The following is a 57671-nucleotide window of genomic DNA, read 5'->3' as shown; positions in this document are numbered from 1 at the left end:
TGCCCGGAAACTCAACGCTGGCGTCGAGGATAAGCGCAGGGGCCTTTACTGGGCTGCTAGCAGGCTGCTAGGAGTTACCGCGCCAAAGCCGCCGCGTCAATTTCACACCGGCGGTTGACGGAAGCGGTGATGCGAACCAATGTGCAACGCCTACAGTCCATACGCCGCAGCCTTGGCAGTGGGATGCCGCGCGCAGTTGGGGCCAACATATTGTGGGGGCGAATATGAAGTGGCTGGTTTTGGCGGTGGGGGGCGGCATCGGCGCTTCGCTGCGTTACGCACTCTCGATCTGGGTCGATCAGAGAATCGCGTCGACCTTCCCGTGGGGGACGCTGTCGGTCAACTTCGTGGGCTCATTCTTGCTTGGCCTGCTCATCAGCTGGCTCGACCAGCGCGGTCTCACTTCCCCCGACCTACGGCTGTTCTTGATCACCGGCATGCTTGGCGCCTTCACTACCTTCTCGACATTTAGCATGGAGACGCTCCGGTTGATCGAATCCGGCCGTCTGCCCCTGGCCGCCGCGAACATGGCCGGCAGCGTTGGGGTCTGTCTGCTCGCCGTGGTGGCGGGAGTGGCATTGGCTCGAAGCCTCGGCTGAAAGCGCATTGCTGCGCAGACTCCTAGAGCGCCGGCAATTTGACCCGGGTGCCGCCCACCGAGATCGTGGTTCCTTTGTCGTCGACGGCGTTCAGAAATTCGGCTTGCGCACGGTAGTTGAAGCGCGCAAAAACACCCGCCGCGTCGAGTCCCCGCTTCACGCGACACATCAGCGCACCGTCTATGCGGGAGGTCGCGAGAGACGCCACGTCGAGCGCGTCGATCGATGCGTCGGATAGCCGAACCGACCCCGAATCGAGATCGATGTCCTCGACAAAGAAGGCGGCTTCTTCGACGTCGATCAGCCCGCGGAAGTGGCCGATTTGCACGACATAGACGCCGCCTTCGTCGGGCAGATAGCGCACGGATTGGTCGAACTTCTCTCGCAACCGACGATTGCGAAACGGCTGCCCCTCATGGGTCCACGAGCCGTCGTGGTGCAGCACGAGGTCGAACGAAGCCAGGGGCGGTGGACCCTTGGCGAGCGGAGTGCGGTTGGCCTCTCCGATCGCACGATCCAGTTTCGACTCACTCACGGTGCAACCGTTCCAAAGCGAGCTGCGAATGAATTCGCGATCGCTTCGCGGGCGCGCAGCGCCAGGACGGGACCGGAGCCCACGCCCTCCCGAGCCAGCGAGGTCATCTCTACGTCGTAGAGTCCGCACGGCACGATCGCATCGAATTCGCAGAGTTCGATATCTACGTTGAGCGCGAAACCGTGATGACTGACCCAGTGCCGAACCCCCACCCCGATCGAGGCAAGTTTGCGGTCGGGCAACCCGTGCGGGGTCTTCACAAACACCCCGGTGCGCCCGGCCACCACACCGCCGGGCACGCCGAGCCCGACCACCGCGTCGATCAATGCCGCCTCGAGGTCTCGCAGATAGCGATGAACATCAGCAGCACCCCGGGCCCGCAAGTTTGATATCAGATAGCCAACCAACTGGCCTCTCCCGTGATAGGTCACGTCCCCGCCCCGGGCCACATTCACAATTTCGATTCCGCGAGCTGCAAGCCGCTCTTCGCTTTCACGCAAGTGCTCGCGCGAGCCGCTGCGGCCGAGGGTGATGACCGGAGGATGTTCGAGCAACAACAGCCGATCTTCAGCGCCGTTTCTCACGGCTTCGATCGCGTCGGCCTGCAACACGAGCCCTTCGCAATAGGGAACACAGCCCAGCCATTCAACGCCCAGGGTCGGCGCGTGAATCGGTGTCGAGAAGGATCCTTGCTGGCTAGTCGCTGTTCTCAATGGGGTCATAGAATCTTGTGATCATAGATCGAAGTCGGCGCTCTCGAGCAACTCGCGAATCCGGTAGAGAAACCCGTTCGCCGGAGCGCCGTCCACTGCACGGTGATCATAGGAGAGAGCAAGGTGCATCATCGACCGAATGACAATGGCGTCTTCGCCGCGGTTCGTACGGACCACAGGCCGTTTGACCATCTCTCCCACTCGCAGGATCCCGACCTGAGGCTGATTGATGATGGCAAAACCGTACAGGTTGCCTTTTCGACCCGGGTTCGAAATGGTGAAGGTCCCGCCGCGCAGATCGTCGGCCGAGAGCTTCTTGTTCCGGGCGCGAACCGAAAGCTCGTCGATGGCAGCAGCCAATCCTGCCAGGGATAAACGGTCTGCGTCGCGCACCACCGGGACCATCAGGCCTTTTTCGGTCTCGACCGCGATCCCGATGTTGATCGCGCGCTTCTCGACGATCGAATCCTCGACCACGGACGCGTTGAGCGAGGGAGTTTCGCGCAACGCGCGCACCACTGCGTTGACGATAAAGGGGAGAAAACTGAGCGAAATTCCGTGGAGTTCCTCGAAGCGCGACTTGTTCGCTTTGCGCAGTGCGACGACTGCGCTCATGTCGACCTCCGCAACCGTGCCCACATGAGGGCTCGTGCGCTTTGAATAAACCATGTGGTCCGCGACGAGTTTGCGCAGCCGCGACATCGGAATCACCCGGTCGCCTGCTTCGATCGCCGCACCCAGAGCGGAGGACTGCGGAGGCCGGCTCGACGCTGGAGCGGCCGGAGGTGGTTGCGGGGCTTGGTCCGGGGTGGAGTCCGGGGCCTTGCCTGGGTCGTTGTTCGTTCGATGGATTTGGACATCTTGCTGAGTCACTCGACCGCGGCTCCCGGTGCCAACGACCTGCGAGGTATCAAGACTGTCCCCGGCCTCACGCCGAGCCAGTGGCGTCGGAAGCGGAATTGAAGGTGTGATTGAAGGAGGGGTCGAAGGAATCGCTGTGGACGCCGCCTCCGTCGCGACATCAACCGAAGCTGTGGCGGAGGTCTGAACGGCGGGTTCGATCTCTGCTTTGGCAATCCCTGGCGAAGCAGCAACGCCGGATTCGTCGATGAGCAGGAGTTCGGCTCCGACTTCGACGGTGTCGTCCACCGCGACCAGGATCTTCTGGATGACGCCCTCGCAGGGCGAGGGAATTTCGACATCGACCTTGTCAGTGGTCAACTCGACGAGCGCCTGATCGAGAGACACGCGATCGCCTTCCGCGACCAGCCAACGCGCGACGGTCCCCTCGACGACGCTCTCTCCGAGGCTTGGGACTCGCAGCGAAATCGACATCTATTGGAGCTCCTTCCACATCCTCAAATTTCGCAGACAGCGGTCGATATGCGGATCGGCTCGAGGCGCACATGGCTTGAACACCAAGTGGCCGGGGTCGCCTGCGAACGCGAGACTAGTAGCCCCGACACGAGAACGCGACCTCGCGCCGCGCCGTCTCTGATATATTCTTCGCAACGCAACCGGAATCGGGAAAATCTCGCTGTGAATCCTGCGCCCGGGCGAGGGATCTGATGACTGCATCGCCAACGGTTCCGCAAACGAAGATCCTGGCCTGGGGCGTGCATCTATTTACCGCCAGCGGTGCCGTGTTTGGGGCCCTTGCCCTGATTTCCATCGCCCGGGGCGATTTGGCGTTTGCCGGCGTCATGATGATGCTGACCCTGGCGATCGACTCGGTGGACGGCGCTCTGGCCCGGGCTGTCGGAGTTTCTCGGGTTCTACCCAACGTCGATGGCCGACGGCTCGATGACATCGTCGACTTCCTCAATTTCGTGATTGTCCCAGTGGTCTTCATGGCGGCGGCTGGAAGTTTGAGCCACTGGTTCTGGATCGCCCTGCCGGTACTGGCGAGCAGCTACGGTTTTTCACAGTCGGACGCAAAGACCGAAGACGATTTCTTCTTGGGATTCCCCTCGTACTGGAACGTGCTGGCCCTGTATCTCTGGATCCTCGACTTCTCCCCCGGCGCCGGTGACGCCTGTCTACTGGGACTCTCGATCGCAGTCTTCATTCCGCTCAAGTACATCTACCCGAGCAAGATGCGAGTGCTCCGCACTAGCACTTGCCTGGGAGGATTGATCTGGACCCTGGTGATGACCTGGGTGATCCTGGCCCCCGAGACGGCGACCCGCGTATGGGTCGCGCAGATCAGTCTGATCTACCCGGCGTACTACATCGCGCTTTCAGCATGGTTGGGTCGCTGGGATCAAAGTTTGCGTCGAGCCTGAGGCTGTTGCTCTTTGAGGCGTTGGGCGGCGCTGCGGCGGGGTGTGTCGGGGTGCGGCGGGTTGCCGAATGACGGCTAGGTCATTACGTCGAGCAGGTCCATGATACGCCAGGGCTTGGAGAGCACCCGGGTAACGCCGAAAGCGAGCAGATCATCCTCACTGCCGCTGCCACCGGTTCCGATCACAGTTGCTTCGGGTCGAGCCGCACGCACCGCGTTGACCCACTTTGACATCTCGTCACCCGCGAGTCCAAAATCAATCAGCACTGTCGCAACCCGTGGCTCCGCGGTCAGTAGTTTGAGCGCGCTTTTCAGATCGTCCGTCGGATAACACACGGTGCCGATGCGCTCGATCTGCGATACCAGCAGCCGCCGTACGGCGCCATCGCGTTCGATCACCACGACCGGGCCGTGATCGGGAAGGATGGGTTTCGAGCGACTGCGATGATCGAGCAAGATGCGCACCCGCGGATCGCTGGTCAGGGGTCGTTCGTCCTCGCTGAGCAGAACGACCAGGAAGCCAGCTCGACCGTTCAATATGCGCGCGCGCAAGAGCCAGCGCTCGGGTTCGTCTTCGCGGTCGACTGTGGGCAGCGTCGCGCATCCGACCCAGTCCTTTAAAGCCAGATTCAACTGCGAAATGATTTCACCGCCCAGCACGTCCTGGAGTTGACTCGCATCACTCCCGCCTGCCGTTTGCGCAAAGAGTTCTCGGGCTCGCTCACTCACGAAGTGGAGCTTGCCCTCGAGGTCGAGTTCAACCACCGCGAGGGGGTGGGGCCCAGAGGGCCGACGCTCAGCGGTCAACGCAGAATGGACTGCCCGTTTGAGATCATTCAAATCAAAGGGCTTCTCGAGCAACTGCAACACGCCGCATCGATCAGACTCAGAGAGCAGATCCTTCGACGGAAACCCGGTGATCAAAATTGTGTGTAGGGAGGGATTGACGGCTTTCAAAGCGTCGGCGACGTGCAGTCCATGGATGTGGTTCTTGAGCATCCAATCGGTCACCAGCACATCGGGGCTAGCTGAAATTCCGAGATCGAAGGCCTCGCGACCGTTCGCCGCGGTGATTACTTCGTGACCTTCTCGAATCAAAAAACGCGCGAGGGTTTCGCGCAGCGAGCTTTCGTCTTCGACGATGAGAACCGATGCCATCCGTGCCTCACTCGTTATCTAGTGCGCACTACCTTCCGAACGTAGACATGCGCCGACGGTCGTTAACCAGAGCGTACAGCCTTCGCCGATTTACCAAAAGCATTCTTTTTCGATTTGCGGCACCCGACCCACCCGCGGGAGAAGGCGGCCTGTGGCATGCTGGGTCCGTGGCAAATCAAGATAATCAAATTGGTGTTCTATTGGTCAATCTCGGGACCCCAGATTCACCAGAAGTCAGCGATGTCCGTCGTTATTTGCGTCAATTTCTTTCAGATCGTCGCGTGATCCGTCTGCCGCGACCACTGCGTTGGCTTCTGCTCAATTTTGTGATCCTGCCCTTCAGGCCGCAGAGGTCGGCGGCGGCATATCGAACCATTTGGATGCCCGAGGGCTCGCCCCTGTTGTACTTCGGGCGCAGCCTCGCCGAATCGGTTTCCGAGCAGCTCGGAGACGGTTTCCGCGTCGAACTCGCGATGCGCTACGGCTCGCCCAGCATTGCAGAGAGCATGAGGTTGCTGCTCGCGAACGATCTCGAGAGGATCGTCGTCCTGCCGCTATTTCCCCAGTACGCAATCGCCTCCACGGGCAGCGCGCTTGCAGAGGTCGCCAGAGTTCTGGAAACGGTAGAGCGACCTCCACCGTTGCACACGCTGGGGGCGTTCTTCGAGCATCCGAGTTTTTGCAATGCCTACGCGGCCAGGGCGGAGCCCATCTTGAAGGACTTCGCTCCCGACCACGTCATATTCAGCTATCACGGTCTGCCGGAGTGGCAGGTGCGCGATCTCGACTCGAGCGGGAGCCATTGTCTGGTCGAGCCAGATTGCTGCGAGACGTCTTGTGCCGACAACCGAGGTTGCTATCGCGCCCACTGCTTCGCGACCACCCGCGTACTCATAGCCGATCTGGATCTGGAAGAGAAAAACACGTCTCTGGTTTTTCAGTCTCGCCTCGGCCGCACACCCTGGCTCGACCCGGACCTGATCAAAGTCCTGCCCGAGCTGGCGGCCCGAGGGATCAAGCGACCCGCGGTGTTCTGTCCATCCTTCGTCGCCGACTGTCTCGAGACCCTGGAAGAGGTGGGGATTCGCGCCCGAGCGCAGTGGAACGAATTGGGGGGTGAGGAGTTGTGCCTCATACCCTGCGTCAACGCGGATCCGGAGTGGGTCGACGGGGTGGCGTCGATGGTGCGAGAGGCGGTCGCCTGACGTTTGGCGAGACGGGAACCTCTACAGCGAGCGGACTGCTTCGGTAAAGGCGCGCACTCCGTCGACCGGGGTGTCGGTAAGACAGCCGTGACCGAGATTTGCGATGTAACCCTTTGCGGGTTCGGCGTCCCGAGACATCTTTTGCACCATCGTCGCGATCTTCTCTCTGGGCGCGGCGAGTGCGGCAGGATCGAGATTGCCCTGGAGTGCCACGCGGTCGCCGTAGTTGCGAGCGGCGTTTGCGAGATCCACTCGCCAATCCAGCGAGAGAACATCTGCCCCTGACTCCACGGAGTCTTCGAGCAAATGGGCGCCATTGTTCATGTAGAGAATCAGTGGAGCTCGGTCCCGGTGGACCCTCTCGGCGATCTGCTGGTGGCGGGGCAGGATCCATTCGCGGTACTCCGCCGCAGTGAGCAACCCAGCCCAGGTATCGAAGAGTTGCACCGCCTGAGCTCCCGCCTCGATCTGGGCGTTGAGGTAGCTCACGCTGCAGTCGGTCAACTTGTCGAGCAGTGCATTCAGCAATTTGGGTTCGCGGTGCATCATGCGCTTGATTTGGGTGAAGTCCTTTGAGCCGCGCCCCTCGACCATGTAGGCGGCCAACGTAAAGGGCGCCCCGGCGAATCCGAGCAACGGTATTTGTCGCCCCTCGAGTTCCCGCCGCAAGGTTCGCAGGATTTCAAAAACGAATGGAACGCTCTCGGTTGGGTCGGGAACCCGCAACCGTTCCACTTGATCGGAGCTGCGAATCGGCTCGGCGATCACCGGCCCCGGAGCGAAGTCGAGTTCCACTCCCATGCCGGGGATTGGCGTGAAGATGTCCTGAAACATGATCACCGCTTCGCTGCCCACCAGATCGATCGGCTGCAGGGAGACTTCGACCGCCCGGTCGACACTGCGGCACATCTCGACGAAGCTCACTCCCTCGCGCACCCGGCGGTACTCCGGCAGGTAGCGTCCGGCCTGACGCATCAACCAGACCGGGGGTCGATCGACTGGCTCTCCTCGACAACTGCGGAGGAACCGCTCGGTCGCCGTGTATTTTGCTGACTCGCTCGTCAATCCAGAATTCCTCAGTTGCTGCAAACGCTATCGATGTTTCAATGTCGGGCACAGGACCTTGCTTTTCAGTCGCGCAGCACCGCAGGCAACTTGAACGTCATCCCCTCATCGACTTCCCCCAGCGAACGCACGTAAACCTCACCGCCGTGAATCTCCTTGAGACGGTCGATCACTCGTTCGAGCAGGAACTCTGGCGTTGACGCACCCGCGCTGACGCCGACGCATTCGACTCCGTCGAGCCAGGCGGGTTCGATGGCATCGGCGTTTTGGATCAGCACACTGCGAATTCCGCGCTTGGCCGCCACTTCGACCAGGCGGTTGCTGTTCGAGGATGCTGGGGCGCCTACGATCATCACCAGGTCGGCCCGCTCGGCCAATGTCTTCACGGCGTCTTGTCGGTTTTGCGTGGCGTAACAAATGTCGTCGCGCTTGGGCAGGATGATGGAAGGGAAGCGCTGCTTCAGGCTCTCCTTGACCACCGCCGTATCATCGACCGACAGGGTTGTCTGGGTCACACATCCGAGACGCTCCGGGTTGCGCACCTGGAGTCGCTGAACATCCTCGACGGTTTCGACCAGATACATCTTGCCGGGCGCTTGCCCCATGGTTCCTTCGACTTCGACGTGACCCGCGTGCCCAATCATGATGATCTCAAAACCTTCTGCGACCATCCGCTTTACTTCTACGTGCACCTTGGTGACCAATGGGCATGTGGCGTCGATCGTCTGCAAGTCGAGCCGTGCGGCTTCGGTACGCACCTCGGGTGAGACGCCGTGGGCGCTGAATATCAGCTTTGCCCCCGCCGGGGCTTCTGACGGCGATTCGATGAAGATGGCACCCTTTTCACGCAGCGCGTCTACGACATACCGGTTGTGCACGATTTCGTGTCGCACGTAGACGGGCGCGCCGTAGCGTTCGAGAGCGCGTTCGACGATTTCGATTGCGCGGTCCACGCCGGCGCAAAAACCCCGGGGACTCGCCAGCAGAATTTCCATGCCGCACACCCTAGCAGCCCAGCCGACCTTCCGACGAACCCTCAGCAAATCCGCCTAATTCATCACCCGTGCCGGCACTAGCCAAAATCAGCGATCAGAGTACTCGAAGCTAAACCCACCATCCGTCACGCTCACCCGAACCTCTCCCCCCTTGGTGAGGTTGCCGAACAAGACATGATCCGAAATTGCGTCGATGATGTCCCGTTGAATGACCCGTGCGAGAGGCCGTGCACCGAAATCGGGTTCATATCCCAACTCGGCCAACAACTTTCGCGCGGCCGGGTCCAGCTCAATTTTGATCTTGCGCTCCGCGAGCTGCGCTTCGAGTTCCTTGATGAACTTTTCAACGACGAGGTCCATCACACTGGGATCGAGAGGCTCGAAGACGACGATCTCGTCGAGTCGATTGCGAAACTCCGGGCTGAACAGGCGTTCGAGTGCCTTGGAGGTACTGCCCGCCTTGCCACCCCCAAACCCGATGGCGTTGGATGAAGCTTCTCGGGCGCCAGCGTTCGAGGTCATGATCAACGTGATGTGTCGGAAATCTGCTTCCCGCCCCTGGTTGTCGGTGAGCACCGCGTGATCCATGACCTGAAGCATAATGTCGAAAACATCCGGGTGAGCCTTCTCGATCTCGTCGAGCAGCAGCACCGCATAGGGGTTCTTGCGCACGTCTTCGATCAACATGCCACCCTGGTCGTAACCCACGTATCCCGGCGGCGCGCCGATCAAGCGAGAGACCGCATGCTTCTCCATGTATTCGCTCATGTCGTAGCGAAGGAAGGGAACTCCCAGGGTCTTGGCCAGTTGTTTGCTCAACTCGGTCTTGCCTACGCCGGTCGGGCCCGTAAACAAGAACGACCCGATGGGACGATCCACTCCGCCGAGTCCAGCGCGCGAACGCTTGATTGCCCTGACCACAGACTCGACCGCGCTGTCCTGACCAAACACCACGCTCTTGATGTCTTCATCGAGCTTCAACAGGCGCTCGCGATCTTCGCCCTGGGTCCGCTCCAACGGGATCCGAGCCATCCGGGCGATCACGGCTTCGACGTCTCGCACGCCCACCGTCTTGCGTTTTTTGCTTTGAGGTCGCAGGCGCACCGCTGCACCGGTCTCGTCCATCACGTCGATGGCTTTATCCGGCAGGAAGCGATCGCCAATGTGGCGCACGGAAAGATCGACACACGCCTTGAGGGCTCCACTGGTGTACCGGACACCGTGGTGCTCTTCATAGCGCGAGGCGAGGCCTTTCAGGATGCGCAGACAGTCGCTACTGGAGGGTTCGCCTATGTCCACCTTCTGAAAACGACGCGCCAGCGCCCGATCGCGTTCGAAGTGACGGTACTCCTGGTAGGTCGTCGAACCCATGCAGCGCAGCTTGCCGCCGGCGAGCACCGGCTTCAGCAGGTTCGAGGCATCGACAGTATTGCCCTGTGCCGAACCCGCCCCCAGAATCGTATGGATTTCGTCGATGAAGAGAATTGCCGATTCGCACGCGTCGAGCGCGGCCAACAATGCTTTGAAGCGCGCCTCGAAGTCACCGCGATAGCGAGTACCCGCCAGTAGCGCACCGAGATCCAAAGAGTAGATCTGCGCGTCAGTGAGGTCGTCTGGAACACGACCCTCGTGCACGCGCATTGCCAGGCCCTCGGCCAACGCAGTCTTCCCCACCCCGGTTTCGCCCACGAAGATGGGATTGTTCTTCCGTCGACGCGCGAGGATGTGAATGATTCGCTCGAGCTCGCTGCCCCGCCCGATCATCGGGTCGAGCTTGCCCTCGGCCGCCAGGGCGGTGAGATTTGTGGCAAACGCCTTCAACGGATCGGCTGGAACACCTTCAGCTTCTTCCCCGAGTCCACCGGGACTGGTCGCATCCAGTGGATCACCCGCTTGACCGTCTCGTGTCTTGACAATGCCGTGCGAGATGTACTGAAGCAGATCGAGGCGATCGACTTCCTGGCTGCGAAGCAGCAATACCGCGTAAGAATCGGGCTCCTGGTAGAGCGCTATCAACAGGTCGCCGATTTCGACCTCTTCTTTTTCGGCGCTCGTGGTGTGATCGACGGCATGCTGCAGAATTCGATGAAACGCCAAGGTTTGACTGGCTTCGAAGTCTTCGTCTCCCGGCACTCGTTCCAGGTCTTCTCGAAAGAATCGCTCGAGCTCCTGCTTGAGCGTCTCTACATGTCCGCCGCAGCTCTGGATGATTTCCACCCCGCGCTCGTCGTGCAGCAGGGCAAACAGCAGATGCTCGACCGTCACGTAGGCGTGACGACGGTGCACGGCCTCCTGAAAGGCCGATTGAAGCGTCATGTGCAACTCGCGACTGGCTCCTGCCATACTACGTTGGTTCTCCGTCAAAACCCGGCGATACGCCGGCGCGTTCCCTGTTCATTCCTTCTCGACACCACTGCGCAGGGGGTAGCCTTTTTCTTCGGCCAACCGATGCACGGTCGCGACCTTTGTGTCCGCGACCTCCCTGATATAGACACCGGCTACGCCATGTCCACCCTTGTGGACCTGGAGCATGATCTGAGTGGCCGCCGAGGGGCCCTTCCCAAAGACATCTACCAGCACGCTCACCACAAAATCCATCGGTGTGTAGTCGTCGTTATATAGAAGAACCTTGTAACGATCCGGGCGCTTTGTCTTTTTTCGCTCTTCGGTCGCAAGCCCCGAGTCGCGCTGATCTCCGGGGACATTGCCACCAGCACTCATGATTACATCCGCGGAGCGGGCGCGCCCTCTCGCTCCCAATAGGGCCTCGCGGTTCAAAAGATGATGAGGTTCCACAGCGGGAGAATAGCCCGAACGCTATAGACTGCATTGTCATGCCCAGAATCGAAATGACGGAGGGAGTGAGCACGCTACCTCGAGACGCCTGGAACCTCCTCGTGGGGGATGAATCGCCGTTTCTCGAATGGGAATGGCTCGCGTCCCTCGAAGAGAGCGGTTGTGTCGGCGGCGAAACGGGTTGGATCCCGCGTACGCTGGTCGGCTATGAAGAAGATCGGCTCGTCGCCGCGTGCCCGCTCTACGTCAAGTACAACAGCGAGGGCGAATTCGTATTCGACCACGGCTGGGCCCAGGCAGCGGAGCGCGCGGGAATTTCGTACTTCCCAAAGCTATTGGTCGGAATTCCGTTTACCCCGGTGACCGGTACGCGCTTTCTGGTCGCCGAAGATCAAGACCACAGGCACTGGATCCGGCAATTCGGCGGGGTTCTGCGCCAACTCTGCGAGGACGAGGATATCTCGGGAGCCCATGTCAATTTCTGCCGACCCGAAGAACAAGATATCCTGAAGGAGATCGGCTTCGATACGAGGATGGGCTTTCAGTATCACTGGAAGAACGACGGCTATCAGAGTTTCGAGGATTATCTGCAGCGCTTTCGCAGCAAGCGCCGGAATCAGATTCGTCGCGAGCGTCGAGAACTCGTACGACAGGGAATCGAGATTTCGTTCCTGGTCGGAAACGAGATCGACCAAGACGCCATGTCTCACCTGTATCGCTTCTACCTGGCCAACATAGAGAATCACTACTACTGGGGGCGCCAGTATCTGAATCGAGAGTTCTTCGAACTGATCACCGAGCGCTTTCGCGATCGACTACAAATCACCTTGGCGCGTCGGGGTAAGGAGACGGTTGCCGGGACGCTCAACGTGATCAAAGGAGAGGTGCTCTACGGCCGCTACTGGGGGACCGATCAGAAGCTGCGACATCTCCACTTCAACACTTGTTACTACGCTCCGATCGAGTACTGCATTGAACACGGCCTGGCCCGCTTCGAGCCCGGTGCGGGTGGAGAATACAAACAGATTCGCGGTTTCGACGCCGAACCCACGGTGAGCGCCCACTATCTCAAGGACGAACGTCTTGCCGGAGCCGTGCGGAGTTATCTCGTGCGGGAGCGACATGACGCCACAGAAACCATCAATTGGTTTCGAAACCAGAGCGCACTCAAACCCGCACGTAAGCCCGCACGTAAGCCAGAGACGAACAGCTAAAACTGGCCGGTGGCATCCATGTGCATGAGCAGTTGAGCCGCTTCGGTGGAAGTCAGTGTCGGCTTCCGCATCAATTCGGCAATCTGCGCGGCCTTCTCCCGCTCTTCGTCGCTAATCGCGCGATTGTTTCGGCTGCTTCTGGGCGTGTTGCGATTCTGTTCCCACTGCCGCCCGCGATCGTTCGACATTGCCACCAGATCAAACGGATCGTCGATCCAACCCAATTGATTGATCGGGCCACTCGCGGCGTCCGCACTGGCCGCAATGATGCGACGATCGACCAGCGCGAAGGCATCGCCCGTGTCGGCGATGATGCGATCAGGAGAAATGACTGCGCGCACGCTGTCGACCAATTCGGAACTCCCCACGATCACCACGAGTACCGGGTCGGGGCTGAAGTAGTCGTTGACGGCGGGGAACCAGGTCGAGGGCTCCGACGTGTACAACAGCCCACCGATCCCAAAAGCCGCAATCGCGGACATGCTGACGAGAAATCCGTGTCGCATGGCGATTTATTTCGGCAAGGTGCGACCGCGGCCTGAGAGTATTCCTGCACCGGCCCAGATCGTTCTCAGCGACAAAAGGTACACACGAACAATCTATTCGTGTTGCATCTCGCGAGTCACCTCAGACGGCGAAAAGAATCATAGAAAGCGGGAAATACCCCATCACAATTGTGAGTCGGAGCCGATTGACCCGACCCGTCCAATCTCCTTTCAATGCTCGGCAATTGCCTGCTCGAAGCGCAATCCATCGCCCATTTTTCCGTCAACTTGGGGTAGAAGATCCAGACCGAACTACTCCACAACAGACGATTCCCACCCCCGAGCTCGGTTCTTCGCCCGATACCTCGCGGCTCTCGAACGCCATAGGTTTCAAAATGTGTCCACCACTTACGAGGGTCACGCAAAGGGGAACGACGTCATCAGCGTCGATTGAAAAGGGGGGGTAACCATGACCATCGGATTCGAGTCTCGCGACATCGAACTCGCACGAGAAACGCCGGAAGACAAGCATCCGGCCGCACTCTATCTCGCACAATTGGGTCCCGGTTCGAGAAGAACCATGACCGAGGCCCTGCAGAAGATCGCCCGTTACTTGTCAGAAGGGCGATGTGACATGCGTTCTCTTCCGTGGAGTGCATTGCGCATCGAACATACTTCGGCACTGCGAACGCGACTGGCCAGCGAGCTCGCGCCGGCTACCGCGAACAAGCACCTCGCCGCGCTACGCGGTGTTCTCAAGCAAGTGTGGCGCCTCGGCATGATCTCCGCTGAAGACCACCAGCGCGCAATCGACCTTCCCGCGGTCCCCGGCCCGTCGCCTCGCAAGAGCAGGGCCTTGAGCCAGGAAGAACTGCGAGCACTAGTCGCCGCGTGTGAGCAAGATCGCTCCCCCGCTGGTCCACGGGATTCAGCACTCTTTGCCCTGCTATTTGGGGCCGGACTGCGACGCGCAGAAGTTGCAGCGCTCGATCTCGCCGATTTCGATCGGCGCACGAGCACGATCTGCGTCCGCGGCAACGGCACCAAGCCACCCCGTCGCTTCACCGCAAATCGAGAAGGCCTGCTGGCATTGGAAGCCTGGCTGGCGCGAAGAGGTGTGGCGCCCGGGCCGCTGTTCAATCCGGTCAACAAGGGTGGCCGCATTGAAATTCGCCGACTTTCGGAGCAGGCGATTTACGTAGCCTGTCACAAGCGCGCCACAGAGGCGGGACTCCCTCCGGTGAGCCCCGAAGATCTGCGACGATCGCTACTGGCTTCGAAACCGCGAACCAGCGCCATGCGCAAGGTGGAGCCCGCGTCCATACCGTCACAAAGTAACGTGGCCGCGACGTCGGCGTAGTCACGATCGCTTAGATCGCCGGCCGTCTCGGTGTGGCGGAGGTTTTGAATCGAGTGATTCAATCCACCGCGTAGATCCCTCTAAACCACCCCTCCGGTGGGATCGCGCACCGAGCGGCCTGGTGGCCGCCGACGCAGCAGCCATGCGCGCGGTGCCGTACTTCAAATTATTCGATCATTCTCAAATATGAATGGCCCGTCCAAAGGCTGCGAGCACCGATTCGTGCAGGGCTTCTGAAAGGGTCGGATGCGGAAAGATCGTGTGCATCAGCTCCGCCTCGGTGGATTCGAGCTGCATGGCGGCACTCACACTCGAGATGAGTTCGGTCACGCCGTGTCCCACCATGTGCGCGCCGAGCACTTCGCCGGTCGCGGCATCAAAGATCGTCTTCAACATTCCCTGGTACTCCCCCATGGCGATGGCCTTGCCATTGCCGCGAAACGGAAAGCGCCCGACTCTGATCTCGCGACCACTTTCCTTGGCACGAAGCTTGGCCTGTGCCTCAGTCAATCCGATGCTCGCGATCTGGGGCCTGCAATAGGTGCAACCCGGAATTCGTAATGGGTTGATGGGTTTGAGATTGGGCAATCCCGCGATCCGTTCCGCCACGAGAATTCCCTCGTGAGTCGCCTTGTGGGCGAGCCACGGTGGACCCGCGACGTCACCAATTGCATAGACTCCGGGTTCACCGGTTTCGAGCCACTCGTTTGTCTCGATGTGACTGCGATCGACTCGTACCGAAGTTCCTTCGAGCCCGAGATGCTCCGTGTTTCCAACGATTCCGACTGCCAGAATGACGCGATCGACCTCGAGCACGATCTCTTCTCCTGCCCCGAGTTGAACCGTCGCGCGCATGCCGGTCTCGGTTTGCTCGAGCTTGGTCACGGTGCTCTCGGTGTGAAATTCCACTCCGCGCTTCTTGAAATCTTTCACGATCAAGTCGGAGATCTCGCTGTCTTCGACCGGCAGAATCTGTGGTAGCGCTTCGACCACCGTAACCCGACTGCCGAGGTCGCTGTACAGGCTCGCGAATTCCATCCCGATCGCCCCGGAACCGACGACCAGCAGCGAGCTGGGAATTGCGGACTGCATCATCGCCTCTTTCGATGTCCAGACTCGATCGCCGTCCGCTTTGATTCCAGGAAGATCGCGAGAGCGCGCACCGGTCGCCAGGATGATGTTGGGGGCAGTGAGATCGATCGCAGCAGCCCCCCTATTCTCGACCACAACTCGCCCCGAGCCCGCGAGGCGACCGATTCCATCGAACACCACCACCTGGTTCTGCTTGAGCAAATGTTTGATCCCGGTAGTCAGGCGCTTTGAAATTCGTCGGGAGCGCGTCACCATATCCGCAATGTTTGCGGTCGGCTCGCCCGCGCTCACTCCGAACTCTTCCAGGTGTTGCGCCAGCTGAAACACCTCCGCGCTGTACAGCAGCGCTTTGGTTGGGATGCACCCCCAGTTCAGACAGATTCCACCGAGGTGGGTCGATTCGATCAACGCCACGCTCAGACCGAGTTGGCGCGCGCGAATTGCGGCCGGATAGCCGCCCGGGCCTCCGCCGATCACAATCACGTCGAACCTAGAATTCGTCTCACTTCCCGTCATCGACCGATTCTCCCCCTGCCCTGCCCGACCCAAAGTTTTCCACGGAACTCATCTGTTCAGCTTTTCATTCAGTTTGGCGGGTTGCGTGCGGACGCGCAGTATAGCGCCAGACTGGGGGAATCCGGGTATGATGCGCAGCGCTCTTCCGGCAGATCAGCAACGAAGCGAGATTCACAAGAACGAGAAGCTTCGACAAAGGAATTGAACTCTATGAGTGGAGCGGGCCCTCTCGCCGGTATCACGGTTCTCGATCTCACTCGAGTGCTCGCAGGGCCGTACTGCACCATGGTGTTGTGCGATCTGGGCGCGCGGATCATCAAAGTGGAGCGACCCGGCAGCGGCGACGACGCGCGTCACATCGGTCCTTTCATCGAAGACAAGTCGGCCTACTTCGTATCGCTGAACCGCGGCAAAGAGAGCATCGCCCTCGACCTGAAGGACCAAGCAGACCGCGCGGTCTTCGAAGCCCTGCTCGAACGCGCGGATGTACTGGTCGAGAACTTCCGAGCGGGCACGATGGAAAAACTCGGCTACGGCTGGGAAACGCTGCACCAGCGGTACCCTCAACTCATCTATGCAGCCGTCTCGGGCTTCGGCCACACGGGACCCTACCGAGAACGACCCGCCTACGATCTGGTCGTGCAGGCGATGGGCGGCATCATGAGCCTGACGGGGCAACCGGGCAGTAGCCGCCCCACCCGGGTGGGAACTTCGATGGGCGACATCACGGCGGGGCTCTTTGTATGCACCGGAGTCAACGCTGCGCTCTTTCATCGTGCGCAAACCGGAGAAGCAAAAAAGATCGACGTCGGGATGCTGGACTGCCAAGTCGCAATACTCGAGAATGCCGTGGCGCGCTATCAGGCGACGGGGGAAGTCCCGACCCCGCTCGGCTCTCGCCACCCATCGATCACTCCCTTTGACTGCTTCGCTACGGGCGATGGATTCTTCGTCATCGCCGCCGGCAATGATTCGCTATTTTTGTCGTTGTGCCGGGCACTCGAACGCAGTGACCTCCTGGAAGACGCTCGCTTCGCGACCAACGATCTGCGTACCCAGCATCAGGATGCACTCAAGACTGAACTCGAACAGACCCTGCGCGCCCAGGGAAGTGCAAGGTGGTTAGACGTCCTCTCGCGAGCGGGTATCCCGTGCGGTCCCATTCAAGATGTCGGCCAGGTACTCGAAGATCCGCAGATCCGAGCCAGAAACATGCTGGTTCCCGTCGAAGAACCCGGGCTCAATGACTTCAAGGTGGCGGGCAACCCGATCAAGATTTCGGGGGTTGAGGATCCTACGCGTCGCCCTGCGGCTCCCGCCCTGGACGGCCACCGCGAGGCCCTGCTCGCAGAACTGGGTCTACCGGCTTCGACACCCGGCGACTGAGAAGCAGGGGGGGATTATTCTCGCGGCCAGTCGTCGAGGGTGACGCCTGTCATCGAAAGCAGGGTGCACTGAGCATTGGCCGCGCGTTCCCGGGCGTCCAGGACGGCGATTCTGGCCGAATAAGCATCGTCTAGCAGTGCTGAGACCTGGGAGGGCTTGGCGAGCCGAGACTTCCACCAGCGGTCGGCTACCTCTTCGGCAGCTGCCGCCAGCCGTTCGAGTTCGCGCCATTGTTCGTGGCGCGATTCAAAGTCGTGGACATCGTTGAGCGCCTGGAGACTCAGGGAGATCTGGTCCTCGACCCGAGCGTTCCCTTCGAAGCGTTGCTGCCGAATCAACGCGTCGTAGCGCGCGATCTCGGCTCGAGATTCGCCCCCAAAAGGAATCTCGAAAGCAACCTGGCCTCCAACTCCGTTGCGCGATGATGCGGTCCGGTGTTCGTAGGACAAATCGACGAACCGGAGTCCCGGTAGACGTCGCGCGCGGGCCCGTTCGGCCAGCCGTCGATAGCGATCTGCGGTTGCGCGTTGCAGTCCTGCCGAAGGGTGATGTTGACGCACGGTGGCGCGCAGATGTTCGGGGTTGCGTACCAGCTCGCCGGGGCCGGCGCCGATGTCCGGAAGCTGTATCGAGATGCGAGCGTGATCGGCACTCGGGGGTGGTTGACGAACCGCGAGTTTCACCCGACTGTCGAGCCGGAACCGGACTCCGCTCAACTCGTCAATCACGCCCGACTCAAGCCAGGTGTCATTCCAAGCCAACAGAATTTTCTGCCGCAGGGTGTAGTCGGTGAATATCTCGTTCTGTTGGGCGCGGACCAGCGCGTCGACCGACGGAAAGCACATTTCCACTCGGCGCTTGAGTGTCGCTTCTTCGAGGCGCGCCACCTCAATTTCAGTTTGGGCGCGCAGCACGTTGCGCTCGGCGCGCAGCTCGGCCGGGTGCCGAACCTTTACCCGGGCGAGCGCCCGGAGCTGATGCTCACTAGCCAGGTAATCCTCGCCGGCGCGAAGCTCGACTCGATCGACGAGCTTGGGTCGCTGCTCGTTCGCCTGCGCGGCTTCCACTGCGGCTCGATGTGCCTGTACGATCGGATCGTAAGGGAGTTCGCCGGCGGCTCGTTCGATACGCTGCTCGTGATCGACGGGCGGCGCCGGGGGCGTTGCGCAAGCAGCTGCGAACAAACACACGAGAACACAAACTTGTAAACGATGGGGCAAGGTCAACACTGCGCGCACTACATCACCGCGCGAGCGAACTCGACACTGAGAACCTGCCCTACACCGAGCTGGCAGTCCGGTGGAATCGAAATGTAGACCGGCAACCCGTGCACCGGAAAGCGCAACAGGCCGACCAACTGGCCCGGCGCCTCTTGCACCGTGGCGCCGCGCCGCAGTACCTTGGCCGCGCCGCTGCACGCGAACGAGGAACGCGCGATATGCACCGTCGACCCTACAGCGACCAGGTCTGGCTGCATGTCCGGTGACACATAGGCGACGATCTCCTCTGCGTACTCGGGGCTCACCGACGCAACCGAGCTTCCTTTCCCTACGGCGCTGCCGGTATTGACGACCAGCGCAATGCGACCGGGATGGCTCGCCTTGATCGTCAACGCCTCGCGGTCTGCGAGCAGCTGTGATCGGCGGACCTGCAGCGCCGCCAACTCCTTGGCGTAGAGTGCCTCCGTGGGGGTTTCGAGCGAGGGACCGTCTGGCCGCCGCCGCATCTGCGGGTTCAGCCAGCGCTGTTCTTTGATCAGCAAGCGGGCCTGGGCGAGCTTTGATTCGTGCAACAGCTTTTGGAATTCCGCGTCGATCCGACCGAGCTCTCGGTCGATGAAGTGGGGCGATAGATCCACCAACGGCGCCCCCACGTCCACCGCGTCACCCGCACGCACATAGACCTTCGTGACATACGACGAAACGCGCGCAGGCTGCTCGACCAATCCTGCAGCCGCGACTGCATCGGCGCGAATGCCGCCCACCACGCCGGATTGCAGATACACGAGCAGTGTAATGCTCAGCGCAAACACCAATATGCCAAATGGGCGCGCGCCAAATGCGTCGAAGACGCGGCCGATTCCCCGTTGTGCACTGCGTCGAGTCGCTAAAATTCGATCGTACATCTTGTCTAATACTCCGACGATGCGTCTTGCAGCATCAAGCGTGTTTCGAGCGCGCCCAGATCTTGACGCAACGCTGCGAGCAAGTCCTCCCGATCGCGCTCACGAAAGAACTTCACCTGATAAACATGTTCTATCTGTGTGCCTTCTTCGATATCGGCGGTGGATAGCAGGTGCAGCCGCCGGCAGTGCAATCGCATCAATTGCGCGAGACTGGTGTCCGAGTCGAGTTGGGTGGGGAGTTGAAAGCGCAACACGCCGTCAAAGCGGGACCTGGAACCGAACGGACCGAGAAACAGGTACAGCGCAACGAGTGCGAAGGCGCTGGCTCCCATGAAGGCTTCGATCATGGCTCCCACCCCGCATGCCACCCCGATACACGCGGCCCCCATCACAAAGACCAGATCGCGCGGTGTCTTCAAGTCCGTGCGAAAGCGAATCATCGAAAGCACGCCGAACAGTCCCAGCCCCGCAATCAGCGAATATTTCATCGACAGGACCAGGATGGAAGCGCTGATGCACACCAGTACCAGGGTATGACTGAAGCCGCGCGAATAACTCAGCCCGCTATAGGTGCGCTCGTAGGTCCAAGCCAACACCTGACCGAACACAAACGCGCTCACGAGGGCCGTCAAAGGTGCGACCCAGCTGCCGCCGGAAATGGTCTGCTCCATTTGTCCAAACAGAACGTCGGTGTTCAAAGCAATGCCCTCGCGGAGCGGCTCGGCAACGAGGTCTCCCAATTGAGCTTACTTGTCAGGTAGATGCCGATCCCGTATTTCGAAAACGACTGGCGCTTGAGCGCATGGGTGCGGATCAGATTTGTGATCCACCACGGGACAAATGACTGACACTTGAGCTCGAGTACGATGTTTTTGTCACGCAGGTCCGGGCGCCGGTAGCGATCGAACGAACACCAGCCTTCCGTAGCCGGAGCGGGATCCCAGCCGTGGGCGCGCTGAACTTCGATGCGTCGGTCGAACGTCACGCGGGCGTAGGTGTCGACATCACTCGAATAGGCTTCGCGGTCGTAACGCACGTGCAGCACCGGCTGGGCGCCCAAACTCATCGAGGTCACTGCGAAGTCTTTCAAGAATCGATCGACTTCGGGATTCGATGCCGCGGGGAGTCGACCGCTGGCGATCCGCTCCACGTGTGCGGGATCAACACTCGCCCGGGTCTTGTTGATGACGTCCGATATCTTGCGCTTGAGTTCGAGAACGGCGATCGGCGAATCGCGATAGGTACGAACTCGCAACTTCAGTCGTTCGGGGTCGCCGCGCTCCTTGGCATAAAACGAAACAAGACCCGGACTGTCGAGATACAGCGAACTGATCCCGTAGCCCACCTCTTCTTTCGGTTTATTGCTGACCGGTGCAAAGATGTTTTCGACGTCATGTCGGACGATGTTCTGGGCGTTGTCTACGGCGTTGCGTTTGACGAGACGCTTGGCGTTGTGTGGGTCGGGCCGACAGAACGGCTCGATATCGCGCCGCACTCGATCTGCGGTGGACTCGTCAATCAGATATTTCAGCTCGAGCCGCTCGAAACGAGCCTCGAAGACAGCCATCTATATCAACTCCAACGGGCAGCACAAACCTGGTAGCGGAACAACGTTTCCGAGTGCTTCGCGCGTGTACCCAAAATACGCCGCTTACCAACAAAACTCAACAAGTCTTCAGGCTTCGCAGGGTGATTTGTACCCGGTTGGGCCGCGAGCGACGAATGACTGGCTCTAGCGAGCCAAACTTCGTTCCTCGCGTTCATTCGATCGTGTGCATGTTTCGCGCAATACGCGACACGAAGACCGCAAGTCTGTACACCCCCATAAAAACCCTGATTTTGCGTCTGAAAAAATAGAGTCGACGACGGAATTCGAGTCACCGCAAACACTGGAGCATGCAACCGGCGTCGCGGTCGTGCTGCGTAACGGAACGCTCGCTCCCAAAGCCGACGTTCAGGTTCGGATCACCACGTTGCGCACTCCAATAATCCTAGCGACCCATCGCGCGCGACTGGAGGCGAACTTTCGACAGTCGCGAAAATAGAGAAGGCCGGGGCGATGTTCGACAGCGTTTCTCCCGGCGCACATCTCTCGTTCTGATCGTCACTCGACACAGTGCCCGGCAACCCCGCTCGTCGCGGCGGCCGCGGGACACTGCTTCTGGAGCGCTGGCTACTCGAGCCGCGCCGATTGGTTCTTGCGCGTCACGCGTGTAGAAGCCGGCCGCAGGCGAGAACTCATCGCAAGCAAGCCCAGCATCATGAGTAGAGCGCTGTCGGGCTCCGGCACGGGGAGCAACGTCACTTCCCCCGGTGTGGGAACCCCGAGCGGCGAGAAGTCGAGGGAATTGTCGTCCTGATCGAGATCGGCGAACAGCCGCGCCAGACTCGAACCCGCCGGCGCATCTGCGGCGGGCGCCCCCTCCCCTGCGAACACGTCTCCCGCCGAAAATACGCCATACCCAAGTGCGTCGATCACAACACCTCCCTCCAGCAAGACGATCGAGTCGGGACCATTTTGAAAGTCGAAGTTCGCGAGTTGATCGGCGTTGATCACCATCGTCACCCCCTCCCCATTCACGTCGGCAACGACAAACACGCCGTCCTGGGGGATGACACCACTGAGGGAAATGATCGGCCCCACCGCACCGTTACTTCCGTTTACACCTTCGAGGCTCAGGCCGTCGAGCACTTCTCCGGGGGCTCCATAGATTTCGACAAACGTATAACCGTTGTCAATGCCGACGGCGTCGTAGAGGACTTCGGAGATGACGGGAGTCGCAGACGCGCCCCCGGCGACAGAAAGGACTAGACCGACGATCCCGTGGAGGATCAGCTGCTGAACCCAACGCGCTGGAAACCTCGAGACTCCGCTCCACCCCGCCCTTTCGTATTTCCCCATCCCTCTGTATCGATTACCGCTTCTATTCCTATTCCTACGCACGTTGTTTCCAATCAGATCGGGGTCGGTGGTCGGGACACGCTGAACTTCAGATTCAGTAAGACACGGATGACTCGAGTTGTTTGCCGAACCAACCTCCCGTCCAGGCGTCGAGCCCGGCGGTCAGTTCTTCGAGACGCAACTCGAGGGTGACGATGAGTTGGGCTGCGGCGTATGGATCGGAGAGATCTTTGGAGTCGTCGGCGGTGTCGGTGCCACTCGAATCGGACTCACCCTCGGATCCTTCACGCAGTGCTGCGAGATCGCCCAGGATCGCCAGCCGTTCGAAGTAGAGTTGATTGATCTCATCGAGCACATCGTCGCGCAACCCGATCACGAGACGCGACTCTCGGGAAAGATCGATCTGGTCGGGTTCGTAGGCGAGATCTCGAAAGTCCCAAGTCATTGTGATCGAAGCGCCGAGATCGAGGCTTCGGTCTTCGTCTTTGTCGCGCAGCAGGTGGTAGTCGCCGGATACGAAGACCTCGTCGTCGTCGGAGCTGCGCCCGGTGTCGAGATCTACTCCCAGGCGCAGCCCGACGGCAGGCAACCACCCCCGCCGCCGAACTCCGCGCCAGGCATCCTTGAAGACCCGGGGCTCGAGACCCTGGTGGCGAAGAGCGATGCGATGGACGGCGACGATGGACGGCGCTCGCGTCGTTCGGGTTCGCGTCGCACGAACCGCGGTGCCGTGAAGCGGCTCGGCATAGAGCAACCCCCCGGCGCTCGCAACATAGAGGCGGCTGCCCAGGACGGCTGCAGCTTGGGCGGACGCGCGCCCCGCCGGCGGCTCGGCCCTTCGCCAGGGACCAGCCAGAGAGTGCGAAAGCAAAATCCCGCGATCAGTCGTCAGCCAATAGCGTCCGCGCCAGTGTCCGAGTCGCGCAATTGAACTACCCGGCGGCAGAACTGGGCGCACGACCTCCCACGCGTGACGCCCCGAGGACACATCGCGGTTGCGAAAAAAGATCGAGTCGGCATAAACGAGTGCAACACCTTCGGCGGGAAGGTCTGCCACGAGATCCACCGGGAGTTCGCCATGGACTCGACCGGGCACAACCACTTCCCGAAGATCAGAAACCGCGACCATAGTAGCGGTCGTAGTACCGCTCTTGGTAGTGCTCTTGGTAGTGCTCTTGGTAGTGCTCTTGGTAGTGCTCTTGGTAGATAGACGGATCCGCCACAGCGCGGGACCCACCACAGTCCACAAGTAGGTCGCATCCTCTTTTTGCTCAACCGCTACAAGAGAGACGGGACCGTTAGGAAAGCCTGCGTTGAGGCGTGTCCACTTCAGGCGCGGCGCTTGTGCCGGGTTGTCGTGGCTCGCTTTCCAAGGGCTCGAAACGAACACACCGTCGTCGGTCGCCAGTGCGACGAAGTCCGGTCCCGTCGCAACCCGATTTACCCGACGCGAACCCTCTCCCCTCCCAGGGCTGAATTCTTGAAGATGATTGACTTTCCCAGCATCAAAGGCTGACGAAGAAAGGGCTGGGAGAACCCAGAACCCTCGAGTCGTGGCGATGTACAACTCGCCACCGGCCCCGAAGCGTAGGTCGCGAACTCCCTTCATCGCGAGTGACCGGGCGCGCAGGTCGCGAAGTGGGCGGCCGACCGAAAGACCAGCTTCGCCCCCGACGGCCAACCAACCTCGGCTCGAATCTGCGGCGACCGCGACGTACCCCGCATCGCCCCGGCCACTGAAGTCGTCACTTCGACGCCAGATGACCCTCGCCTCCGCAGGCTTTCGGGGTTCCATTTGCCCCTGCACGGCCATGCCCAGGTTCCAATCGCCGACCAAGCCAGGCTCTACCAGGGCGCTGACCCGAGATGCGGATACCAGCGAAGCGAACGCCGCAAGCGCGATCGTGCAGATGATTCCGCCTCGCCACCTTGCAGAACTCTGCTCGAGACCTGCCCCGGAAAATGGAATTCTTTCGTAACTCGATTCACACGTATCCACCGCGGTCCGACTCCTCCCCCTCTTCTCAGCGTGCCCAGCGCGGATGCCCTCATCCACGTCGGGTTTCGATCGGGTTTCGATCGGGTTTCAAAAGCAAGAGCCGTGCCCAGTTGCGTATTCTGTGCGCGTCGGTCCATCTACCCGCGCGGCCTACCGATTCCCAGAGCCTCGCAGAACACCGCAGACCCCCGTGAGAATTCATGGCCACCGCGCACGCCAACACACGCACACGAAACTTCCTCAGCTCTTGACTGCAAACCAGACGTCGAGAAAACTCGCCGCAATGTTTCACAACCCAATCCATCTCCTGGGACTGCTCGTGCTGGCCGCAGGGCTCAGCGGTATCGGGTTCTGCAGCCTGGGGTGCGCGAGTCTCGACGCGAAGGATTCGTCCCCACTTCCCGCTACAATGACGGGGCTGCGCGCCGAAATCGATGAACAGCGGGCACTGCTGATGAATCTCGTGAGTGAGACCCATCTGGACACCGAACATCGCGACGACAACGCGGACCGCATGGTCGCAATCGCAAAGCGTCTGACGCAACTAACGACCGCGCTCGTAAAACTCGAACCCAACAGCACCCTCAACAACACCCACAACAACACCCCGAACACTTCACCTTAGTAAAGAGCGAGATCAGGATCAGCCGTGCCCCCCCAGAACGCTGACAAGGCCAGCCCCGACGACACCAACATCGAACCCGTTCGCGTGTTCTCTGGCCGGGTCGCGGCACTGGCCGGTGGCGTCGGCGCGGCGCGAATGTTGCGTGGGCTGGTTCGCGCGACCGACCCCGCGAAACTCACGACGATCGTGAACACTGGAGACGATCGCGAGTTCTATGGCGTGTACGTCGCCCCCGACCTGGACATCGTGACCTACACCCTCGCTGGCGCGGTAGACCCTGGCAAAGGCTTCGGACTCGCCGGGGACACCTTTTCGTTGATGGAAGAACTCGGAACCCTCGGACACGAAACCTGGTTCCGACTCGGAGATCGCGACTTTGCCCATTGCCTGCACCGTACCCTGCGCATGCGCGCGGGCGATGGACTTGCGCAGCTGAGTGAAAGCCTGCGCCGAACCCACGGCCTGAGCTGCAGCATTCTTCCCATGAGCGAAGACCCAGCCCCCACCCTGGTCGAATTGAACGACGGGCGCAGTCTACACTTTGAAGAGTATCTTGTGCGAGAAAAATCTCCCGCGAACGTTCGCGCGGTCCATCTCGACGCGGCGCGCGCCGCCACCCCTGCACCCGGAGTTCTCGCTGCCATCGCGACTGCTGAGATCGTGATCATTTGCCCGAGCAATCCGGTGGTGTCTATCGGACCGATCCTGGCCGTGCCAGGAATCCGCGAAGCCATTGTCAACTCGGGCGCTCCGGTCGTTGCAATCTCACCGATCATCGGCGGCGCTCCGGTAAAGGGGCCAGCGGACCACTTGCTTCGCGCCATCGGCTGCGAGGTCTCTGCATTGGGTGTGGCCGGGCTGTATCGAGACCTCGCACAAGGGTTCGTCTTCGATCGAGTGGATGCGGCCCAACTCGCAGACATAGAAGAACTGGGAATGCGCGCGGTCTCGACACAGACGTTGATGACCGATCTCGACATTTCGACGCAGCTGGCCGCGACTGCTCTCGAACTGGCACTGAGTTTGCGATGAGTCTCGCGATCATTCCGGTCAAACATCTCTCCCTGGGAAAGACGCGGCTTTCGTCGCGACTCGGACGCAGCGATCTCGAGCATCTATGTCTCGCCATGTTGAGGGATATCGTGCAGGCGCTACAGGAAACGCCGTCCGTTGATCGGACCGCGGTCGTGACCCCCGATGAATCGGTTGCGGAATGCGCGCGCGCCGCGGGGGCAATCGTGCTGTTGCGCACGGATCCGGGATTGAACGAGTCGATCGACGCCGCCACCCGCGAGTTCGCCGCAGCTGGAGAAAGTTCGCTGGTGATTCTGGGCGACGTTGCGGGGGCGCTACCCGAAGAACTCGAGCGTCTGTATCAACAGCAGGATCAACAACTGGATCCGCCGGCAACCAGTGGCCAGGTCGTGCTCGCACCATCGCGCGATGGCGGCACGGCAGCGCTTCTGCGCACCCCAGCCGACGTGATCCCCTCTTGCTTTGGTCCGCAGAGCTGTCGAGCCCATCGCGAACAAGCCAAACAACGCGGGATCCCGTACCGCGAACTCTCCCTTCCGTCTCTCTGGATCGATCTGGATCGGCCCGAAGATGTCGACGACTTTATGGCCCAGACCGGGGGTGGCAAACAGACCCGCGACATTTTCAACGCCCTCGGCTGGGGTCGAGGTAGAGCGCAGTGACGTGTGAAATCAGCGACGACGGACTGCGCTTCATTGCACTGCGGGGAATCGGAAAAATTTCGCCCGGCGACGATCTGCCCGGGATCCTGGCCGCTGCCGCCGAACGCTCGGGCGTGGTCTTGAGCCGGGGCATCCTCGTGTTGTGTCAAAAAATCGTATCGAAAGCCGAAGACCGACTGGTCGACCTGAACGACGTGGAGCCGAGCGAACAAGCCAAGACGATTGCAAAAGAAGACGACAAAGACCCGCGTCACGTCGAGGTCGTATTGCGCGAAACAGCCCGCATTGTACGACGCGGTCACGGCATCATGATCAGCGAAACCCACCACGGCTTCGTTTGTGCCAACGCCGGAGTCGACCTCTCGAATTCACTGGGAGACGACATCGCGGTACTGCTGCCCTTGGACAGCGATGCTTCGGCCGCTGCACTGCATCGAGCGCTGGTCGCTCGCGGGAGTGAACAACTCGGAGTCGTTGTGACCGACACCTTCGGCCGACCGTGGCGCGAGGGGTTGGTGGACGTCGCGATCGGAAGCGCCGGCATGGCGCCGATCATCGATCACCGAGGCAGTCTCGACCTCGAGGGCCGCGAGCTTCAGTCGACGACCACTGCGCTGGTCGATCAAATCGCCGCGGGCGCGGGCATCTTGATGGTCAAGGACTCGGGCATCCCCGCCGTGTTCGTCGAGGGCATCATCGTATCGGGGTCGGGCAAGACCCGCGACCTTCTGCGCCTTCCTTCACAAGACCTGTTTCGCTGAAGCGGACTGATGGCGATCAGCGCTGGATCATGTCGTAGATCTGTCGCCATAATATGTCGATGCCGTCGCCGCTGTGCGAAGAAGTCGGCACTACCGCCTGGGTGAAGTCGTGCACTTCCTTTGCGAGTGCGGCGATCCGAGCCCTGCGCTTCATTGGCTTCAGTTTGTCGACCTTGGTCAGTACCATGAGCGAGGGAACATCGCGCTCTGCCAACCATTCCAGCAACAGGGTTTCGTCTTCGGAAATGTCGCGGCGCAAATCCTGAAGCAACATCGCCGCGCGCAACTCCGGGCGTTCTCCGAGATAGCTTTCCACCAACCGCTGCCAACTGTCGCTTTCCTTGCGCGGCACTTTGGCCCATCCGTAGCCGGGCAGATCGACCAGGACCACTTCGGCCTTTCCGTATTGGACATGAAAGAAGTGGATCAAGCGCGTCTTTCCAGGAGTGCTGCTCGTGCGGGCGAGTTTTTTGCGCTGAACCAGGGAGTTGAGGAGGCTCGACTTGCCCACGTTCGAACGCCCCAGAAAAGCCACCTCGGGAAGCCCCGTCGCGGGGAACTGAGACACGTTGGCGCACGAGATGATCAGTTCGGCCCTATGAATCTTCACCCGCAACCCTCCAACTGCGAGCCGATCCGCGACTCCAGGTCGGGGAGCACACTAGCGAGTTGTGCGAGCGCACGATCGATTCCGGTGTTCGAGACCGCGTCAGCGAATCCCGGCATACCCTCTCCAGACGCCCGGGCTTCGAATGCAGCCCCGCCCGAGGAACCCAGGCGAATGCCGCCGCAACATACTGAAATTGAACGGAAAATTTTATTCTCCCCTTTGACACCAGAATACCCCGATGATAGGCTCCACGGCCCCCAACACGCGCCAGGTGGCTCGGCGTCAAGAACCGGATCGCCTTCGTCGGAAGCAGTCGGAGCACAGGAAAACATGTCCAAGGGCGTTCAACTCGCAGTCGGCGCAACGATCATTTTCAGTCTCCTGGGCTGGTACGGGTATTCGAACCTCGAGGGCTCGCCGACTTTCCAGTACTTCCAGACCCTGGATGAGTTTCTCGCCAGCAGTGCGCTTGCCGAGGATTCAGTGGGCAAAGCGCTGCGGGTGCACGGCTATGTGGCCCCGGGCAGCATCGACCGCGACCTCGAGGCCAAGCAGGTGACGTTCGAGGTCCAGAACGACCCACCCCACAAGAGCGGCCCCTCAGTGGCGACCCTCGCTGTGCTGTTTCAGGGGCTCGAGACACCTGATCTTTTTCAGGACGGTGCCGACGTCGTGGTCGAGGGAACCCTCGCGATCAACGGAACCGATCGCGTGTTCATGGCCGACAACGTTCTCGCCAAATGTCCCTCGAAGTTCGAGGCCAACGCGGAAATGCCGCAAAAGGATGCGACGAGCCTCTAGCCTCAGCCATTCGCCTCCTCGATCACCCGCGTCCACGTCCCGCGGTCACACATTGTCTCCGACACGGCGCGGGCGCAGATTGCAAACCAGCCAGCCACACTCGAGTCGCCTCAACGAAGCAGGATCTGGGAGCCCCACATGGCAGACATCGGCCAACAAGCGCTGACCTTCGGCTGGCTCATAGCGATTCTCGGCTGCATCGTCAGTGTGGCCGCCGGTTTGAACAAGCGCGATGAGTGGACCCAGGTAGCCGAGCGATCGCTCTACGTGGTGTTCGGCGCAATCACCGTTGCCATGCTGGCGTTGTTCTACGCCCTGGCGACCAACGATTTCAGCCTCGCCTACGTCGCCCAACACTCCGCCCGGGCGATGTCACTGAATTCTCGTTTGGCGGCGCTCTGGGGTGGGCAAGCCGGATCGCTGCTGCTCTGGGGTTGGATGGTCGCACTCTACGGCGCGGCGGCGGTGTTCTTGAACCGGCACGACAATCGAACCCTGATGCCCTGGGTGGTGATGTGCATCCTGGTCAATCTGATTTTCTTTTTGAGCCTATGCAGCTTCGTCTCCCTGCCCTTTGATCGCGTAGGCCCCCTCGATGTGCGCTCGGACGGCAATGGCCTGAACCCGCTGCTCCAGCATCCGCTGATGTCGATTCACCCGGTGGTCCTCTACGCGGGCTTCACCGGTTTCATCGTCCCCTACGCCTTCGCGTTTGCAAATCTCGTGACCGGGGAACTCGGCACCCAATGGTTTCAGACGACGCGCCGTTGGACCCTGTTCGCCTGGACATGCCTGGGCGGTGGCCTGGTTCTCGGGGGTCGTTGGGCCTACGAGATCCTCGGCTGGGGCGGGTACTGGGGCTGGGATCCGGTCGAGAACGCAGCCTTGATGCCCTGGCTCGCCGGCACCGCCTATCTGCATTCGGTGATGATCCAGGAAAAGCGCGACATGCTGAAGACCTGGAACCTGGTGTTGATCGGAATCACCTACCTGCTTTGCGTGTTCGGCACCTTCCTGACGCGAAGTGGGATCGTGCAGTCGGTTCACGCCTTCACGAACAACGGTCTGTTCACGCCAATCTTCTTCTCCTTCGTCGTGGTCACGGCGACGCTCTATTTCGGCATGCTCTTGTACCGTCTACCCCAACTCAAGAGCCAACACAAACTCGAGTCGATGGTCTCCCGCGAAGCGGGCTTCATGATGAACAATTGGGTGTTCATGGCCATTCTCGTCGTCGTATTCTGGGGCACGCTGCTGCCGGTGATTTCCGAAGCCCTGAGCGGCAACCGGACCACCGTCGGTCCGGCGTTCTTCAATTCTCTCGAAGGCTGGCTCACCCTGTTCCTGCTCTTCCTGACGGGAGTGGGTCCCTTGATTGCCTGGCGACGGGCCACCGTCGCCAGTGTCCGCCGCCAGTTCGTCGGCCCGGCGGTGTTCGGCGTGGTGGTCGGCGTGGTCCTGGCGGCGACGTTCTGGAGCACTGCGACGGTCTGGGCGATCGGTTGTTGGACCCTCTCCGCGTTTGTCATCGCGACAATCACCCAGGAGTACCACCGCGCGATCGGCGCTCGCATGCGAAAGCGGGGAGAGAACCCCGTACGGGCGTTCTTTACCTTGTTGCAGCGAAACCAGCGACGCTACGGCGGCTACATCGTGCATCTGGGCATCGTGTTGATGTTCATTGCGGTCTCGGGCGCGGCGTTCAACCAGGAGCGCCTCGAAAACCTCAAACCCGGGGAGTCGGTCAAACTCGACCAGTTCGAACTTCGCTACCTCACGGCCAACGCCATCCTGGAACAGAACTACGGAGGGGCCACCGCCCGGGTCGCGCTCTATCACCGGGGCAAACCCGTGGCGACGATGCTGCCGGAGAAGCGGCTGTACTGGCTCGAACAGCAGCCCTCCTCGCTTCCCGCCATCTATTCGACCTGGCTCGAAGATCTTTATCTGGTGCTCAACGAAGTCGAACCCGACGGTTCGGCGACCTTCAAGATTCATCGCAACCCACTGGTCAACTGGTTGTGGATCGGGGCCGCGATTGCGATCGCGGGATCGATCGCCATTATGTGGCCCCATCCTGAGATCATCCGTCCGGGGAAACAGCCCTGAGTTTGCGAAACCCAGCCACGGGCAACCGGTCCGTTCGTCACTGCAGAGCCTCGTTGTTGGTGCTGGTGTCGCCGCTGGTGCTGCTCCTTGTTCCGATCATTTGGGTCGGTACCAGTGCGGCCCAGGCTCCGCATGAGTCTCTCGGCAATGCGAGCGGGGTCTCCGACGTCCCGCCCGGAACCGCGGTGATCTACGGCCAGTTGCTGCATCCCGGCGGCAACGAGAAGACCGAGGGTTCTACCATCGTGCTCTACTCCCTCGCCGCAGACGGCAGTCCGGGGATACGCACCACCCTGACGGATCGTTCTGGGACGTTCAGCTTTGCCGATCTATCGAGTGCATCGGGGATCACCTACCTGGTGGGCGCCAACTATGGCGGCATTCCCTACGGCAAGCGGGTCGCGTTCGACCCCGGCCAGAACGAAATTGTCCTGGTGATCGACGTCGACGAACCGAGCGATGATTCCTCGCGAGTCTCCGTCGGAGAATCGTCCCTGCGAGTCGAGTGGATCGGTGCGAGTCTCGGAATCGAAGAAGTTCACCAACTCGAAAATTCTGGCGACGAGGTGATCTTTGTCGCGCCCGAAAACCGCAGCGGCAAGCAACCGCCGTTTCGCGTCACACTTCCGGCGGGCGCGGAACAAATCGACACCAGCCTCAGCGGAGTCGCCGACGGCTACGAGTTGCACGCTGACGAGTTGATCTTCTGGGGCCCGATCTACGCCGACGGACTCGAGCTGCGCTTTCGCTATCTGGTCCCCATCGTGCGAGATGCGGGGGAGGAGATGAAGCTCCGCTGGAAACTCGATTCGGGGAGTCGCCGCGCGAGTATCTTGTACCCGCCCGACGGCCCGACGCTAACGATCCCAGGGGTTGCGACCGGTGCGGATGTAACCCTGGGCGAACGGTCCTTTCACGCGCTCTCCCTCGGACCGGTCTCGGCGGGCAGCAGCTTCGCAGTGGCCGTATCGCTGCCGAACATGTCAAACGACCGAAGCGCGATTTCATTTCCCCGCGCCGACTACTGGTTGGACGCCGACGACACCTTCCTGCAGGTCAATTTCGAACTTCATCTCGAGGTGGCACCCGGCGCTCACCTCACCGGCAGCATAGAAGCTCCGTTGCTCAGCTTTGCGTTGCCCCCCAACGCCGAATTGCGCGGCTACAGCGAAGAAGCGCAAAACCTGGGTTTGCTGCCCATTCCCGGCGGTCTAGGATTGATCGGCCCGTTGTCTCCAGGTGAAGCGCGATTGGGGTTTTCCTACCGTCTGCCGGTCGTCGACGGCAAGCCACGGATCGACATACGTCTGCCGGGCGCCGTCAAAGTATTGAACGTGCTGATCGCGGATACCGGAATCGTCGTCAAGACTGAACGCCTTCATCGACTTCGCCCGTTTCGCCAGGGCACGCGGATCTACTTACACCGGGAAGCGTTCTCGATCGATGAGGGTGAAGTCGTGTCGCTCGACATGGAATTGATCAATCGCGGTTCCGGGGGTCGCAATACCAACCTGTTGGCCACCAGCGCCCTGGCCGCTCTCGGCGTCTGGTTCATCGTGTCGCCCCTGGTCCAGGGTAGACGATCACGTGCCGACCAGTATGAACGAGCGCAGATTCGCACTGAACGCGACCTGATCTACGGAGCGATTCGCGACCTGGAACACGACTTCGAAACCTCGAAGATCGAAGAGGCCTCATACCAGACCATGCGCAGCGAACTGCGCGCGCGCGCGCTCGAGTTGCTGCAACAGGAACGCGACGCGAAGCAATCGGCCCCGGCTGCCGGGACGACGGCTCCCCAATCGAGCAGTACGCGAGATCCGGCCGAACCCGCGCACAGCGAGAGTTGCCAACACTGTGGCAGCACGCTGAACATCGGCTGGAAGTTCTGCCCGAAGTGCGGGGCTTCTCGAGACACCGACGGCGGGGCGGAAGCTGCCGTGAAAGCAAACGGGTGAGCGAAGCGGCGCTACGCGCCCGAGGATTGGTCAAGCGCTTCGGTGCCCTGGCCGCTTTGCGCGGAGTCGATCTCGAAGTGGGTCGCGGAACCATTCACGCCATTCTCGGACCCAATGGCGCGGGCAAGACCACGCTGCTGCGCATACTCGCCGGGCTGTCCCGGCCCAGCGGCGGCGAAGTCAAACTCGTCGAAAGCACGGGGAATGAAGTCGAGCCCCGCAAGGCGCGGTCGGTCATCGGTTATGTCGGGCACGCGACGCTGCTCTATTCGGAATTGAGCGCCCGAGAGAATCTGCTGTTTGCGGCGAAACTCTATGGAGTCACCGGGGCGCGGGAGCGCGCGGATGCCCTGCTCGAAGCCGAGGGGCTCTTCGAAGTGGCCGAGGTTCGGGTCGGAACATTTTCGCGCGGGATGGCGCAGCGACTCGCGATTGCCCGGGCGTGTATTCACGATCCGCAGATCATCCTGCTGGACGAACCCTTCACGGGGCTCGACCGGCGAGCGGCCGATCGCCTGGCGGCTCGACTCGATACCCTGCGCAGTCAGTCCCGGGCACTCGTGCTGATCACCCATGATCTGCGCCGGGCGGCAGAGCTGGCTGACCGGGTCGACACCCTGATTCGCGGCAAAGTCGCCTTCCGGGCCAGCGGCGCGGAGATCACCCCGGAGAATCTCGAAGCCAGTGTGCTCGGTCCAGCACAAGCGGGAGGAATCGGTGCATGAACGTTGCGCTCGCCATCCTCTGGAAGGACCTGCTCACCGAATGGCGTTCTCGCGACCGAGTGATCGCGATGTTGCTCTTCTCCTTGCTCGTGGTCGTGGTCTTTCACTTCGCCCTGCCAAGTGGCACCCGGGCCGGTGTCGAGGAAAACGCGGCCGGGCTCCTGTGGGTGGCCTATGTCTTTGCGGCGAACATCGGACTCAACCGATCCTTTGCCCTCGAGCTGGAAAACGACGCCCTGTCCGGGCTCGCATTGGCTCCAGGCGAGCGAGGCTGGATCTTTGTCGGCAAGGCGCTCGCAAACTTCTGCCTGATCGGAATCGTGCAGATCGCGACGGCCTTTGCATTCGCCCTGGCCTTCGATCTCAACTTGCTCGGAATCGCCCCCGAACTGGCGGGCATTGTCGCCCTGGGGAGCTTTGGAATCTGCACCGCGGGCACGCTGTTTTCCGCGATGAGTGTGCGAACTCGGCTGCGCGAGGTGCTGTTGCCGATCCTGCTACTTCCGGCATTGTTCCCGGTGCTGGCCGGTGTCGTGGCGGGGACCCACTCGCTGATCGTCGAGGGCAACGTTTCATTCGAAGTCGTTCAGCTGCTGCTGGTAATCGACGGTATATATCTGGTCGTCTCGTTTCTGGGTTTCGAATACATCCTCGACGAGTGAAAACCAAAGTTCGTCAACCCGTGCGATCGGCGCATACGAAGCAAGTCAGGAAAAACAGAGGTTGTTCATGAACGATCCGACGAGCCAGGAGCAGTCCACGACGCAGCGGTCCAACCTCGAGCTGGGTGTGGCTCGACTTCGAGGTTGGCTCGGCGGCCCGCTGGCTTTGCTGCTCGCGGTTTACGCATGGACCGTTGTTCAGGCCCCGATCGACAGCGTGCAGGGCATCATCCAAAAGATTCTCTACGTCCACCCCCCCCTGGCCTATGGCGCCTATCTGGGCTTCATCATCACAGCGATCGGTGGGGCGCTCTACCTGTGGACGGATCGAGAAGACTTTGACCGCATGGCGATCGCGGCCACCGAGGTCGGGGTATTTTTTTGCACCCTGATGCTCGTGACCGGACCCATCTGGGCCAAGGGCACGTGGGGTAAATGGTGGTCCTGGGATCCCAGGCTTACCGTAACGCTGCTCCTCTGGTTCATCTATCTGGCCTACATGCTTCTGCGGAGTTTTAGCGGGAGCGGCACCAGAACTGCGCGCTTTGCGGCGGTCTACGGGATCGTGGGAGTCGTGTTGATCCCGCTGAATTACTACATCATTGAAATTTTCGACAACCGCTCCATCCACCCCGAAAACCTCGAGCAAGGGAGTCTCGGCAGTGGCATGGGTCTGCCCTTCCTGATGGGCAACCTCGCGCTGTTCTTCGTCTTTGCTTATCTGGTGTTGCTTCGCTGGGAGGTCGAAAGCCTGCGCACCCGGGCCGCATGGGACAAAGCCGAGGGCCTGGCCGCAGGTGAGGAGGCGTCGTGAACTACCTGATCGCAGCCTATACCGTCACCATTTTGCCGCTCGTTCTCTACGGAATCAGCCTGCTTCGAGAGTGCAACTCCCTGTCTAAGAGTCGAAAATCAAATAGCGGTTGACAGTAGGCAGGGTAGGCAGGTATAAGCTGATAGAGCCAAATTCCGGAAGTCAACCGGAAGGAGACCGGAAGCTCGACTCGTCACTTACAGTGACCCAGATTTCCCCCCAGGCTTTCTCTTTCTCCAAGGAGAGCTGAGTTCCGCGGTTCGAGGCGCTCCCGACAAGAGCACCACGGGCCACACCAACAGCTGCACCACTGTCGTCGACATCAATCCAGCTGATCTGCCGTGCGCAACCATGAACAAGCGGAGCAAGGCAAGAAAGCAAAGCTGAAGTCTCGCAGCTCAGCACGCAGCAAATCGAGACGAACGCCGAAAGGGGCAGCACCGCGATCAGAGCGATCGCGAGGCAGGATTTGGCACTGGTGCCGCGATGGGTCAATCGCGAGGGTGATCAAGGTTGCACAGCAGCCGGGGAGGAAGTGTTTAGGTCGTCAAATGTGCCGAGATGAGGGGTCAAAAGTACTGCCGCAACAGAAATCTCTATGCGCAACTCATTGGCAACTCAACTCCCAACTCGGCACTGGTGCGAAGGGTTCATAGATTCCATTGCCAATTGGCACACAGCTTGCTCTCCATTCCCTCCAACTGCCCGGGAAGGACCATGCAGAGTAGACTGATGCGGCCCCGAGCACAGAGCGGATTTAGCCAACAGAGCGAACAAAGCACCTTGCGCCACCAAAAACCCCAGGGCCAGGAGAGGGCCAACATAGGATGGCAAGCATGAAACGCGGTGTAGGTTATTGCGAGAACACCGATTGCGAAGACTACGCAAAGGGTGTCTTCCTGCTCAATCACGGTGATACGTTTTACTGCCCCCGTTGCCGTCAACTCGGCAAAGTCGAAAAAGAACGCGGCTTCTATACGGGCAACTCCGACATCTTCAAAGAGGTTCGCGTCGAGTACAACTTCGATCCGATCAACGGCGTCTACCGCGAGATCGGGATCGTGCGCGACGAAAGCCTCTGGGGTCGCAACAACGTCTACACCCTGCAGTCTCCCCTGATCAAGACCGAAAAGCGCGCCCTCAAAGTTGCTGAAGCCATCTTGGCCAACCTGAATCGATATCGCGGACTCCTCAACGGCGACGATATTCCACGCACCACCGAAATCATTTTGTCCTTCGACGATTCCTTCGACGAATTTTCACGCAAGCTCGCGCAACTCAGTAAGGAGTGGGAGGCCAGCGGACTGCGAGAGCAGCGGCGCTAGACAGTTGTGGCGGCCAGACAGGAAGGGCCGCTGACATACAAGTAGTACTATCCAGGATCCACCATCATTTTTCCCAAGGAACTGCTGGACCGAGACTGGAATAGAGAAAGCCCTTGTCGGGAACGGCCCCGACGGGGGCTTTTCTGTGTCTGAGAACCCAGTAGGCTCAGTCAACGAACTGGGAGAGGCCTAGCTACTTGTCGCCCTTTGCACTTTCGGTTGCGCTTGCGGGTGGTGTTCATCTGCTGCTGGGAAGCCTGTTGCTTCGCCGCTTTCACCCACGTCCGCTTTCCTCCCTGCCCTTCACGTCGGTGTACGCCGCCCAGATGCTCCTGTGGTTTGCGGGCTATCTGATTTTGCCACTGAACGCCGGACTCGAACAACTCGTCGGCCACTCGCTGCCCATTGGAGTCTTGATCTGGACGGGCACAGCAGTCGCCCTGGCAATTGCCGCGAGACGAAGCGAACACGAATCCTTTTTCGGACCCGGCATCGATCGCGAGGGGTTGATGCTCGCGCTCGGAGGCAGCGCCGCCGTGTTGAAGGTTGCCCTCGTCTACTCTTCGTCGTCGCACCTCGGAGCGCTGGGCCTCGACACCCATCAACACATCTACTGGACCGCACAGATTCTCGACGCCAACCATCTGCCACTCGTCGAGCGGGGCACCCGCATTCTGGCCCTCTACCCCAAAGCGTTTCACCTGCTGGCAGCCCAGTGGAGCGCAGCTGGCGCAATCGGACCGCTCGGGCCCTGGATCAAACTCATGCCGTTCCTTCAGGCATTTCTCCCGTGCATGGTCTTCGCGGAACTGATCCGGGCGCAGGCCAGCCGCGACGGCGTAGAGCCAGGTCGAAGCCGAATCCTCGCGGCGCTGCTGATCGGCGCCCTGCTGTTCTACAGCTTTGCGGTCAGTCGCATGATCTACCCGGAATACGATCTCGGTGGCACACCGCGCTTTGCTTCGGGTGCAGCCCTGATGTTCCCGTACCTCTTGTTCGTAGCCGGCGGGGCTCTGCAGAGCCCGACTCTGCGCTGGCTCTCATGGGCGATGCTTCCCGCCACAGCGCTGTTGCTGCTCGCATTGAATGCAGTCCTCGTGGTGCAATTGGCGGTGTTCGTCGTTCCGGTGTTGCTCATTTCGCGGGGCTTCTCTCGCGCTGCAGCGACACCTGTGCCGGCGCCGCGCGTTGCATTGCCCATCGCAAAGACCCTTGCAGTCGCAGTCGGTCTTCCGCTTGCCATCGCCCTTGGCGACCCGTGGATCGTGGCCCAGTGGAGCGCACAGCTCGGGGGACTGGGCCAGGGGTTCCTCGATCTCTTCGGCATCATGACCCCCGACCAGGCGGCATCACTCGGACTGCTCTCCAGCGACGAACTCGTCGTGGAAAAATTGCGACCCGTTCTCTACGCAGAATGGAGTGACGTGCTGCGCCTGTTCGCCTTTTCTCTCGCGAACGGCGCACGCGGCTGGCTTGGTGCGGGCTGGCGCTTCCCGTTCTTCGACGATCTATTCAGCGACCCCGGCCGCATCGCCGTGCACCTCGCCATCGGGATCAGCGTCGCCACGGCTTTGATTTCAATGCGAATTTCAATGCGAATTTCAATGCGCAAACATTCGCAAGAAAACATGCCGCAGCAAGCCCGCGCGGCCATGGGTTTGTGGCTCGGGATCGCACTCGGCGCGTCGTTTGGAGGCTTCGCACAGATCGCGGTAATACACTTCAGCGAAGGCCTCGCCCCAGGTCGCGGATACGAATTCGTTCTCCTGCGCGAATATTGCGAAATCGCGACCCGTCACGTCGGGCTGGTGGCCCAGGGGATGATCCTTCTCGCGAGCATTGGCTGGGTGATTGCCGCGATCCCTCGAAGCGCGAGAGTCGAAGCGTTCTTCGCCAAGACATGGATCACCCCGGGATTCGCCGCACTGGCCGCGATTCTCCCCTTCTTGCTTTACGGCCAGAGTGAATCCGTCGATCCGGCCAAGAGTTTCTGGGGGCCGGTGTCGTCGGCCGATCTCGCCGACTTGCGCGCCATCGAGTCTCACATCGATGATGCGGAAGGGGTGTTGGTGCCATCGAACACCTGGCGAATAGACGGGGAGAGCTGGATCATTCCTCAGGGTCCGACTGCGGGCGTCCTGCCTTTCACCACAAAGCGAGTGCTATTCAACAGCCGACTCGGGGCGGGGGTCAGATTCAATTGGCGAGATCTCGCTGGCTTCTGTCGGGGGACGAACCGGGACCGCGCGCAGTTCCTGACCAGCAACGACGTGCGTTGGTTTTTGTTGAAGGGGAAGGACTCCGGTTCGAAGTCTGCGCATCGCAAGTTTCGCATGTGCAAACTCAAACTCTCGGAAATGGGAGTAGCCCATCCTCCCGCATACCAACACGGAAATCTATCGCTCTACAGAATCGACCCCGCGTCGATCGGCCAACCGCCCTCAATTTAGGAGCCTGCCTGGTTGTTGGAGATGCGCATTCGCAGGTCGATCTGGACGGCCGCCAGAATTTCGCGGACTCCCTGGCGGTTGGTCTTGGTTACGGGTGGCGGAGCCGAGCCGGAAAACGCGTCGCGCAGGGGTTCACGAAACCACCCGAAGAGGGTGTCGGGGAGCGACTCGAGGGGAAACCAGCGCAGATCGAGCGTTTCCCAATTGGTCTGGAACGCCCCGCCTACTTGTCGACACAGAAAAATCTTGGCCGTATGAGGTCGAAAGCCGGTGCGCACGTAGTCACCCACGTATCGATCGACTTCGACAATGAGGCCCGTCTCCTCTCGGACTTCGCGACACACTGCGGCTTCCGCGGTCTCGCCTTCCTCGATCTTTCCGCCCGGGAGTTCCCACCCCTGTAGATCACGCCTCACCGCGAGCAGGATGCCGTCGTCGCCGTGCACGATCGCCTGGGCCACCACGAGATGCTTTTGCATCCGCGGCAGGACGAGTCCCCACCAACCGATCTTGGTGTAGGTAAAGACCGCGCCGAGTAAACTCCATGCGACGCGGAACACGGCTTCAGCCGACGATCTTGTTCAGGGGGGACTCGATAATGCCGCGGGCTCCCGCCTCGACGAGCCTTGGCAGAAGTTCGCGAACCAGGTGTTCTTCGACCACGGTGCTCACGTCGACCCAGTTTTGATCGGCCAAAGTCGACACCGTTGGAGTATTGAGCGCGGGCAGCAGGGCCAACACCTGATCGAGTTTGTCCCGGGGAACATTCATCGCGAGACCGACCCGAGAGGCGGCTGCAATTGCGCCGTTGAGCAACAGCGTGAGGCGTTCCAGCTTGCCCCGCACCCACTCGTTTTCGAGGGACTGTTTGCAGGCGATCAGCCGCGGAGTGCTTTCAAAAATCGTATCGATCACCTTGAGACGGTTCGCACGCAGACTCGATCCCGTCTCGGTGACGTCCACGATCGCGTCGGCGAGAATCGGCGGCTTGACTTCAGTCGCGCCCCAGGAAAATTCGACCTTGGCTTCGATGTTCTTCGCGGCCAGGTACCGCTTGGTCATTCCGACCACTTCTGAGGCAATCCGTTTTCCCTGCAGGTCCTCGGGCTTCTCGAACTTCGAGCCCTCTTTTACCGCCAGGATCCAGCGCACCGGAACGTAGTTGGGCCAGGGTGCCTCGAGGTCGGCGATTTCTTCGACATCGGCACCCGATTCGATCACCCAGTCGGCGCCGGTAATCGCACAATCCATCACCCCCTGTTCGACATAGCGCGCCATCTCCTGGGGGCGAATCAGAATGCACTCGATCTCGGGATCGTCGATTTCGGGATAGTACGAGCGGCTCGCAACGCGAACCGAAAACCCGGCCAGGGCAAGCAGCTTGAAGGTGGTCTCTTCGAGACTGCCCTTGGGCAATCCGATACGAAGCTTCTTCTGGCTGCGATCGGCAAAAGTCTTGTCGCTCATTTCTTGTAGACCTTTTCGGGATCGAAAACCTTGACCCCTACGTCGATGAACGTGTCCCCGTCGAGCTTGCGGAAAAAACAATTGCGACGGCCGGTGTGGCAGGCCGCTCCGCCGATCTGCTCGACCTGCATCAACACCGCATCTCCGTCGCAATCAATATAGAGCGACTTGAGCTTCTGCGTGTTGCCGCTCTCCTCACCCTTGCGCCAAAGCTTCTTGCGGCTGCGGCTCCAATACACCACGGAGCCCGTCTCGACGGTGAGTCGGAACGATTCTTCGTTCATGAAGGCCACCATGAGGATCTCTCCGCTGGAGTGATCCTGGGCGATTGCGGTGACGAGGCCATCGTTTTTGGCGAAGTCGAGTTGGTTGAGTATTTCCATGGGGGGGCGAGGCTACCGGGAAGTGGAGAGGCCCGCTAGCAGCCAGCTTTGGGGTGTCATTTTATTTGTGCGGGGGCGCCAGAATCGGCGAGGGGGTCCCTTGGCAGGAGAGTCGGGGCGGAAGGGCTGCTGCTATGGTGGGTCGGTGGATAGGAAAGGTGTCTCTGTGTTGCAGCGAACCGATCGGATTTCGATTGCTGTCGAGGACCTCGGCCGCGCGCAGAAGGAAATGATGCAGGTTCTCGGCCGCAGTCCCGCGTGGGTGGGGGGCTACCCCGGTGACGAAACCGCGTGTGTGTTGTTCCGGCTCGACAATGTATGCATCGAACTGCTCTCCCCGCTGGGTGACACCGCCACTTGCAACGCGTTGCGAGTGCAGATCGAAGCACGCGGCGGCGGCTTGCACGCGCTGCATCTGGCAAGTGACGACCTCGCGGCCACGGTCGAGGAGTTGCGCGATCACGGGCTCAATCCGAGCGAACCTGTGGAAGGACTCACGAAAGACGAACCGTCCGGCGCATTTCGACGCTTCCTCCAAAGCGTTCTCGACCCCGCCGAGTCCGCCGGCGTGCGAATCCACCTTGTCGAGTGGCTCTCCGCACCGGAAGAGTTGCCGCCATCGCTAGCGATTGACGGCGAGCGAGCCGCTGTCATGGGCGGAGACCACGTGGTGATCTTCAGCGGGGATGCAGAGCGCGCGATCGACCTCTACGGAACCAAGCTCGGAATTCGGCTGGCGCTGGACCGAACATTCGAAAAGCGAAAAACACGGATCTTGTTCTTCCGACTCGGCCACTTCACCATCGAAATCGGCACCCCGCTCGGCAATCAGACAGACGAACCCGCGAAAGGCGATCGACTCTGGGGACTGGCGTATCGCGTAGATGACATCGACGCCGCATCCGAACGCATCGCAAAGGCGGGACTCGAGGTCAGTGAAATTCGCGAGGGACACAAGGCCGGGACCCGGGTATGTACGCTGAAGAGCAAACCGGCGGGAGTGGCGACGCTGATCATTCAGCAGGAGCTTCATGAATAATCCGGGCTAGAGCGGACCCGATACTGCGAGAGCGACGCGCAACGCTCTCAGCGCTTCGGGATCTTCCGCTCGGGTGAGCACCCGCTCCTGTCGCTTCGGCTTGCCTTTCTTCTCCCGAACCGCAGCACTTCTGCCCTTCTTGTCTGGGACGTCGCGCCGATGTTCGGTCAAGACGCCTCTGTGCAGGAGCAGGTCGACCGCATTCGAGAAGGTGGTGGTGTTGGCGGCTTCGCGACGGCGCACATTGCCGATGATCGAGGCCCCTTCGAAGGCCTCCGAGACTCGATCGTAGAACTCCGCCCGGGTGACGACGGTTTCTAGCTGCGCGGCCACGTCGCAGGAGAGATCGTAAACATCTACGACGCTCCGAGTCTGCTCTGCAAGATTTTCGAAGACGGGGCGGCCCGCGCCCGTGGTCGACCAGACATCGTCATTGTGGGTGATCCAACCCCGCTCCACGAAATGCCCCAGGAATGCCTCGCACTGAGACGCCGACACTTCGGTCTCTGGAGAATAGAACTCTTGATAGAAGAGCTTCTGCCACTGAACCAGGTCCCGGCGCAGTGCGTCTCCGTCTGCCCCGGTCAGCAATCGCCGGGCGAGAAAACTGGGCGTTGCCAGAAAATGGGCGACCGCGTTGCGATAGAGATCGAGCGCCGTGCGACGGGATTCGTCGAAATAGAGAATCTCGCCCCCCGAATCTTCGCGACTCTTCAGCAGATCGTTTCGCAGCAAGAACGAGATCGACTCCTCGAACGACTTTTGGTCCGCGAGCAATGCCCGGGTCATGCGGGTCTTCTGCAACTTGAGCAGGTCGACGATGACGCGAATGTGTTCAACGAGTTCAACTCGTCGCACGCCGCGATGCGGTGAACCCATGACCGCACACGCGGAGACCGAGGTTGCATTGGCGACGAAGGACCAATTGATCTGCTCGACAATCCGCCAGCCCAGGGCCTCGATGACATCCCGCTTCTCGGCTTCGATTTCCCGATCCTCGGGGCCGGACTGCCGATAGACTTCGCGCCGATCGCCCAGGACGTCGGCCAACGAGATGGGTTCGCCAAAACACACGTGCACGCTGCCAAAGCGACGCTCGAGATATTTACGCGCACGTACCAGATTGAGCACACTTTCTTTGGTCTTGGTCCCGCCGGACAGTTCGTCGAGAATGGAACTCTCTTCCACCAATCGTTCGTACGTGATCGCCACCGGGATGAAGACGAGGTCGTGTTGGTGACTGTCGATGAAGGCGTCGACGTCCCAGGTCAACATGCCCAGACGCGGCGGCAGCGTCTTTCCCGTCCGCGAACGCCCCCCCTCGATGAAAAACTCCTGGGTGAACCCCTCGCGCACCAGATAACCCACGTAGGAGCGAAAGATCTCCTTGTACAGCGCATCATCGAACGTGCGCCGCATGAAGAAAGCGCCGACCCGGCGAAAGATGAAGCCAAACGGACCGAAGGCCATATTCTCCCGCGCCGCGATGTGGGGCGGAAGCATGAATTTGCCGTAGAGCATCACCGATAGAATCAGGAAATCGAAATACGATCGATGGCTGGGCACCAGTACCACCGGACGCTGCCTGGCGTTATCTACGACCTTCTCGAAACCGTAGATCTCGATGGAAGTAAACATGCGACGGAAGAGCCAGCTCACGATCGAGTTCATCGCCGCGAGCACAGTTGAATTCATCGAAGCCGCGATTTCGGAGAAGATCTTTTCCGCGTCCGCCTGCACCCGCTCGGCGGACCAACTGCGATCGATCGCGCGCTGCAGCATTGCGTCCCTCACAGCGGAGTCGGCCAGGACTTCGCGCTGGACGCGATAGCGGGGGCGCAGGGTCGGTCCTTCGACGACCTTTTCTTCGCGGAACAAGTAAATCAAAATCGAACGCCTGACCTTGCGTGCCAGCAGGGCCGGGCCTTCTGCGCGGTGACTTTCAATGAACCCCTGGAGATCGACCGCCTCGCCGATCTTTACCGACAGACTGCGATACGTCGCGAGAAACGAACTGACCTTGGCGATGTCCGAAGGACGAGAGAGTGCACCGTAGGACAGGTTCAAAAAACGGCTCTCGGCCCGGGGGCCCTTGCGCCAAAACAAGGCCACCGGCACGACGTAGACCGGGCGATCCGTGTCCCAAACCGCCTGGACCACTTCCTGGAGCAGATTCAATTCATGGGTTTTCTGGGCGCCCTTACGCCCGCGCAAAAAACTCTTGAGACGTTCGGTGCGCAGAAACAAGAACTGCGACTGTCCGCCCAGGGCCAGACGGCGAGCGTGTTGGCGATCGGACTGGCGCCGATCTTTTCCCGTGCGCCCCCGTTCCCGGTTGAACGATGCCCGCAGCGCGATCCACAGCTTTCCGAAATAGTGGAAGTTGATCCCGTTGGCGAAGGCTGAGAGCCGCAGGCCTTCACGGGCGAACAGGGTGTTGAGCAAGAAGTAGTCGAGCCGACTCGAGTAGCGCATCACGTATACGACCGCGCCGCGGTTTTCCATCTCCCGCAGTTGCTCGACCTTTGCAGCATCCAGCTCGAAATGGCGGAAGTAGCGCCGTGCGAACCAGCGCACGAACAGATTGAAGCCGGGCACCATCGCCGTAAAGGGATCGCGACCCGACGACCGCTCGTCCGTTCCGTCTGGAGGTTTCGAGTCTCCCACTTCGATGATTTCTCGTTCTGCCATTTTTTCCCGTAATTCAGATCGCCGCAGTTCGAAATGCCGCACTTCAACCGCACACTTCAGATCGATCCGTGCGCGATCAGCTGGCTTCGGAGGTGCTACCGCGACGCGGCCCCGGCGTCTCCGACAAAGAGTACCGTTCGCAGGCGCGCGAACGAGCGAAATCCGAGTCCGCGGTACAAGTTCAGCGCGGCTTCGTTCCCCTCGACGACCGCCAATTGAACGTGATCTGCGCCAGCATCGAGGGCCTCGCGCACAAGCCCGGCCATGGCTGCAGCCGCAAGTCCCTGACGGCGCATTTCGGGCCAGGTGAAGACCCCCTGGACCAGCCAACCCTCGCTGCGGCGAACGTCCGCATAGCCGACGAAGGCCAGGCGCCCCCCGATCTCGATGACACGAGCTCGCTCGAGCCGCCCGCGCACCCAGCGTTCAAATCCCACGGGATCGCGCTCCCCGGGATCCGGCCGCTTCTCTTCGCGCAGACTCGCCCTTGCGGCGTAGACCAGCTCGTCGAGATCGCTTTCGACCGCCTGGCGCAACACCGCACCCTCGGGCAGGGAAGTTCGCTCGAGTTCTCCCGCTCCAATCGAGAAAGCGATCTCGTAGCGATCGATCAATGTCCTGCGTCCTGTGGATTCGAGCAGATCCCAAAGATCGGTGACCACGCTGTCGAGGCTCTTCAGCAGCCCGGTCTCGATCGAGCTGAAGAACGGAAGAAAGGCTCGCAGAGCCGGCCGCGCCAGGTGCGCATCGAACAGCAAGGTCGGCCGCAGCGAAGCCACGCCGACCACTTTGGCCCCAAGCCACGCCACGAGCACGACGGGCACGGTTTCCGGCGCGGTCGCTTGATCGGAATCGCGGTCGATCAGGTCGAGCAACTGAAGATTGAGCCGCGGATCGGCTCGCAGATAGGTGAGCACCTGCTCTCGGTCCCGTGAGGCGAGGAAACCCGCCTTCGGAGTCGATTCAGCGCGAGTGTTGCGAGAAAACACGGCTTCGCTCAGTCAAGGACGACGAGAACGTCGGCTTCCGCGATGGCAACTCGACCGGCCACTCGTGTTTCCACCTGCACCTGCATTCCTCTTCCTCCGGCGCCCATTCATCGCGTCTGAGATCAGACCCACTGCAATCATGCACGGCGAATTCACCCGGGGCAAGGCGATTGCACAGCGAGTTTGCAGTAGCGCTCAAGCTGGCTGCTAGAGTCTGCGGCCCGGAGGACCACTGTGCTCGAAACAGTCAGCCAAGGATTCAAAACCGCGACAGAACGATTGCGCGGAATTCGCGAGCTCTCGGATGAGAATATCGCGGATTCGCTCGCGGACGTCCGACGCTCACTGCTCGAAGCCGACGTCGATTTCCAGGTCGCCAAAGATTTCCTGGAACGTGTAAAACAGCGCGCCCTCGGCGAAAAAGTAAAGACCTACGCCCGAGAACGCGGGGGACGCAAGCTCAAGGTCTCTACGGGCCAACATTTTGTCGGCATCTGTAAAGAAGAACTCGTCAACCTGATGGGGCCGGTCGAGACCGAGCTGGCCCGCAAGGACGGCGCCATCTCGATCATGTTGGTCGGACTCCAGGGCGTCGGCAAGACGACCATCGCGGCCAAGCTCGCCAAGTATCTCAAAAACCAGGGCCGGAAGCCCCTGTTGGTCGCCGCGGATATCTATCGACCCGCCGCGGTCGATCAGCTCAAGACCCTGGGCGAATCCATCGAGATTCCCGTGCACACCGGAAGCGTTGGTCAGTTGCCAGCGGAGATCTGTCGCGAGGCAAAGGAGCGGGCCAGGCGCGACGGCCGCAACGCGATCATCTACGACACCGCAGGTCGACTGGCCGCAGACGAAGATCTGATGAACGAACTGCAACAGATCGACGCCGCTGTCGCCCCGGCCAACACCCTGCTGGTCTGCGATGCACTGATGGGCCGCGACGCCGTCAGCCACGCCGAAGCCTTCAGCGCGAAACTCCAGATCGACGGCATCTGCATGACCAAGCTCGACGGCGATGCCCGGGGTGGGGCAGCGCTGTCGGTCAAGGCGGTCACGGGAATCTCGATCAAGTTCCTGGGCACCGGCGAGACACTGGACCGCCTCGAAGAGTTTCGCCCCGAAGGCCTCGCGTCACGCATCCTCGGAATGGGGGACATCGTCGGCCTGGTCAAGGATTTCGAAGAGGTCGTCGACGAAAAACAGGCCGAGGAAGACGCCGAGCGGATCCTCAAGGGCCAGTTCACCCTGGAAGATCTCATTTCCCAACTCCAGACCCTCCAGAAAATGGGACCGGTCAAAGAAATTTTCGCGCGCATGCCCGGCATGGGCGGAATGGCGGAGCAGGTCGATGAAGGAGAGCTGGTCAAGGTCAAAGCCATGGTCGGCTCGATGACCCCCGGCGAACGACAGGTTCCCTCGCTGATCAACAAGAGTCGAACCACGCGCATCGCGGCGGGCAGCGGCCGCAAACCCAAGGAAGTCACCGATCTGCTCAAGCGCTTCGAGCAGATGAAGGGAATGATGGCGATGCTCGGGCAGCAGAGTGGCCTGATGGGAAAGCTCACGGGCGGGATGCCGGGCATGGGAGGCGGAATGCCGAGCCTGCCCGGTGTGGGCGGAATGCCCGGCTTCGATCCGATGGCAATGTTGGGTGGGGGAGCAAGCCCCATCGGCCGCACCAAGCGACGGACCTCCACCGCGGATCGCAAGAAAAAGCAGAAACAAGCGAAAAAGTCGCGCCGAAAAGGGCGCAAGAAGTAATCAATTGAGCGAGAACCCTGGAACTCGCGCACAGAAGGGTTAGAAGTATCAGCGCGCTGCGCCATCAAATTTAATGAGAACCCCCACCGCCCCCCCGGGATCAACTCTCTTGTTGTGTATTCAATTTCCAACTGAAGTTGCCGATTGGTGAGGGACCGATGACGCGATTCCTTCGCACGTTTCACTTTGTAATTGTGGTCGCAGTGATGGCAGTCGCGATGACCGGGGCCACGGTTGCGACGTGCACCGAGCTTTCCAGCCCCATCGTGTTGCCGCGCCCTCCCGAACTCGCCGACGACATCCAATTCTGGGTCCGGGTCTACTCCGAGGTCACGACCGGGAGCGGTCTGATCCACGACTCCCGGCATCTCGGTGTCGTCTACGAAGTGGCGAAGATCCCCAGCGGCCTCAGCGGGCGGGCAAGGGAACGCTGGAGCGACAAGATCAAAGCTGGCTACCGCAAGATTCTCATCAGCTTGTCCAAGGGCAAGCGCACTGGACTCACTGCCGAGGAAGCCCGGGTGTTGTCACTCTGGCCCCGCGGCGTGAGCAACAAGGAACTGCGCGCGGCCAGGAACCGGCTGCGCTTTCAGCTCGGACAGGCGGACAAATTTCGCGCTGGGATCGTGCGATCTGGCCGTTGGAAGAGCCATATCGAGCAGGTCTTCAAAGCTCACGGCCTGCCGCTGGAACTCACCGCCCTGCCCCACGTAGAGTCATCGTTTACCCCCTGGGCCTACTCCCGGGTCGGTGCGGCCGGCCTGTGGCAGTTCACGCGTTCGACGGGACGGCGGTTCCTCAGAATTGATCACGTAATCGATGAACGCCTCGACCCGTTCCGAGCCACGGTCGCCGCGGCCCGCCTGCTCGCCCAGAACCGCAAAGTGACGGGCAGCTGGCCATTGGCCATCACGGCCTACAACCACGGCGCCTCCGGAATGCGCCGGGCTGCGCGCAAGCTCGGCACCAAAGACATCGTCGCGATCAACCGCAACTACAAGAGCCGAACCTTTGGTTTCGCCTCACGAAATTTTTACGTTGAACTGTTGGCTGCATCCGAGGTGAGTTCGAACTTCCAGCAATACTTCGGGCCGCTCGAACTCGACGCACCCATCGACTACGCGTCCTTCGAGGTGCCCTTTTACACGACGCCGGCCGCGTTGTGTAGCGCGCTCGGAATTGAGCGTTCAACCCTCGAAACTTCCAATCCATCTCTGCGACCGGCGGTGTGGCGGGGCGCAAAATACATTCCGCGACACTTTCCCCTGCGCGTTCCCCAAAGCCTACTCGCCCGCCCGGTCGAACTCGCTCTCGAATCGATCCCGGACACCCAACGTCACGCTGCACAGACGAAAGACCTGGACTACCGGGTACGCCGGGGCGACACCCTTTCGACGATCGCCCGAAGGTTCCGGGTCAGCGTCAGCCAGTTGGTCGCGATCAACGGTTTGCGCAGTCGCCACAAGATTCGAGTGGGCCAAAAACTCAAGCTTCCCGACAACGGACGAACTGTTCGCCACGCGATGGCGAATCAATCTTCGCGCCCGCCGGCGAGAGCCGAGGTACCTGCATCGGGCCAGTACACGGTCCGGCGCGGCGATACGGTGTCGCGAATCGCCAGCCGCTTTGGCCTGAACGAGTTGGACATCCTCGACGCCAATCACCTGCGCAACCGCAATCGTATCTACCCCGGTCAAACGCTGAATTTGCGCAAATCCCCGGCGAAGTCGGTGATGGCGGCAGCGACCACCGGGCCGCATCCCGACGCGATCGCGACCCTGTCCAATCCGCCCAAGCGCCCCGCCGAAGCGCTCGAACCCATGCAGGGCGGCGTGCTCGTTGCGACCGCTGAAGACCCGGCGCTGAGCGAATTGACCGAGCTGCTCGCCGACCCGAGTGAATACGGCGTGGCGAACGACGATACGATCGAGGTCCAGGGAGCCGAAACTCTCGGACACTACGCCGAATGGCTGAACATCCGAGCGAGTCGTCTACGGCGCATCAACGACATTCCCTACGGTCGCGCAATTGCGATCGGCCAGCGGATCGCAATCGACTTGAGCCAGACCGAAAGGGAAACATTCGAAGCGCGGCGACAGAACTACCACCGCTCCATTCAGGAAGCCTTCTTCGAACGCTATGAGATCGAGGGAACGCGAACCCACATTGCGCGCAGAGGCGATTCGGTTTGGAAGCTTGCGGAGAAGGACTACCGCATCCCGCTTTGGCTGCTGCGACAGTACAACCCGGACCTCGACTTTGCGTCGCTGCAGAAGGGAACCCCAATCATGGTTCCCGAGTTGAAGCAGCGCGAGAGTTGGGTGGCGGGGAAATCGTCCACGTAGTACGACAGCGTAGTCCGGGAACGGGTACGGACGGCGCCAGCTAGACCTGGAACAGCGTTTCGTCCGGCAGGCGCAGCGCCGTAAGAGGCCCGCCGTAGACGGCTCCGGTGTCGATTCCCACACTGAACGGGAGGTTCCAGCGGACTTCGAAGTCTTCGGTCGGGGTGTGTCCGTAGACGACGGTCACCGGCATGTTGTGCGGAAGATCGCAAGTCGATCGGTTCCACAACAGGTCCTCGACCTTGACCTTGTGCAGGACGTAAGCGACGTCGCGTTCGCGCAGGAGCGAGCGGTTGATGCCCGCGTGCACGAACAGGTAGTCCCCTTCCCGGTGAAACAACTTGAGGCCGAGCAGGAAATCCTCGTGGTCTTTGGGAAGCTGGTACTTCTTCTTGTCGGTCTCTTCGAAGAAGCCGTAGCTCTCGAGAGTTTGATCGCCGCCATTCATCAAGAAGGCTTCGCCGCCGAAGTAGGCCGCGTCCGTCCAACCGAGGAAGTCGAGAAACATGGACTCGTGATTGCCCAGCAGGAATACGCACGGCCAGTGTTTTTGCACTTCGATCAGCCGATCGATCACACCGCGGGCGTCTCGCCCCCGGTCGACATAGTCGCCGAGAAAGATCAGCCGATCGCCGTCGCGTAAAGGCAACGAATCCAGCAGTTCGTCAAGCTTGTCCAACTCGCCGTGAACATCACCAAAGGCGTAAAGCATGAGGTGTCGATTCCCCCCAACCCTATATCGGCGGTTAGAATCGAAGACTTGACGCGCAACCACCCGGAATTCAACGTCATTGACACCCAGGATGCACAGTGAAATGCCCAGATTGCCGCTTGGAGAAACCCCCGAGCGATTTACTCAGGCGGTTTTTCGATACCCCTGGGAGGATCTACTGGAGACTTTGGGCTGAGGGCTCAATCGCGGTGTTGGCCAGCTGACCGCAGGCCGCGGCGATATCGGCTCCCCGGCTGCGACGCAACGTGACCCGCATCCCGCTGGCGTGGACGCGCGCGGCGAATCGGTCCATGACGTCCTGATCGGGTGCGCGATAGCGCCCTCCCGGGTGGGAGTTCGCCGGGATCAAATTGATCTTGCAGGGGATGCCGCGCAGCAATTCGGGCAGCCGGCGGGCGTCGTCCTGGGAATCGTTCACCCCCGCGAGCAAGGTGTACTCGAAGAAGACAGGCCGCTTGCGCGTTACGTTGGGATCACTGCGCAGCAGGCCGAGCAGAACCGCCAGCGGGAACTTCTTGTTGATCGGGACCAGGATATCGCGCACGGCATCAGTCGTGGCGTGCAGCGATACCGCCAGGTTGATGGGCGCAATTGCAATCAGTTCGGAGATCTTCGGAACCACCCCCGCGGTCGACACGGTGATCCTTCTCGGTGCCAAACCCATCCCGCGCGGGTCGATCATGATGTCGATCGCTTCTTTCACCGCGGGCAGATTCAACAGCGGTTCCCCCATGCCCATAAACACTACGTTGGTGATCTCGCCCTCTATGCGTTCTTCGCCCTCTTCGGCTTGATCATCCAGGACTTCACGGGCACGAAAAATTTGATCGATGATCTCGGCGGTGGTGAGATTGCGGGTGAAGCCCATGTCACCGGTGGCGCAAAAATCGCAGGCCAGCGAACAGCCGATCTGGGTCGAGATGCACAACGTGTTCCGGCGCTCTTCTGGAATGATCACCGCCTCGATGAGCTTTCCGTCCCGGGTCGCAAGCGCCAGTTTTCGCGTACCGTCGACCGACTTTTGCAGCGTCCGCACCTCGATGGCGCGGGTTTCCCAGTGCTCGGCCAGCGACTCCCGCAGTTCGACCGAGAGATCGGTCATCTGCTGGATATCGTCAATGCCGCGCTTGTAGAGCCAGCTCATCACCTGGTTGGCCCGATAGGCGGGAACGCCCTCGGCGACAAACCGCTTGCGCAGGGAGGTCAGCCCGTGGTCTTTGAGATTGGCTGGGTGTTTCACGAAAACTCCGGCTCGAAGTCCTGTTCGTCGAACGAGGCTCGCCCGTAATCGAAGAAATGCATCTGTCTGCCGCCGGCCCGCCAATCCATTTCATAGGAAGTTGCAATGCGCCCCGACACATCGCGCACGAACGCCGCCGGCGTGTGATGGTTGACGAGCTGGGGTTCGGCTGCGAGCACTTGTCCGATTTGTTCGGAATAGCTGGGATCGTCCGTGGCGATATGCAGGACACCGCCGGGTTCGAGCACTTCCGCAGCTCGCCGGATGAACTCGGGCTGGAAAATCCGCCGGTGGGCGTGGGCCGCCTTCGGCCAGGGGTCGGAGAAGTTCACCCAGATCTCGCTGACACTTTTTTCGGGCAGGCAGTCGTGCAGGATGGCTTCGCCGCGACCGGCGACCAGGCGGACGTTTTCGAGTTCGGCCCGAGCCACCTTGCGCGCCATCTTGAGCACGCGCTTCCAGGAGACTTCTACGCCTAGAAACGCCAGCTCGGGATACTTCGCAGCCATCTCCAATAGAAATTCCCCGCGACCGAAGCCAATCTCTACGACAAGGGAATACGGGCTCGCGTATTCGGGTTCGAATAGCGAATGCACACCAAACTCATAGGCGTCGGCGAGACTGCGACGCCTATCAACTCCAGGGATGTCGTATTTGAGGGTACGGGCCATAACTCACTGCCATAACTCACAAAAGGGCGATTCAGAGCAAATCGACCTCATCGTAATTGCCGGACTTGCGCAGCGTTTCTACGACGTGCCGAATGACGAGCATCACTGACCCGTCGATGGTGGCGTTGTCCACGATCGGGATGTCGTAGCGATCCGCCAGTTCGAGAAAATGTTCCTGAATTTTCAGGATGCCCTCGAGGTTCTCAACGTAGCGGGTGGCGTTGCGGTGCAACTGCCGCTTGCCTCGAGCGATAAAATGGTTGCGAAAACTGTCTTCGTCCAGGCGGGCGACGACCAGGTAGATGATGTGGGCGTCGGCGGCATAGGACGCGAGATCGATCAGGCCCGGGACCAGGGACACGCCGTCGAGAATCATGCTCGTATTTTCGTCGATCGCGCGCTCGATCATCCCCCGTACACCGACGGAGACCACCGTGGCCTGGGCCATGAAACCTTGAACGACTTCGTCTTGTTCGCGACCCGCGGCATTGGCGTCTGTGGCGATGGAGAGATGGGCGTCAAACGACGAAGCGTGGATCGCCGGCACCAACTCCGAGGAGAGCATCAAGCGCATCACCTGGCGAATCGAATCGGTCGAGAGCACGCGACGAATGCCGAGACGTCGGGCCGCCTCGAGTGCGAGGGAGGTCTTCCCCACCCCACTGCTGCCCCCAAGCAGAATGATCACGGGCTTTTCGGGTTCCTGGAACTGACGCCAGATCAGAAAACGCGATGCGGCTCGGGGACCGAAGCGGCGGAGCATTTTTTCGTAGGCGGCGCGACGGAGGTCCTGGCGGCTGATCTGGCGGCGCCCCTGGCGCAACAGGTCGAACTCGATCTCCCGCGCCACATCGAAGGCATCGCTCGGGTCTACCGACGCGGCAAGCAGCGACTGAGCCAGCAGTCCTTTGGAAAAGGGATTCGCATCCTCCAGGCCACCCACCACGATCCCACCTGGAATTGGAATCGGGGGCTGATGGTCAGCCAGCGCATCGCTTCCCAAAATCTCGACGACGAGCTTGGCGAGTTCGGCTCTCTGAACGATGCCGCGCTCCTGGGTCCGATCTTTCACCAAGTTTGCAGTGCGGAACGCATCCTCGAAACTGATCCCGCGCGCCATCAGGGAGTGAACCATGATGCCGCGCATGAACGGCCGCCGTGTACCCTCGTCCTCGACCAGGATGCGCTCCTCTCGCGCTCCCCCTGAGGAAATTGACTGCTTTTCAGTGTCGGCCATGGAACTCAGGCTACCGCAGACGCGCCCTGACTTCTCTCTCGCGAATTCGGCGATATTCAACACTTTTATACCCCTGTTTTGCGCTCATATGCGTACAATGTGCAGGCACGGTCGGGAAGCACACGGGAAAGTCCAAGTCAGTGAACAAACCGGCAGGTATTGGAGGAAAACCCCGAGATTGCTGCATTCATTTCTCCCAATCGGTACATTTCGCAGGTTGATTGGGTTGACTTCAGACTGGTTTCGGATTTATCTGGCAGAAATCCTTCGCTTCCGGTGCGAGAACTCGAACTTGGTCGCGAAATCGCCTGCACGGCAGCACGATGCACGGTCGATTGCAGACGCTTGAGTATCGAGCAAGACGCAACTGGCACTTGGTACAGAGGTCGTCTTCACAGCGCGGATCCGTAAGCAGCCGAGTCGGGCGGTAGACGACTGAAGAGGCCAGGCGCGAGTTCGGGAAACAGATTCGGAGAGAGGGAATTCGAGATGGACAACTCCATAGTGCAAAGCGCGGCGGAACCAAGTACCGAATCGAACAGGTCGTTGGGCAACCCGCCCGACCTGTTTCGCACCAAAGAAGTCGTACAGATCTTGGGAATCTCGCGTCGACAATTGCAGTACTGGGCGCAGACCGATCTGGTCATCCCCTCCGTCAAGACACGCGGCGGGCACCACCGATATACATTTCAAGATCTGGTCGCACTGAAGGCGACCAAGCGACTGATCGACGCCGGGGTTTCGGTTCAGCGAATTCGCTCGAGCATCCGCGCCCTGCGCGAGATCCTCCCCAACATCGACCGTCCGCTATCCGATCTGGTGTTGGTGGCGACAGGAGAAGTCGTGCTCGTCTTCCTGGAGAACACCGCCTTCGAAGCCGTCTCCGGACAGGAGTGGATCTTTGAAGTCGCAGACTTCAAGCGTGAAGTGGACCGCTGGAGAAGCGAAACAAAGGTCGCCCCAGCGAAGCGAGCGCGGGCGACGAGACGAATCGCAGATTGGACCCAAACCGCCTAATACACCCTTTTAAAGCAGTTTTAGCACCTTCATCAACTCAACTGAGAAACCAGACAAAAGCTCAGAAACAAAAGCAAGAGCGGGGGAAAAAGACAGAACAATCTGACGGATAGACGGACAGACGACTAGACGCCGAAGCGAATCGTTGACCATGTTGAGCTGGCCAATGTAGCTGACATAACAGTCGTACCTCCCCGAGCAGCTCGGGGAAGGTGAATTTTGAGAGGCCACTGCATACGGTACGAGTCTCTCAAGCGTGGGTTCAGCCGGCGATTATCATGTTCGCCGCACTGGGGGGAAACGCCATGCGAGTCATCGCCATCGTCAATCAAAAAGGTGGATGCGGCAAGACGACCACGACGGTCAATCTCGCCGGTGCACTAGCAGCCGACGGCTCACGCGTCTTGATTGTCGACCTGGATCCACAAGCGCACGCCACTCTGGCACTCGGGATCGATCCCGACGAACTCGATCAAAATCTCTACGAAATCCTCGCCGAACCCGCTGGAGTGCGGCAGCTTGAAGAGATCATCGTCAACGCTTCAGAGCGGCTCGACCTGGCGCCTTCGAGCATCGTGTTGTCCGCATTAGAACAAAAACTCGCGAGCGAGAAACATGACTCGCGCACCGAGCGTCTCGCCGCAGCCATCGAAAATCTTCCACCTCACTACGACTACGTGTTGATCGACTGCCCGCCCAACGTTGGCCTGCTGACCTTCAACGCTCTGCGAGCATCGCGCGAAGTCCTGATCCCACTCGAAATGAGTTTCTTCGCCGTCGACGGTGTCCAGAAGCTGCTCGAAACCGTGGCCCTGCTCTCGGACCGCATCGGACACGATCTGTCCGTTCGCATCCTGCCCACCATGTACGACGGACGCACGCGCTACGCGCGCCAGACCCTGGGCGATGTTCGCGAATTGTTCAAAGATCTGTGTTTTGACAGCGTAATCCGGCTCAACGTGAAATTGCGGGAAGCGGCCCGTAGCGGCCTCCCCATTTCTCTCTACGCCCCCTCGGCCAACGGCGCGCGAGACTATTCGACGCTCGCGATCGAGTTGGTGGCCAGCCCGCCTCCAAAGCTGCGCAACGACATTCCGGCCGAAGAGAAGGCTCCGCCGCCGACCCGCGAGGTCGTGGTGCGCTACCGAGACGCTCAAGCGGGAGAAGTCCGCATCGCGGGCGATTTCAACGGTTGGATTCCAGACAAAGGCGTCCGATCGATGATCGAATCCGAAGGAGAGACTCGGATCTGGACCAAGATCCTCCACTTACCCCCCGGCACTTATCAATATCGCTACGTAGTCGACGGGGAATGGTTCCGCGATCCCAACAACGACAACTGGGTCCCCACGTCTACAGGCCAAGAAAACTCAGTCCTGATAGTCCGCTGAGCTACATGCACTGAGAGAAGTCGAGGAGGCCGGAGAACCCAGTGCCCAGGGATCTTGCCGACGTACTTCACTACTTCATGCCCGAGATCGCTGCCGACGAGGATCAGCGGGCGGGAGTCTCTCGCACGCCCGGGATCACGACCGACGCGTTTGACCGCGAACCCGAAGTCCACGAACTCGGGTCTTCTTCCCTGCCTCTCGCAGCCGTCCCCATTGCAGACCACGAGATCGTCCGCGCGTCCCTGGTCGCCGGCCTGGCCTCAGAAATTGCGGCCCTCGGTGGCGACGCGACCCTCCTGACCCCGGAGACGCCCAACGCAGAAGCTCTCTTTTCGCGATCCATTTGTGAGTCGCCCCGGGTCCGGCTGGAGACCTGCCCTGCCGAAGACCTCGCATCGCTCCACAGCGCAGCCGTCGCTCTCGCGGCCGCTCGCGCCGACGGTTGCGCCGACGGTGGAATCGTGCTCGTGCGAATTCCGCCAGTCTGGCTGCGGGGGGCCGAACAACCCGCGGAACTTCTCGAATGGATGCTGCTGTTCACCTCTCCGCAGCAACACGATATGGCCCGAGCCTATGCCCTCGCCGCGCTGGTTCTCGAGGAGAACCCGAAGGCCGAAGTGGGGATCACCGTACACGGCGCCGTCGGACAGCGAGATGGCGAAGAGACTTTCACAAGACTGGCGCGCAACGTAGAACAGCGACTCGGATTGACATTGACGAGTTATGGCCTGCTCGTCGAAGATCTCGATGTCTACCGCGCGATCGTCGCCCGACGAGCCATCGGCCAAGCCCATCCCAACTCGTTGGCAGCCAAGGGACTGCGCGAAACCGCCAAGCTCGTGTACGAGCGGGCCAAGAAGTCCATGCTCCCTTGATCGTTCCCCCAGCGCCTCGCGTTTGCCCCCGTCTCACGCGTTTCTGCAGGTATCCCGCCAACTTACCGACCTGAAACCACAATCGCGTTTCCTGTCGATCGCGAGAGGAATCTGGCTTCCCCAGCGACTGCCAATTTCTGTTCTCACTGACATTTTTCGACACCTATTCAAATTAAACGCCACTCCCTTAAAGGGGAGAAGTGCAAGCCGACCCTCCTATGCGGCGCCGGTTCGATCTGGGATTCAAAAGGGGAAGAAGTGGCGGCTCCTGACATAGCTGACGATGTTGCTGCGCAGAGCGATGAAACGCTGGTACGCCTGATACTCGACGGAGATCACGAGGCGTTCTCGAGCCTCTATCATCGCTACTTCAAGCGAATCTATCATTTTGTGAACCGGCGCTTGAACAACACCGCCGACGTCGAGGAGACCGTCCAGGACGTCTTCATCAACGTGTTTTCTTCGATCGACAGCTATCGCAGGGAAGCACCGTTTGGGGCCTGGATCTTCGGAGTCACCCGGCGCACGATCGCTTCCCGCTTCAAGAAGAAACGTCACCCTACGGTTTCTCTCGAAGAAGAACATGCCGACGCCGCAGCGGACGAGTTGGGCTCATCGGCGGCCGTTTCCCCGAACGCGATCCAGACGATCGAATTCAAGCAGCGGGTCGACAGCATCCAGCGATTGGTAGACAACCGCCTGACCCGGGAACAGCAGATCTTGTTCGAACTCCACCATCTGCAGGAACGCCCGATCCACGAGATTGCCGAGACGCTCAACAAGAGTGAGAACGCAATCAAATCGAACCTGTATCGCACGCGCAAAATCCTACTAGCCCGCTAGCAGGCCGAGCGGGCTACGCTGGC

General features: G+C 60.6%; 51 protein-coding genes. 25 read left to right on the top strand and 26 right to left on the bottom strand.

The window, feature by feature from the left end; genetic code table 11:
• Positions 1-224: 224 nt before the first annotated feature.
• The gene (crcB, locus tag IH881_03250; GenBank protein MCH7866687.1) at positions 225-599 is read left to right on the top strand and encodes a fluoride efflux transporter CrcB; all 375 of its coding nucleotides are present in this window, start codon (positions 225-227) and stop codon (positions 597-599) included.
• 22 nt (positions 600-621) lie between these two features.
• Here the strand turns inward: crcB and IH881_03245 are convergent, their stop codons facing one another.
• Genes IH881_03245 through IH881_03235 form a run of 3 tightly spaced genes read right to left on the bottom strand, consistent with a single transcriptional unit; the run spans position 622 to position 3182 of the window.
• Positions 622-1134, bottom strand: a complete 513-nt coding sequence (locus IH881_03245; GenBank protein MCH7866686.1) for a hypothetical protein — start codon at positions 1132-1134, stop codon at positions 622-624.
• The gene (gene lipB, locus IH881_03240; protein MCH7866685.1) at positions 1131-1856 is read right to left on the bottom strand and encodes a lipoyl(octanoyl) transferase LipB; all 726 of its coding nucleotides are present in this window, start codon (positions 1854-1856) and stop codon (positions 1131-1133) included. The genes IH881_03245 and lipB overlap by 4 nt, the downstream gene beginning before the upstream one ends.
• Positions 1857-1868: 12 nt before the next feature.
• Positions 1869-3182: a 2-oxo acid dehydrogenase subunit E2 gene (locus IH881_03235; GenBank protein ID MCH7866684.1), complete on the bottom strand. Its 1314-nt coding sequence runs from the start codon at positions 3180-3182 to the stop codon at positions 1869-1871.
• Positions 3183-3415: 233 nt separating this feature from the next.
• Between IH881_03235 and IH881_03230 the strand changes: the two genes are divergently transcribed.
• A complete protein-coding gene (locus IH881_03230) occupies positions 3416-4132 on the top strand; it encodes a CDP-diacylglycerol O-phosphatidyltransferase (GenBank protein MCH7866683.1) in 717 nt (238 codons plus the stop codon).
• 74 nt (positions 4133-4206) lie between these two features.
• Here IH881_03230 and IH881_03225 read toward each other — a convergent pair whose 3' ends face one another.
• Complete coding sequence (locus IH881_03225) at positions 4207-5289, bottom strand: response regulator (GenBank protein ID MCH7866682.1); 1083 nt, start codon at positions 5287-5289, stop codon at positions 4207-4209.
• A gap of 47 nt (positions 5290-5336) precedes the next feature.
• On the opposite strand from IH881_03225, the gene hemH reads away from it, so the two are divergent.
• Complete coding sequence (gene hemH / locus IH881_03220; GenBank protein MCH7866681.1) at positions 5337-6494, top strand: ferrochelatase; 1158 nt, start codon at positions 5337-5339, stop codon at positions 6492-6494.
• 21 nt (positions 6495-6515) lie between these two features.
• On the opposite strand, the gene hemE is transcribed toward hemH, so the two are convergent.
• The 4 genes from hemE to IH881_03200 form a co-directional block, all read right to left on the bottom strand.
• On the bottom strand, positions 6516-7559 hold the full coding sequence (gene hemE, locus IH881_03215) for a uroporphyrinogen decarboxylase (protein MCH7866680.1): 1044 nt from the start codon (positions 7557-7559) through the stop codon (positions 6516-6518).
• Between the two features lie 65 nt (positions 7560-7624).
• Positions 7625-8554 (bottom strand): 4-hydroxy-3-methylbut-2-enyl diphosphate reductase, encoded by a 930-nt coding sequence (ispH, locus tag IH881_03210; protein MCH7866679.1) that lies wholly within the window; start codon positions 8552-8554, stop codon positions 7625-7627.
• Between the two features lie 87 nt (positions 8555-8641).
• Positions 8642-10897 (bottom strand): ATP-dependent Clp protease ATP-binding subunit ClpA, encoded by a 2256-nt coding sequence (clpA, locus tag IH881_03205; protein ID MCH7866678.1) that lies wholly within the window; start codon positions 10895-10897, stop codon positions 8642-8644.
• 51 nt (positions 10898-10948) lie between these two features.
• Entirely contained in the window at positions 10949-11275 is a 327-nt protein-coding gene (locus IH881_03200) for an ATP-dependent Clp protease adaptor ClpS (protein MCH7866677.1), read from the bottom strand.
• Positions 11276-11388: 113 nt separating this feature from the next.
• Between IH881_03200 and IH881_03195 the strand changes: the two genes are divergently transcribed.
• Positions 11389-12564 carry a GNAT family N-acetyltransferase gene (locus IH881_03195; GenBank protein ID MCH7866676.1) on the top strand — a complete coding sequence of 392 codons (1176 nt, stop codon included), beginning with the start codon at positions 11389-11391 and terminating at the stop codon, positions 12562-12564.
• On the opposite strand, the gene IH881_03190 is transcribed toward IH881_03195, so the two are convergent.
• A complete protein-coding gene (locus tag IH881_03190) occupies positions 12561-13070 on the bottom strand; it encodes a hypothetical protein (GenBank protein MCH7866675.1) in 510 nt (169 codons plus the stop codon). The genes IH881_03195 and IH881_03190 overlap by 4 nt on opposite strands.
• A gap of 448 nt (positions 13071-13518) precedes the next feature.
• Here IH881_03190 and IH881_03185 point away from each other — a divergent pair, with 448 nt between their 5' ends.
• Positions 13519-14409, top strand: a complete 891-nt coding sequence (locus IH881_03185) for a tyrosine-type recombinase/integrase (protein MCH7866674.1) — start codon at positions 13519-13521, stop codon at positions 14407-14409.
• A gap of 180 nt (positions 14410-14589) precedes the next feature.
• On the opposite strand, the gene lpdA is transcribed toward IH881_03185, so the two are convergent.
• Positions 14590-16017 (bottom strand): dihydrolipoyl dehydrogenase, encoded by a 1428-nt coding sequence (lpdA, locus tag IH881_03180; protein ID MCH7866673.1) that lies wholly within the window; start codon positions 16015-16017, stop codon positions 14590-14592.
• Between the two features lie 210 nt (positions 16018-16227).
• Between lpdA and IH881_03175 the strand changes: the two genes are divergently transcribed.
• Positions 16228-17403, top strand: coding sequence for a CoA transferase (locus IH881_03175; GenBank protein ID MCH7866672.1), 1176 nt, complete (start codon positions 16228-16230; stop codon positions 17401-17403).
• A gap of 14 nt (positions 17404-17417) precedes the next feature.
• Here IH881_03175 and IH881_03170 read toward each other — a convergent pair whose 3' ends face one another.
• The 6 genes from IH881_03170 to IH881_03145 form a co-directional block, all read right to left on the bottom strand.
• Complete coding sequence (locus tag IH881_03170; protein ID MCH7866671.1) at positions 17418-18632, bottom strand: TolC family protein; 1215 nt, start codon at positions 18630-18632, stop codon at positions 17418-17420.
• An 8-nt stretch (positions 18633-18640) separates the two neighbouring features.
• Positions 18641-19528 (bottom strand): hypothetical protein, encoded by an 888-nt coding sequence (locus IH881_03165; protein ID MCH7866670.1) that lies wholly within the window; start codon positions 19526-19528, stop codon positions 18641-18643.
• A gap of 5 nt (positions 19529-19533) precedes the next feature.
• The gene (locus IH881_03160; GenBank protein ID MCH7866669.1) at positions 19534-20226 is read right to left on the bottom strand and encodes a DUF4956 domain-containing protein; all 693 of its coding nucleotides are present in this window, start codon (positions 20224-20226) and stop codon (positions 19534-19536) included.
• Positions 20223-21095, bottom strand: a complete 873-nt coding sequence (locus IH881_03155; protein ID MCH7866668.1) for a polyphosphate polymerase domain-containing protein — start codon at positions 21093-21095, stop codon at positions 20223-20225. The genes IH881_03160 and IH881_03155 overlap by 4 nt, the downstream gene beginning before the upstream one ends.
• A gap of 606 nt (positions 21096-21701) precedes the next feature.
• A complete protein-coding gene (locus IH881_03150; protein MCH7866667.1) occupies positions 21702-22430 on the bottom strand; it encodes a hypothetical protein in 729 nt (242 codons plus the stop codon).
• Positions 22431-22524: 94 nt separating this feature from the next.
• On the bottom strand, positions 22525-24429 hold the full coding sequence (locus IH881_03145; GenBank protein MCH7866666.1) for a hypothetical protein: 1905 nt from the start codon (positions 24427-24429) through the stop codon (positions 22525-22527).
• Positions 24430-24712: 283 nt separating this feature from the next.
• On the opposite strand from IH881_03145, the gene IH881_03140 reads away from it, so the two are divergent.
• The 4 genes from IH881_03140 to cofE all read left to right on the top strand — a co-directional run bounded on the left by IH881_03140 (position 24713) and on the right by cofE (position 27512).
• Positions 24713-25054 (top strand): hypothetical protein, encoded by a 342-nt coding sequence (locus IH881_03140; GenBank protein MCH7866665.1) that lies wholly within the window; start codon positions 24713-24715, stop codon positions 25052-25054.
• Positions 25055-25189: 135 nt separating this feature from the next.
• On the top strand, positions 25190-26086 hold the full coding sequence (locus tag IH881_03135) for a 2-phospho-L-lactate transferase (GenBank protein ID MCH7866664.1): 897 nt from the start codon (positions 25190-25192) through the stop codon (positions 26084-26086).
• A complete protein-coding gene (gene cofC / locus IH881_03130) occupies positions 26083-26751 on the top strand; it encodes a 2-phospho-L-lactate guanylyltransferase (protein MCH7866663.1) in 669 nt (222 codons plus the stop codon). The genes IH881_03135 and cofC overlap by 4 nt, the downstream gene beginning before the upstream one ends.
• On the top strand, positions 26748-27512 hold the full coding sequence (cofE, locus tag IH881_03125; GenBank protein MCH7866662.1) for a coenzyme F420-0:L-glutamate ligase: 765 nt from the start codon (positions 26748-26750) through the stop codon (positions 27510-27512). Before cofC ends, cofE begins: the two co-directional genes overlap by 4 nt.
• A 16-nt stretch (positions 27513-27528) precedes the next feature.
• On the opposite strand, the gene IH881_03120 is transcribed toward cofE, so the two are convergent.
• Positions 27529-28122, bottom strand: coding sequence for a YihA family ribosome biogenesis GTP-binding protein (locus IH881_03120; protein ID MCH7866661.1), 594 nt, complete (start codon positions 28120-28122; stop codon positions 27529-27531).
• Positions 28123-28452: 330 nt separating this feature from the next.
• On the opposite strand from IH881_03120, the gene IH881_03115 reads away from it, so the two are divergent.
• The 8 genes from IH881_03115 (at position 28453) to IH881_03080 (ending at position 38966) form a co-directional block, all read left to right on the top strand.
• Positions 28453-28923: a cytochrome c maturation protein CcmE gene (locus IH881_03115; protein MCH7866660.1), complete on the top strand. Its 471-nt coding sequence runs from the start codon at positions 28453-28455 to the stop codon at positions 28921-28923.
• 138 nt (positions 28924-29061) lie between these two features.
• The gene (locus IH881_03110) at positions 29062-31032 is read left to right on the top strand and encodes a heme lyase CcmF/NrfE family subunit (protein ID MCH7866659.1); all 1971 of its coding nucleotides are present in this window, start codon (positions 29062-29064) and stop codon (positions 31030-31032) included.
• Positions 31033-31088: 56 nt separating this feature from the next.
• A complete protein-coding gene (locus IH881_03105) occupies positions 31089-32990 on the top strand; it encodes a zinc ribbon domain-containing protein (protein ID MCH7866658.1) in 1902 nt (633 codons plus the stop codon).
• Positions 32987-33715, top strand: coding sequence for an ABC transporter ATP-binding protein (locus IH881_03100; GenBank protein MCH7866657.1), 729 nt, complete (start codon positions 32987-32989; stop codon positions 33713-33715). Before IH881_03105 ends, IH881_03100 begins: the two co-directional genes overlap by 4 nt.
• Positions 33712-34377, top strand: a complete 666-nt coding sequence (locus IH881_03095) for a heme exporter protein CcmB (GenBank protein ID MCH7866656.1) — start codon at positions 33712-33714, stop codon at positions 34375-34377. Before IH881_03100 ends, IH881_03095 begins: the two co-directional genes overlap by 4 nt.
• 67 nt (positions 34378-34444) lie before the next feature.
• Positions 34445-35191 carry a cytochrome c biogenesis protein CcsA gene (ccsA, locus tag IH881_03090; protein MCH7866655.1) on the top strand — a complete coding sequence of 249 codons (747 nt, stop codon included), beginning with the start codon at positions 34445-34447 and terminating at the stop codon, positions 35189-35191.
• A gap of 836 nt (positions 35192-36027) precedes the next feature.
• Positions 36028-36516 carry a hypothetical protein gene (locus IH881_03085; GenBank protein MCH7866654.1) on the top strand — a complete coding sequence of 163 codons (489 nt, stop codon included), beginning with the start codon at positions 36028-36030 and terminating at the stop codon, positions 36514-36516.
• Between the two features lie 197 nt (positions 36517-36713).
• The gene (locus IH881_03080) at positions 36714-38966 is read left to right on the top strand and encodes a hypothetical protein (GenBank protein ID MCH7866653.1); all 2253 of its coding nucleotides are present in this window, start codon (positions 36714-36716) and stop codon (positions 38964-38966) included.
• Here IH881_03080 and IH881_03075 read toward each other — a convergent pair.
• From IH881_03075 to hisI, 3 genes are all read right to left on the bottom strand, one after another.
• A complete protein-coding gene (locus IH881_03075) occupies positions 38963-39445 on the bottom strand; it encodes an NUDIX hydrolase (GenBank protein MCH7866652.1) in 483 nt (160 codons plus the stop codon). The two genes, IH881_03080 and IH881_03075, sit on opposite strands and share 4 nt — an antisense overlap.
• Positions 39446-39530: 85 nt before the next feature.
• Entirely contained in the window at positions 39531-40433 is a 903-nt protein-coding gene (locus tag IH881_03070; protein ID MCH7866651.1) for an ATP phosphoribosyltransferase, read from the bottom strand.
• On the bottom strand, positions 40430-40816 hold the full coding sequence (gene hisI, locus IH881_03065; GenBank protein MCH7866650.1) for a phosphoribosyl-AMP cyclohydrolase: 387 nt from the start codon (positions 40814-40816) through the stop codon (positions 40430-40432). The genes IH881_03070 and hisI overlap by 4 nt, the downstream gene beginning before the upstream one ends.
• Before the next feature lie 166 nt (positions 40817-40982).
• Between hisI and IH881_03060 the strand changes: the two genes are divergently transcribed.
• The gene (locus tag IH881_03060; GenBank protein ID MCH7866649.1) at positions 40983-41855 is read left to right on the top strand and encodes a VOC family protein; all 873 of its coding nucleotides are present in this window, start codon (positions 40983-40985) and stop codon (positions 41853-41855) included.
• Between the two features lie 6 nt (positions 41856-41861).
• Here IH881_03060 and IH881_03055 read toward each other — a convergent pair whose 3' ends face one another.
• Positions 41862-44546, bottom strand: a complete 2685-nt coding sequence (locus IH881_03055) for a 1-acyl-sn-glycerol-3-phosphate acyltransferase (GenBank protein MCH7866648.1) — start codon at positions 44544-44546, stop codon at positions 41862-41864.
• A gap of 95 nt (positions 44547-44641) precedes the next feature.
• Positions 44642-45535 carry a GNAT family N-acetyltransferase gene (locus IH881_03050; protein ID MCH7866647.1) on the bottom strand — a complete coding sequence of 298 codons (894 nt, stop codon included), beginning with the start codon at positions 45533-45535 and terminating at the stop codon, positions 44642-44644.
• Positions 45536-45769: 234 nt separating this feature from the next.
• Between IH881_03050 and ffh the strand changes: the two genes are divergently transcribed.
• Positions 45770-47296: a signal recognition particle protein gene (gene ffh / locus IH881_03045; protein MCH7866646.1), complete on the top strand. Its 1527-nt coding sequence runs from the start codon at positions 45770-45772 to the stop codon at positions 47294-47296.
• Positions 47297-47454: 158 nt separating this feature from the next.
• Positions 47455-49641: a LysM peptidoglycan-binding domain-containing protein gene (locus tag IH881_03040; protein ID MCH7866645.1), complete on the top strand. Its 2187-nt coding sequence runs from the start codon at positions 47455-47457 to the stop codon at positions 49639-49641.
• Between the two features lie 40 nt (positions 49642-49681).
• Here the strand turns inward: IH881_03040 and IH881_03035 are convergent, their stop codons facing one another.
• The 4 genes from IH881_03035 to IH881_03020 all read right to left on the bottom strand — a co-directional run bounded on the left by IH881_03035 (position 49682) and on the right by IH881_03020 (position 53522).
• On the bottom strand, positions 49682-50353 hold the full coding sequence (locus tag IH881_03035; GenBank protein MCH7866644.1) for a serine/threonine protein phosphatase: 672 nt from the start codon (positions 50351-50353) through the stop codon (positions 49682-49684).
• Between the two features lie 175 nt (positions 50354-50528).
• The gene (rlmN, locus tag IH881_03030; GenBank protein MCH7866643.1) at positions 50529-51614 is read right to left on the bottom strand and encodes a 23S rRNA (adenine(2503)-C(2))-methyltransferase RlmN; all 1086 of its coding nucleotides are present in this window, start codon (positions 51612-51614) and stop codon (positions 50529-50531) included.
• The gene (trmB, locus tag IH881_03025; GenBank protein MCH7866642.1) at positions 51611-52285 is read right to left on the bottom strand and encodes a tRNA (guanosine(46)-N7)-methyltransferase TrmB; all 675 of its coding nucleotides are present in this window, start codon (positions 52283-52285) and stop codon (positions 51611-51613) included. The genes rlmN and trmB overlap by 4 nt, the downstream gene beginning before the upstream one ends.
• Before the next feature lie 31 nt (positions 52286-52316).
• On the bottom strand, positions 52317-53522 hold the full coding sequence (locus tag IH881_03020; protein MCH7866641.1) for a hypothetical protein: 1206 nt from the start codon (positions 53520-53522) through the stop codon (positions 52317-52319).
• A gap of 489 nt (positions 53523-54011) precedes the next feature.
• On the opposite strand from IH881_03020, the gene IH881_03015 reads away from it, so the two are divergent.
• From IH881_03015 to IH881_03000, 4 genes are all read left to right on the top strand, one after another.
• A complete protein-coding gene (locus IH881_03015) occupies positions 54012-54539 on the top strand; it encodes a MerR family transcriptional regulator (GenBank protein ID MCH7866640.1) in 528 nt (175 codons plus the stop codon).
• 278 nt (positions 54540-54817) lie between these two features.
• A complete protein-coding gene (locus IH881_03010) occupies positions 54818-55930 on the top strand; it encodes an AAA family ATPase (GenBank protein MCH7866639.1) in 1113 nt (370 codons plus the stop codon).
• 41 nt (positions 55931-55971) lie between these two features.
• Positions 55972-56805 carry a hypothetical protein gene (locus tag IH881_03005; protein ID MCH7866638.1) on the top strand — a complete coding sequence of 278 codons (834 nt, stop codon included), beginning with the start codon at positions 55972-55974 and terminating at the stop codon, positions 56803-56805.
• Between the two features lie 258 nt (positions 56806-57063).
• Positions 57064-57648 (top strand): RNA polymerase sigma factor, encoded by a 585-nt coding sequence (locus IH881_03000; GenBank protein MCH7866637.1) that lies wholly within the window; start codon positions 57064-57066, stop codon positions 57646-57648.
• Positions 57649-57671: the final 23 nt, after the last annotated feature.

The organism is Myxococcales bacterium, from assembly GCA_022563535.1.
GTDB lineage: Bacteria > Myxococcota_A > UBA9160 > UBA9160 > UBA4427 > DUBZ01.
Note: the sequence above shows the minus strand (reverse complement) of the source record. Positions and strands in the feature narration are given on the sequence as shown.

Excerpts from the sequence above, each read along its gene's own strand:
- crcB (MCH7866687.1), top strand. The coding sequence starts at position 225 with ATGAAGTGGCTGGTTTTGGCGGTGGGGGGCGGCATCGGCGCTTCGCTG.
- lipB (MCH7866685.1), bottom strand. The coding sequence starts at position 1,856 with ATGACCCCATTGAGAACAGCGACTAGCCAGCAAGGATCCTTCTCGACA.
- IH881_03235 (MCH7866684.1), bottom strand. The coding sequence starts at position 3,182 with ATGTCGATTTCGCTGCGAGTCCCAAGCCTCGGAGAGAGCGTCGTCGAG.
- IH881_03230 (MCH7866683.1), top strand. The coding sequence starts at position 3,416 with ATGACTGCATCGCCAACGGTTCCGCAAACGAAGATCCTGGCCTGGGGC.
- IH881_03225 (MCH7866682.1), bottom strand. The coding sequence starts at position 5,289 with ATGGCATCGGTTCTCATCGTCGAAGACGAAAGCTCGCTGCGCGAAACC.
- hemH (MCH7866681.1), top strand. The coding sequence starts at position 5,337 with ATGCGCCGACGGTCGTTAACCAGAGCGTACAGCCTTCGCCGATTTACC.
- ispH (MCH7866679.1), bottom strand. The coding sequence starts at position 8,554 with ATGGAAATTCTGCTGGCGAGTCCCCGGGGTTTTTGCGCCGGCGTGGAC.
- clpA (MCH7866678.1), bottom strand. The coding sequence starts at position 10,897 with ATGGCAGGAGCCAGTCGCGAGTTGCACATGACGCTTCAATCGGCCTTT.
- IH881_03200 (MCH7866677.1), bottom strand. The coding sequence starts at position 11,275 with ATGAGTGCTGGTGGCAATGTCCCCGGAGATCAGCGCGACTCGGGGCTT.
- IH881_03195 (MCH7866676.1), top strand. The coding sequence starts at position 11,389 with ATGCCCAGAATCGAAATGACGGAGGGAGTGAGCACGCTACCTCGAGAC.
- IH881_03190 (MCH7866675.1), bottom strand. The coding sequence starts at position 13,070 with ATGCGACACGGATTTCTCGTCAGCATGTCCGCGATTGCGGCTTTTGGG.
- IH881_03185 (MCH7866674.1), top strand. The coding sequence starts at position 13,519 with ATGACCATCGGATTCGAGTCTCGCGACATCGAACTCGCACGAGAAACG.
- lpdA (MCH7866673.1), bottom strand. The coding sequence starts at position 16,017 with ATGACGGGAAGTGAGACGAATTCTAGGTTCGACGTGATTGTGATCGGC.
- IH881_03175 (MCH7866672.1), top strand. The coding sequence starts at position 16,228 with ATGAGTGGAGCGGGCCCTCTCGCCGGTATCACGGTTCTCGATCTCACT.
- IH881_03165 (MCH7866670.1), bottom strand. The coding sequence starts at position 19,528 with ATGTACGATCGAATTTTAGCGACTCGACGCAGTGCACAACGGGGAATC.
- IH881_03155 (MCH7866668.1), bottom strand. The coding sequence starts at position 21,095 with ATGGCTGTCTTCGAGGCTCGTTTCGAGCGGCTCGAGCTGAAATATCTG.
- IH881_03150 (MCH7866667.1), bottom strand. The coding sequence starts at position 22,430 with ATGGGGAAATACGAAAGGGCGGGGTGGAGCGGAGTCTCGAGGTTTCCA.
- IH881_03140 (MCH7866665.1), top strand. The coding sequence starts at position 24,713 with ATGTTTCACAACCCAATCCATCTCCTGGGACTGCTCGTGCTGGCCGCA.
- IH881_03135 (MCH7866664.1), top strand. The coding sequence starts at position 25,190 with ATGTTGCGTGGGCTGGTTCGCGCGACCGACCCCGCGAAACTCACGACG.
- cofC (MCH7866663.1), top strand. The coding sequence starts at position 26,083 with ATGAGTCTCGCGATCATTCCGGTCAAACATCTCTCCCTGGGAAAGACG.
- IH881_03115 (MCH7866660.1), top strand. The coding sequence starts at position 28,453 with ATGTCCAAGGGCGTTCAACTCGCAGTCGGCGCAACGATCATTTTCAGT.
- IH881_03110 (MCH7866659.1), top strand. The coding sequence starts at position 29,062 with ATGGCAGACATCGGCCAACAAGCGCTGACCTTCGGCTGGCTCATAGCG.
- IH881_03095 (MCH7866656.1), top strand. The coding sequence starts at position 33,712 with ATGAACGTTGCGCTCGCCATCCTCTGGAAGGACCTGCTCACCGAATGG.
- ccsA (MCH7866655.1), top strand. The coding sequence starts at position 34,445 with ATGAACGATCCGACGAGCCAGGAGCAGTCCACGACGCAGCGGTCCAAC.
- IH881_03085 (MCH7866654.1), top strand. The coding sequence starts at position 36,028 with ATGAAACGCGGTGTAGGTTATTGCGAGAACACCGATTGCGAAGACTAC.
- IH881_03075 (MCH7866652.1), bottom strand. The coding sequence starts at position 39,445 with ATGCAAAAGCATCTCGTGGTGGCCCAGGCGATCGTGCACGGCGACGAC.
- IH881_03070 (MCH7866651.1), bottom strand. The coding sequence starts at position 40,433 with ATGAGCGACAAGACTTTTGCCGATCGCAGCCAGAAGAAGCTTCGTATC.
- hisI (MCH7866650.1), bottom strand. The coding sequence starts at position 40,816 with ATGGAAATACTCAACCAACTCGACTTCGCCAAAAACGATGGCCTCGTC.
- IH881_03055 (MCH7866648.1), bottom strand. The coding sequence starts at position 44,546 with ATGGCAGAACGAGAAATCATCGAAGTGGGAGACTCGAAACCTCCAGAC.
- IH881_03040 (MCH7866645.1), top strand. The coding sequence starts at position 47,455 with ATGACGCGATTCCTTCGCACGTTTCACTTTGTAATTGTGGTCGCAGTG.
- IH881_03035 (MCH7866644.1), bottom strand. The coding sequence starts at position 50,353 with ATGCTTTACGCCTTTGGTGATGTTCACGGCGAGTTGGACAAGCTTGAC.
- trmB (MCH7866642.1), bottom strand. The coding sequence starts at position 52,285 with ATGGCCCGTACCCTCAAATACGACATCCCTGGAGTTGATAGGCGTCGC.
- IH881_03020 (MCH7866641.1), bottom strand. The coding sequence starts at position 53,522 with ATGGCCGACACTGAAAAGCAGTCAATTTCCTCAGGGGGAGCGCGAGAG.
- IH881_03015 (MCH7866640.1), top strand. The coding sequence starts at position 54,012 with ATGGACAACTCCATAGTGCAAAGCGCGGCGGAACCAAGTACCGAATCG.
- IH881_03010 (MCH7866639.1), top strand. The coding sequence starts at position 54,818 with ATGTTCGCCGCACTGGGGGGAAACGCCATGCGAGTCATCGCCATCGTC.